The organism is Micromonospora gifhornensis, from assembly GCF_016863515.1.
Taxonomy (GTDB): domain Bacteria; phylum Actinomycetota; class Actinomycetes; order Mycobacteriales; family Micromonosporaceae; genus Micromonospora; species Micromonospora gifhornensis.
Genome location: NZ_BOPA01000049.1, coordinates 1 through 41,953, shown reverse-complemented (window position 1 = coordinate 41,953; position 41,953 = coordinate 1). Strand labels below are relative to the sequence as shown.

Genomic DNA, 41,953 nt, shown 5'->3' with positions numbered 1-41,953 from the left:
CGCCGACGAGGTGACCCGGGTGGCCCGCGAGGTCGGCATCGAAGGCAAGCTCGGTGGTCAGGCCCAGGTGAAGGGGGTCTCCGGCACCTGGCGGGACCTGACCGAGAACGTCAACCAGCTCGCCTCCACCCTGACCACCCAGTTGCGGGCGATCGCCCAGGTGTCGACGTCGGTGACCCGCGGCGACCTGACCCAGCGGATCGCGGTGAAGGCGCAGGGCGAGGTCGCCGAGCTCAAGGACAACATCAACCAGATGATCGTCACCCTGCGGGAGACCACCCACAAGAACGCCGAGCAGGGCTGGCTCGACTCCAACCTGGCCCGCATCGGTGGTCTGTTGCAGGGCCAGCGCGACCTCGGCGAAGTCTGCCGGATGATCATGATGGAGGTGACGCCACTGGTCGACGCGCAACTCGGCGCGTTCTTCCTGGCGGACAACTCCGAGGGCGTGATGCGGCTACGGCTGACCGCCTCGTACGGCTACGTGTCCCGAGGTCACGAGGTCACCTTCGGCCCCGGTGAAGGGCTGGTCGGGCAGACCGCCCTCTCCCGTCGGACGATCCGCGTCGGCGCCGTACCGGACGGGCGGATCACGCTGCGCTCCGGGCTGGCCGACACCCCACCGGCCGACCTGGTCGTGCTGCCGGTCCTCTTCGAGGGCGAACTACTCGGGGTGATCGAGTTCGCCAGTGTGACCCCCTTCTCCGAGCTGCACCTGTCCTTCCTGGAGCGGCTGGTCGCCACCATCGGCATCGCGGTCAACACCATTCAGGCCAACCGGCGTACGGAGGAACTGCTCGCCCAGTCGCAGCGGCTGGCCCACGAGTTGCAGGAACAGTCGGCGGAGTTGCAGCGCACCAACGCCGAACTGGAGGAGAAGGCGACCCTGCTGTCGGAGCAGAAGGGCAACATCGAGACCAAGAACCGGGAGATCGAGATGGCCCGGCTCGGTCTGGAGGAGAAGGCGCAGCAGCTCACCCGCGCCTCGGCGTACAAGTCGGAGTTCCTGGCGAACATGAGCCACGAACTGCGTACGCCGCTGAACTCGCTGCTCCTGCTGGCTCGGCTGCTGGCGGAGAACTCGGAGCGCAACCTGACCCCGAAGCAGATCGAGTTCGCCCGGACGATCCACGGCTCCGGGTCGGATCTGCTGCGCCTGATCGACGACATCCTCGACCTGTCCAAGATCGAGGCTGGGCGGATGGACGTGGAGCCGACCGAGGTCCGGTTCGAGGAGATCCGCAGTTACGTCGAGCAGGCGTTCGCCCCGCAGGCCGAGGAGAAGGGCTTGGACTTCCAGGTACGAGTGGCCAAGGATCTGCCGCCCGCGGTGGTCACCGACGCCCAGCGACTCCAGCAGATCCTGCGCAACCTGCTCTCCAACGCGGTGAAGTTCACCGACAACGGCGCGGTGACGCTGCGCATCTCCCGGGCGCCGGAGCACGCGGTCTTCGACGTACCGGCGTTGATCAACGCCCGTCAGGTGATCGCGTTCACGGTGGTCGACACCGGCATCGGCATCTCCGACGACAAGCTGTCACTGATCTTCGAGGCGTTCCAGCAGGCGGACGGCACCACCAGCCGTCGCTACGGCGGTACCGGACTGGGCCTGTCCATCAGTCGCGACCTGGCCCGGTTGATCGGCGGCACGATCACCGTCAGTTCGGTGCCCAACCAGGGCTCGACGTTCACCCTCTACCTGCCCGACGTGCTGGCGCCGGACGCCGTGGTGGCCCCGGCACCACCCTCCCCGCAGCGGGCCGGCCTGCCGTCGTCGCTGCTGATGCCACCGGTGGAGTTGCTGCCACAGCAGCCGGAGGCGCCGAAGACCCGCCAACTGGACGGTGCCACGGTGCTGATCGTCGACGACGATGTGCGCAACGTGTTCGCCCTGACCAGCGCGCTGGAACTACACGGCATGACGGTGCTCTACGCCGACAACGGCAACGACGGCGTACGCCTGCTCGCCGAGCACCCGGAGGTCGACATCGTGCTGATGGATGCCATGATGCCCGACCAGGACGGGTACGAGACCACCAGACAGATCCGGCGCAACCACCGGTTCGCCGATCTGCCGATCGTGTTCCTCACGGCCAAGGCGATGCCCGGCGATCGGGAGTCGGCGATCGTGGCGGGGGCGAGTGACTACATCACCAAACCTGTCGACCTGGACGAGCTGATCGAGTTGATGGGCTCCTGGATCAGTGGCAGCCGTACCGAGGAGGGCTCGTGACGCAGGTGGCGAAGGCGCTACTGGTCGATGACCGCCGGGAGAACCTGATGGCCCTGGAGGCGATCCTCCAGGGGCTGCCGGTGCAGTCGGTGGCGGTGGAGAGCGGGGAGGCGGCGCTCAAGCAACTGCTGGTCGACGATTTCGCGGTCATCCTGCTCGACGCCCAGATGCCGGACATGGACGGCTTCGAGACGGCCAGCCACATCAAGCGGCGCGAACGCACCCGGCACGTACCGATCATCTTCCTGACCGCCGCCGACCGGGACGCGCAACTGGCCCTGCGCGGCTACGCGGTCGGCGCGGTGGACTACCTGACCAAGCCCTTCGACCCCTGGGTGCTGCGAGCCAAGGTCTCCGTCTTCGTGGAACTCTGGACCAAGACCCGCCAGCTGGCCGCCCAGTCGGAGATGGTCCGCGAGCGCGACGCCCAGTGGCGCCTGCTCACCGACGCCGTCGACGAGGCCACCACCCTCCTACGCTCCGCCGACGACAACCCCGACGCCATCGCCCAAGCCCTGACCACCCTCGAACAAGCCCGCTGGGGCCCCACCCCCGACTAACCCCCCACCCCACCCTTTCCCCCACCCCACCCTCCCCACCGCCCCCGCCCCCGCCCCGCGCGGCCCTACCCTCCCCACGCCGCCCCCTCCCGCCGCCCCCTCCCGCCACCGCCGCGATCTTGCACTTTTCGTCGGGGCGTAACGGGGCAAGGGCGACATAGCGGCGACCATAAGTGCAAGATCGCGGCGGGGTCGCGAGCGTGGGCTGGGGTGAGGTCATGCCACTGCCGTTCGTGCCGCGATCTTGCACTTTCTGTCTCGACATAACGGGGTAAAGGCGCAGATAAGGGCGACTGCAAGTGCAAGATCGCGGGGGATTGCGACTGCAGGATCGCGGGAGTGCGCCGTGAAGGGCCGTGCACGTGTTCGCGTCAGTGCCCTAACTGTCGCGATCTTGCACTCTTCGTCGGGACATAGTGGGGCAAGAGCGGCATAAGGGCGACCATAAGTGCAAGATCGCGGGGCGGGGTGGGGCGGGGTGAGGGCTCGGGGGTGAGAGCGCCTGGGCCGTGGCCTGGGCGCGGGAGGGTGGCCAGGGCTGTGGGCGCGACCATGGCGGGCGTGGGGCGTGGGCGTGGGCGCGGCGTGGGGCGCGGGTGGGGCGGGGGTGGTTAGGGGGTGGGGGCGTCGTTGCGGATCATCAGGGCGCTGCGGAGGCCGGTGATGTCCAGGACACGGAGCAGGAACTCGCCGACGTTGGTCAGGAGGAGCAGGCTCTGGGCGTGGCTGGCCTTGCGGCTGAGTACGACGAGGGTCCCGAGGCCCTGCGAGTCGCAGAAGGTGACACCGCCCAGGTCGAGCACGATCCGGGGTGGCGGTTCGGCGAGGACCTCGTTGACGACGGTCGACAGCTGGGCGGCCGTGAGCATGTCGATCTCACCGGCAAGGCGTAGGACTGCTTCGTCGCCCGTTCGGTGTACGGTGATGGACAGTTCGGCACGATCCACCGGCTCAGCCTATCGCGATCTCGCACGTCCGGCCCGTCGAGGCGAGCCGGCCCGGGGTGGCCTTTCGCAGGTGAGCCTGGTAACCCCGCTCCGGGGTGCCTGCCGGTCCCCAGGTTGACGCTGACACAATGGCGGCATCGTGACCGAGGTGACTTCCGCCGGATCCGACCGCTACCCGGTCGACGCGCCGGCCTCAGCGGCCCTGTTCGACCGCGCTCGCGCCATCGTGCCGGGCGGGGTGAATTCTCCCGTGCGCGCCTTCCAGGCCGTCGGCGGGACGCCCCGCTTCATGGTTCGCGGTGAGGGCCCCTGGCTGTACGACGCCGACGACCGGCGCTACGTCGACCTGGTGTGCTCGTGGGGGCCGCTGATTCTGGGCCACGCCCACCCCGAGGTGGTCGCGGCGGTGCAGGCTGCCGCCGCCAAGGGCACCAGCTTCGGTACGCCGACGCCCGGCGAGGTGGAGTTGGCCGCCGAGATCGTCGAGCGCACCCCGGTCGAGCAGGTCCGACTGGTCAACTCGGGTACCGAGGCGACCATGTCGGCGATCCGGCTGGCTCGTGGCTACACCGGTCGTTCGAAGATCATCAAGTTCGCCGGCTGCTACCACGGGCACGTGGACGCGCTGCTCGCCGCCGCCGGCTCCGGCGTGGCCACCCTCGGCCTGCCCGATTCGCCCGGCGTCACCGGGGCGGCGGCCAGCGAGACGATCGTGCTGCCGTACAACGACATCGCTGCCGTCGAGGAGGCGTTCGCCGCCGAGGGTCAGCACATCGCCGCCGTGATCACCGAGGCGGCACCGGGCAACATGGGCGTGGTCGCTCCGCGGAACGGCTTCAACGAGCAGTTGGCGCGGATCGCGCACGCCAACGGCGCGCTGCTCATCATCGACGAGGTGATGACCGGGTTCCGGGTCTCCCGCTCCGGATGGCACGGCCTCGACCCGGTCGAGGCGGACCTGTGGACGTACGGCAAGGTCATGGGTGGTGGGCTGCCTGCCGCGGCGTTCGGCGGGCGCGCGGAGATCATGTCGCGGCTGGCCCCGGCCGGCCCGGTGTACCAGGCCGGCACGCTCTCCGGTAACCCGCTGGCCTGCGCCGCCGGGTTGACCACCCTGCGGCTGGCCGACGACGCGCTCTACCGCAAGCTGGACGACACCGCCGCCGTCGTGGGCAAGCTCGCCGGCGACGCGCTGGCCGCCGCCGGTGTCCCGCACCGGCTGTCGTACGCGGGCAGCATGTTCTCGATCTTCTTCACCGACGCCGACGTGGTCGACTACGACAGCGCCCGCACTCAGCAGGTGCCCGCGTTCAAGGCGTTCTTCCACGCGATGCTCGCCGCCGGGGTGTACCTCCCGCCGAGCGCGTTCGAATCCTGGTTCGTGTCGGCGGCGATCGACGACGCCGCCCTGGAGCAGATCGCCGCCGCCCTGCCGGTGGCGGCCAACGCGGCAGCAGCGGCAGGTACAGGGGGCAGCGGTGAGCGCGAGGAGTGAGCCGGTTTTGCGAGCCCCGCAGTCGCGAACGAAGGCGGGCACGGTGAGCGCGAGGAGTGAGCCGGTTTTGCGAGCCCCGCAGTCGCGAACCAAGGGGGCACAGCGGTGAGTAAGACGGTGGTCCACGTGCTTCGGCATGGCGAGGTGTACAACCCGGACGGCATTCTCTACGGCCGGCTGCCCGGATTCCGCCTCAGTGATCTGGGCGTCCAGATGGCCAAGGCCGCCGCGCAGGGGCTCGCCGACCGCGAGGTCGTGCACGTGGTGGCCAGCCCGCTGGAACGCGCCCAGCAGACCGCCGAACCGATCGCCGCGCAGTTCGGGCTGCCTGTCGGGGTGGACGAGCGGCTGATCGAGAGCGCCAACTGGTTCGAGGGCAAGCGGGTCTCGCCCGGCGACGGATCGTTCCGCGACCCGCGTAACTGGTGGGTGCTGCGCGACCCGGTCACCCCGTCGTGGGGCGAGGCGTACCGGGCGATCGCCGAGCGGATGTTCGCGGCGCTGCACGCCGCCCGGGTTGCCGCCGAGGGTCGCGAGGCCGTTCTGGTCTCCCATCAGCTGCCGATCTGGACGCTGCGCCGATATGTCGAGCGCAAGCGGCTCTGGCATGACCCGCGCCGCCGCCAGTGCGGGCTGGCCTCGCTCACCACCTTCCACTTCGACGGCGCCAAGGTCGTCGGCATCGGCTACTCGGAACCGGCCGCACACCTGGTCGCGATGTCGCCGGGTGCCCGGACGGCCAAGGGAGCCTGAGATGGCTGCCCCCAGGCTGGTCGTCGGGCTGCTCGCCGTCGCCGTGGCGGCGGTGCTGACCGGCTGCACCGGCGGCGGGCGCGAGTCGACCTGTGACAGCGCGAACGGCATCGTCGAGTGTGCTCCGGAGCAGCGCTCGGACGCCCCCAGGATCGCCGGTGAGCTGCTCACCGGTGGCTCCTACGACGTGGCCGACCAGCGTGGTCAGGTGGTCGTGGTCAACTTCTGGGGTTCCTGGTGCGCGCCCTGTCGGGCGGAGGCCGACGACCTGGAAGGCACCTACCAGGAGACCAAGGACTCCGGGGTCACCTTCCTCGGCATCAACGTGCAGGACAGCAGGGACAAGGCGATCGCCTTCGAGGAGGGCCGGGTCAGCTACCCGAGCATCTTCGACCCGGGCAGCCGGCTGGCCCTGGACATGGACATCCCGCCGAACACCATCCCGGCCACGGTCGTGCTCGACCGGGAGGGCCGGATCGCGGTGGTGATCCGGGCGGCCGTACGGCAGGAGGGCCTGCAACCCATCGTCGAGCGGATCGCCGCGGAGTCCCCCGCGCCGTCCGGCCAACGCTGATGGGTGAGACCTTCGGGCAACTCGCCGTCTCCGGCCCGTTGCTGCTCGCGGTGGGCGCGGCGGCGCTGGCCGGACTGGTCAGCTTCCTGTCGCCCTGCGTGCTTCCCTTGATGCCCGGCTACCTGTCGTACGTCACCGGCCTGGCCGGCGCCGACCTGGAAGGCCGGGGTGCAAGGAAGGGCACCTTGTTAACGCCTGCGGTAGAGGAAGGGACCCCTGTTAACACCGCCACCTCCGCCGACGGCGCAGCAGCCGAGCGCGGTGGTGGCGTCGGCACGGTGGTACGCGCAGAACGGGTCCGGGCCGGGGTGAAGGGTCGGGTGCTCGCCGGGACGCTGCTGTTCGTGGTCGGCTTCACCGTCGTCTTCGTCTGCACCGCGATCCTGTTCAGCACCATCGGCCGGGTCTTCTTCGACTACAAGCGGCCACTGGAGATCGTCATCGGCGGTCTCGTGGTGCTGCTCGGGCTGGGCTACCTCGGTGTCCTGCCCGGCCTGCAGCGTGAACTGCGGATCAACCGCCTGCCCTCCGCCGGTCTGCTCGGCGCACCCGTACTCGGTGCGGTGTTCGCGTTGACCTGGGTTCCGTGCACCGGGCCGACCCTGGCCGCGGTGCTCGGCATGGCCGCCACCAGCGGGCAGACCGACCGGGCGGTGGTGCTGGCGGTGGCGTACTGCCTGGGGTTGGGGATTCCGTTCGTCGTCTTCGGGCTGGGTTTCAACCGGCTGCTCGGGGTGTTCCAGGCGATCCGGCGTAACAGCCGCTGGGTCACCCGGATCGGCGGCGTACTCCTGATCATGATCGGGTTGGCGCTTGTCACCGGTGGCTGGACAAACGTCGTGATCTGGTTGCAGACCACCATCGGAGTGGGCGATTTCCAGGTGAGCATCTGATGACCGCTGTGGACGACCGACCGGCGGGTACGCCGGCCGAGGCACCCCGTCGCCGCCCCAACCCGCTGCTCGCCCTGGCGCGCAACTCGTGGCGGCAGCTGACCAGCATGCGTACCGCGCTGGTGTTGCTCTTCCTGCTCGCGGTCGCCGCGATCCCGGGCTCGGTGCTGCCGCAGCGCGGGGTCAACCCGGAGGATGTCCGCGACTTCTTCACCGAGCACCCCGACCTGGCGGTGTGGCTGGATCGGGTCGGCGCGTTCGAGGCGTTCAGCTCGGTCTGGTTCTCCGCGATCTACCTGTTGCTGTTCACCTCGCTGATCGGGTGCATCACGCCCCGGCTGGTCGACCACGTCCGGGCGCTGCGGGCCCGGCCGCCGGCCGTACCGAAGCGGCTCGGTCGGCTGCCGCAGCACACGGTGGCGCCCGCGCCCGACGGTGGCGTGGCGGCGGTCGCCGAGGTGCTGCGGCGTCGCCGGTGGCGGGTGGTGGTCCGCGGCGACGAGGTCTCCGCCGAGAAGGGCTACCTCAAGGAGACCGGCAATCTGATCTTCCACACCTCGATGGTGCTGGTGCTGCTCGGCGTCGCGCTCGGCTCCTGGTACGGCTGGCAGGGCAACCGGCTGCTCGTCGCCGGTGCCGACCACGTCTTCTGCAACACCCGCCAGCAGTACGCCGAGGTGAAGCTCGGCCCGCGGGTCGGCGACGACCTGCCCCGGTTCTGCCTGCAACTGGACGAGTTCGACGCCCGCTTCCTGCCGACCGGTCAGCCGGCGTTCTACAACGCGAAGGTGACCGTGGACGAGGACGGCGACCCGCCGCGCACGGCGGAGTTCTCGGTCAACTCGCCGCTGCGCCTCGACGGGGCGAACGTCTACCTGCTCGGGCACGGGTACGCCCCGGTGATCCGCTACACCGACCGGTTCGGCCGCAGCCAGACCAGCGCGGTGCCGTTCCTCAGCAACGGTGACCTCGGGCTGACCAGCGAAGGGCTGGCCGCGTTCCCGGACGCCAACGTCGATCCGGCGACCGGCGAGCGCAAGCCGGACCTGCAGATGGCCTTCGACGGGTTGTACCTGCCGACCGCTCCCCAGGAGCCCCCGTTCACCCGCTCCGAGCACCCGACCGAGGAGAACCCGCTGCTCGGCCTGGTGGCCTACCGGGGCAACCTGGGTCTGGACGGCGGCATCCCCGGCTCGGTGTACCAGCTCGACCAGCGTCAGGTGCGCAACGGTCGGCTCACCGAGATCGGCGCGAAGGAACTGCGGCCCGGGGAGAGCTGGACCCTGGACGACGGCACCACCGTCGAGTTCCTGGGCTCCGAGCCGTACATCGTGCTGTCCGTGCGGTACGACCCCGGTACGACACTGCTGCTGATCAGCTCGGTCGGCCTGGTGCTGGGGCTGATGGGGTCGCTGTTCGTCAGGCGTCGACGGGTCTTCGTGCGGCTCCTTTCGGCTGATGCAGCCGACCCCGCCGCCGGATCTCCGACGCGCGGTAGTAGTTTGATCGAGGTGGGCGGCCTGCCGCGTACCGAGCATCCCGGGTTCGCCGAGGAGTTCGCCCAACTGGTGGCGGCGATGCGCGGCGATCGACCGGCCGACGAGGTCGACGGCGTACCGGATGCGCGAGAAGGGGCCAAGTGATGTCCGCACTCTCCGACCAGCTGGTGTCGATCACCACGATGGTGTACCTGCTGGCGATGATCGGTCACGCGGTCGAGTACGCCCTGGGCAACTCCCGGGCCGTGACCGCGCCCGCCCGCGAACTTGTCGGTGCGGCGGTCGGCGCCGGTGGCGTCGCGGTGGCCGAGCGGGACACGCCCGTCGCCGATCCCGCCGGTCCGGCGCAGCGCACCACGCGGCGCGCCGAACTGGCCGGTCGGATCGCAGTCGGGCTGACCGCGTTGGGTGCGGTGCTGCACCTGGCCGGGCTGGTCACCCGCGGTATCGCCGCCGAGCGGATGCCCTGGGGCAACATGTACGAGTTCGTGCTCACGGTCTCGTTCATCGGCGTCGCCGCCTGGCTGGTGGTGCTGGTGAAGGTGCCGTCGCTGCGCCGGCTCGGGCTGTTCATGACCCTGGTCATGGTGCTGCTGGTGGCCACCGCCGAACTGGTGCTCTACACGCCGATCGTGCCGCTGGTGCCGGCGCTCGACTCGTACTGGTTCGTCGTGCACGTGTCGACAATCGTGTTCGCCTCGGGGCTGTTCCTGCTCGGCGCGGTGCCGGCGGTGGCGTACCTGATGCGGGCGGGCTACGAGCGGGGCAAGCGCAGCTTCCCGTACACCCTGGCCAAGCGGCTGCCGGCGGCGGCCAGCATGGAGCGGCTCACCTTCGTCCTGCACGCCTTCGCGTTCCCGATCTTCACCTTCGCGGTGCTCGCCGGGGCGGTCTGGGCCGAGGCGGCGTGGGGCCGCCCCTGGGGCTGGGACCCGAAGGAGACCTGGTCCTTCATCTCCTGGGTGATCTACGCCGGCTACCTGCACGCGCGGGCCACGCCGAGCGTGAAACGCAACCTGGTCGCCTGGCTGGCCATCCTGGGCTTCGCGACGATGCTGATGAACCTCTTCGGCGTGAACATCTTCTTCACCGGCCTGCACTCGTACGCCGACGTCTGATCCGCGCCGACGGGTCAGCTGTCGCCGGTTCGATGCTCGCTGGGCAGGGCCAGAGCGGCGTCGATCGCGTCGAGCACGTCCGGTTTGTCGGCTCCGGCGCTGCGCAGCAGGTCGACGGTCACCATCCGGATGTGGCCGACGATGGTGCTGACCGGCAACGGCTGCTCGTGCCGGACCAGCGGCGTCATCGCCCGGACCGCGTCGAGCGCCACCGCACTCGCCCGGTCGACGTGCCGGTCGGCCGTGTCGCCGTCGCCGGCCACGACGGCGGTGAGCACCGCGGCGGCGCAGCCGGCCAGTCGGCTGAGCCCGGCCAGCGCGGTGGCGAGCTGCGGTGGCGGCGGTTGCGGCAGCCGGGCCAGCACCACCGTCGAGCGGGCCAGCGTACGGGTGTTGCGGACGGCGTAGTCGACGTGGTCGGCGGCGGACCGGGCGGCATCGACGCGGGACCGACTGCCCCGCTCCCAGATCGCGAGGCGCAGGTTCTCGTCGGCGACCGACACCGCCCGGCGCAGCGCGGCGGTGCGCGAATCCAACTGCTGAGCCCGCCCGAAGGCGGATCGGGCCGCCTGCTCGTCGTGCCGCTGCACCGCCTGGCGGATGTCGTCGAGCACCCCGGACAGCTCCGCGAACGTCCGCCGCCCCTCGGTGTCCAGGGGCCGCAGCGGTGACTGTGCGCCGACGACCTGGGTGATCAGCAACGCGATGGAGCCGCCGATCAGCGCGTCGTAGAGGCGGGTCGGTTCGAGTTCCTGGCCCGGCGGCACCACGGCGACCAGGAAGAGCGCGGACGTGGTCAGCTGGTTACGGACGACGCCGGGAGCACCTGTGGCGACCGTTATCCCGGCCGCGGCGAGGATGACCACGAAGACGGCGGCGGTGGAGCGGGCACCGAAGACCCCGACCACCGCCTCACCGAGGACCACACCGACCGCGATACCGGCCAGGACCCGCAGGGCCCGGCGCAGCCGTACGCCCCGCGCCTGCGACAGGACGATCAGCGCGGCGGCCGGGGCGTAGAACGCCGAGAGGTCGCCGCTGCCGTGCGGGCCGCCGAGCAGACGACTGGCGACGAACCAGGACGCGGTGGTGGCCAGCGTCACCTCGACCACGAGCAGCCAACTGTCACGCAGTCGGCCTCCGGCGGTCCGGAACCAGTTCGTCACCCGGGACACGCCGTACAACGAGGTGACCGGGGGTTGCGTCGCTGTCGCCCGGTTCTGGCGCAGGCTGTGGTGGAACGCACACCATGCCGCCCACACCACCTGACCCGGGCGGCCGGAACGGCAGCACGGTGGGGGAGACTTGCTGACATGGCTGCTCGTGGGTTTCCCTACACCGATCTGAAGGATTTCCTGGCCGCGCTGGAGCGCGCCGGCGAACTGCGCCGGGTCGGCGTACCGGTCGACCCGACACTGGAGATCAGTGAGGTGGTGACCCGTACGGTCCGGGCCAACGGGCCGGCGTTGCTGTTCGAGCGGCCCACCCGGGGCGAGATGCCGGTGGCGATCAACCTGTTCGGCACCGAGAAGCGGACCGCGATGGCGCTCGGCGTCGAGTCGCTTGACGAGATCGGCAACCGGATCGGCGAGATGCTCAAGCCGGAACTGCCTGTGGGTTTCTCCGGCATGATGGGCGGCCTGGGCAAGGTGATGCAGCTCAAGTCGATGCCGCCCAAGAAGGTCAAGACCGCTCCCTGCCAGCAGGTGATCTACCGGGGCGACGACGTCGACCTGAACCGGCTGCCGGGACTTCAGGTGTGGCCGGGCGACGGCGGGATCTTCCACAACTTCGGGCTGACCCACACCAAGCACCCGGAGACCGGCAAGCGCAACCTCGGGTTGTACCGGCTCCAGCAGCACAGCCACAACACTCTCGGCATGCACTGGCAGATCCACAAGAACTCCACTGCGCACCACGCCGTCGCCGAGCGGCTCGGCCAGCGGCTGCCGGTCGCCATCGCGATCGGCTGCGACCCGGTGGTCAGCTACGCGTCGAGCGCACCGCTGCCCGCTGACATCGACGAGTACCTGTTCGCCGGGTTCCTGCGCGGTGAGCGGGTGGAGATGGTCGACTGCCTGACCGTGCCGTTGCAGGTGCCGGCGAACGCCCAGGTGGTGCTGGAGGGCTACCTGGAGCCGGGCGAGCGGCTGCCGGAAGGCCCCTTCGGCGACCACACCGGCTTCTACACCCCGGTCGAGCCGTTCCCGGTGCTGCACGTCGAGGCGATGACCATGCAGCGCGACCCGGTGTACCACACGATCGTCACCTCGAAGCCGCCGCAGGAGGACCACGGCCTGGGCAAGGCCACCGAGCGGATCTTCGCCCCGCTGCTGCGCTTCCTCATCCCGGACATCGTCGACTACGACCTGCCGGCCGCCGGGGTCTTCCACAACTGCGCGATCGTGTCGATCCGCAAGCGCTACCCGAAGCATGCGCAGAAGGTGATGAACGCGATCTGGGGCGCGCACATGATGTCGCTGACCAAGCTGATCGTGATCGTGGACGAGGACTGCGACGTGCACGACTACAACGAGGTCGCGTTCCGCGCCTTCGGCAACGTCGACTACGCCCGCGACCTGCTGCTCACCGAGGGCCCGGTGGACCACCTGGACCACTCCTCGTACCAGCAGTTCTGGGGTGGCAAGGCCGGCATCGACGCCACCCGCAAGCTCCCCAGCGAGGGCTACACCCGAGGTTGGCCCGAGGAAATGACCATGACCCCCGAAGTCATCTCCCTGGTAGACAAGCGCTGGAAGGAATACGGCATCTAATGGCGCCCCCTACCCCTACCCCCGCCCCCGACCCTCGCGATCTTGCACTTTCGGTCGCTGATTCGTCCGCTTCGTCCAGCTCTGCCCCGACGGAAAGTGCAAGATCGCGGGGGCGGGTGAAGGCGTTTTTGCGGCTTGTGGCGATTGAGCACTCGGTGTTTGCGTTGCCGTTTGCTTACCTGTCGGCGTTGACTGCTATGGCGGTCAATGGGGGGCGGGTGGGGTGGGGGGATCTGGCGCTGATCACCGTGGCGATGGTGGGGGCGCGGACGTTTGCGATGGCGGCGAACCGGATCCTGGATCGGCGGATCGATGCGCGGAATCCGCGTACCGTCAATCGGGAACTGGTGACGGGGGCGGTGAGCCTGCGGACGGCCTGGACCGGGGCGGGCGTGGCGCTGGTCGTCTTCCTGGCCGCCGCCGCCCTGCTCAACCCGCTCTGCCTGGTGCTGGCGCCACTGGCGGTGGTGCCGCTGATCGTCTACCCGTACGGCAAGCGGTTCACCAACTGGCCGCACGCGATCCTCGGCATTGCCCAGATGGTCGGCCCGATCGGGGCCTGGCTCGCGGTGACCGGCACGTTCGCCGGCTCCGGCCCGGCCTGGGTGCTCGGTGCCGCCGTCGGCCTGTGGATCGGTGGCTTCGACCTGATCTACGCCTGCCAGGACGCCGAGGTGGATCGGAAGATCGGGGTGCACAGCGTGCCCGCCCGGTACGGGCTGCGGTTCGCGCTGCACGCCTCCACCGTCGCGCACGTGGTGACGTTCGCGCTGCTCCTCTGGTTCGGTGCGCTTGTCGGCCTCGGCTGGCTCTGGTGGATAGGGCTGGCGCTGACCGCGATCGCCTTCGGCTACCAGCACCTGGTGGTCAAGCCGGACGACCTGAGCAAGGTCAACCGGGCGTTCTTCACCGCCAACGGCTTCGTCAGCATCGCCCTGTTCGTCTTCGCCCTGCTCGACCTGGTGACCCGCCTGGACCTGCGCCCCTGACCCGTCGGCGGCGGGGGACGTTAAGAAGGGGCCCCTTTACTACCGGAGGCGTTAATAAGGTGCCCTTCCTTACCCGCGTAGCGGGTGCTTTCGAGGGTCCAGTCGATGGTGCCGCGGACGGCGCGGGCCACCCCGTCGAGATGGGCGGTGACTGCCGCGTCCAGCGCCGGTCCGAACGACGGCACCGCCGCGCGTCGGTCGACGAACTGTCGCATCGACTCGTGCCAGCGTCGCGTCACCAGCTCGACCGCGTCATCCACCGGCACCTGACGCTCGGTGGCGATCGCCAGGACGAGGTTGTGCCCGCCCGAGGTGGCCGCGTCGGAGGCCAGCGAGGCGAGGTCGTTGTACCAGGAGAGCAGGTCGTTGCCGAGGTCGCGCAACTCGCGTAGCAACGGATGGTGGTAGACGGCGTCGGGCAGCGGTCGGCCGGTGACGAATTCGGTGAGCGGATAGGAGACGTCCGCCGCCGAGGTGGCCCGGCGCAGTGCGACGTACTCGGTGACGCCGGGCGCGTGACCGCGAGACTTGTTCGTCGCCTCCTGCCAGGTGCCGTCGAGGTGCCGGGCCACCGCGTCGGCGAAGCGCAACCGCCAGCGGGTCGGCATCCGGCGGTGCGGTTCCCGCCAGGCATTGACAAGCAACCGGCGCAGAGGGCCGCGCAGACCGGGATGTCGCGGCCGGGAACGACCTTGCAGCAGCAGTACCGCGCCGTCCCGTAGCCCGCGGATCTCGGCCAGTTCGAGCCGGCCCGGCCCGTCGCAGGCGTCGTCGACCAGGAAGAACCAGGTGAACAGCGCGGACAGTACGCGCAGGTCGGCCTCGGTGGCGTCCGGATAGAGCCGCCCGGCGTAGTGGGCGAAGCGGGCACCGGCCAGCCGTTGCCGCGCCGGCTCGTCGAGCGGCAGCCCGGTCTGCGGCAGCCAGCCCATCAACCAGCGCTGCGTCTCCTCGGCGTACGGGGACTGTCGGGACGCAACCGGACAGGCATCGCGTAACGCCGGCAGGATCTCGGTGGCGAGCCGCACGGGCCGGTTCTCGTCAGCGGGTCGCGTCGGCAGGGTGTGATCAGCCATCCCGGATCCTCTCCCACGTGCCACGCCTGCGCACGCCCACGCGTTCGGCCTCGGGCAGCATGCCAGGTGGTGGCCGGTCGCCGAGGTCCGGTCGGACATCAGGGCCGTTACCGGCAGATCGGGTGGCCGTCCTCGGGGTGGCTGCCCGGCGGCCGGCAGCGACCAGGCAGGCTGGAGGCATGCGTGAACCATGGGTGGTCGGGGTGTCCGGGGCGTCGGGTACGCCGTACGCGGCTGCGGTGGTACGTGGGCTGATCGACGCCGGGCAGCCGGTGGACCTGATCGTCTCCCGAGCCGCCCGGTTGACCATCCTCGACGAGACCGGACGTTCGTTCCGCGACGCACACTGGGCCGAGGATCTGTCCGCCTGGCTCGGCCGTGATCTGGACGGCGCGGATGTGCGGCACTGGCCCGCCGGCGACCTGGCGGCCGGACCCAGCAGCGGCTCGTACCCGGTGCGTGGCATGGCCGTGGTGCCCGCGAGCACGGCGGCCTGCGCCGGCATCGCGATCGGGCTGTCGAAAGACCTGTTGCAGCGGGCCGCCGAGGTCAACCTCAAGGAACGCCGGCAGGTGGTCGTCGTACCGCGCGAGACGCCGGTGACCCGCAGCCACCTGGAGCACCTGATCGCGTTGCACGATGCCGGCGCGGTGGTGCTGCCGGCCAGCCCCGGCTTCTACGGTGCGGGCGCCGCCGCTTCCGCGGCGCAACTTGTGGATTTCGTGGCGGGCAAGGTGCTCGACGCTCTAGGCGTGCCACACACCCTGTTCCACCGCTGGACCGGAACGTTGAACGCGGACCGGACCTGACGAACCGGTCCGCGTTCGATCCGCACCACTTCAGTACATGCCGGCGTTGGCCGGGCCTGGCCCGGTCGTGGCGGTCGGGCTCGCATTGCGCGCTCTGCCCATCTCGTCCGCCTCTTCCAGCATGCCCTCCCCTTCAAGCAGGGCCCGCACCTCGGATTCCCGAAACCGGCGGTGCCCTCCTGGAGTCCGGATGCTGCCGATCCGGCCCGCTGCCGCCCAGCGCGTCACGGTCTTCGGGTCAACCCGAAACAGCGCGGCGACCTCACCCGGTGTCAGCAGGCGATCTCCAGTGTCCACAGCCCCCTCCTCGCGTCGACGAAGCCCCCGGCTGAACACACTGCCCCCGGCCGGTGCGAGCCCAGAGCCGTCATGAGGGACGTATGGCAATTACAGCACCAGCGACCAGGCGTGTCCGCCAAACGCGAAAAATGCACTGAGTGGGAAGTTAGTAATGGTACCGGCGTCCCGCCCTTCGGACCCTCGGTATGGGAACTGTCGCTCTCGGTAATGTGCAACGGGTGCCGGCGTCCCGGTGTCACGCGGTGCCGACTAGGGTCTACAGTCCGTGGACGCCATCGACCTCGCCCTCGTGGACCTGCTCCGCGGCAACGCCCGCCTCTCGTACGCCGAACTCGCCCGCCAGGTCGGCCTCTCCGCTCCCGCAGTGCACGAACGCGTCGGCAAGCTGGAAGCCGGCGGGGTGATCCGGGCCTACCGGGCCGAAGTCGAGCCGGAGACCATCGGCCTGGCCGTGACCGCCCTGATCAGCGTGGTCGAGGATTCCGGCGCGGACACCGACGACGTGCTGGAGGCGGTCCGCGCCATGCCGGAGATCGAGTCCTGCTACTTCATGGCCGGCGTCGAGTCGTTCCTGCTCAAAGCCCGGGTGAGCACCATCGCCGAACTGGAGCAGTTGATCGTACGGCTGAACCGTACGCCCGGCGTGGCCTCGACGCGTACCAGCATCGCCCTGTCGACCAAGTGGGAGAACCGTCCGCAGCCGGTCGGCCCGTCCTCTTCGTAGATTCCCAGCTCCCAGCCTCGCTTGCTAGTTTGCGAGAGTGACTCATCTTGACCGGTGTGACGAGGCGAGCCGGCGGTGGGTGACCGAGGCGATCGCCGCAGTCGAGGCCGACGCGAACCGGTCCGCCGACACCCACCTGCTGCCTTTCCCCCTGCCCCGGCGCTGGGGCATCGACCTCTACCTCAAGGACGAGTCGGTCCACCCGACCGGATCGCTGAAGCATCGGCTGGCTCGCTCGCTGTTCCTCTACGGGCTCTGCAACGGCTGGATCGGGCCGGACACCACAATCGTGGAGGCATCGTCCGGCTCCACGGCCGTCTCCGAGGCGTACTTCGCCCGGATGCTGGACCTGCCCTTCATCGCGGTGATGCCCGCCTCCACCTCGCCGGAGAAGATCGCGCAGATCGAGTTCCAGGGCGGCCGGTGTCACCTGGTCGAAGATCCGGCGAAGGTGGTCATCGAGGCGCGCTGGCTCGCCGAGGACACCGGCGGGCACTACATGGACCAGTTCACCTACGCCGAGCGCGCCACCGACTGGCGGGGCAACAACAACATCGCCGAGTCGATCTACGCGCAGCTGTCGCTGGAGCGCCATCCCGTACCGGCCTGGATCGTCGTCGGCGCCGGCACCGGCGGCACCAGCGCGACCATCGGAAGGTACGCCCGCTACCGGCGACTGCCCACCAAGCTCTGCGTGGTCGATCCGGAGAACTCGGCGTTCTATCCCGCCTGGTGGATGGCCGACTGGTCGGTTCGCACCGGCCAGGGCTCCCGGATCGAAGGTATCGGCCGGCCGACCGTGGAGCCGTCGTTCCTGCCCTCGGTGGTGGACCGGATGGTGCAGGTACCCGACGCCGCCTCGCTGGCCGCGATGCGTTCCGGCTCGGCGGTGCTGGGCCGACGGGTGGGTGGCTCGACCGGCACCAACCTGTGGGGCGCCTTCGGGCTGATCGCCGAGCTGCTGGCCGCCGGTCGGACCGGCTCGGTGGTCACCCTGATCTGCGACGCGGGCGACAGGTACGCCGACACGTACTACTCCGACGAGTGGGTGAGCGCGCAGGGCCTCGACCTGGCCCCCCACCTGGCCACGATCGACCGCTTCCTGACCGACGGCAGCTGGCCCGCCTAGCTCGGCCTGGCTTCCGCTCCGGTCGGCCAGCGGTCGAGCTTTCGCTCCGGCTGCTCAACGGTCGAGCGGCCGCGGCTTGTCAGCGGGTCGTGGAGAGCTGCGCCAGGCCCGGGTAGTGCCGGACGAAGCCGTCGGCGTCCATCTCGATGTCGGCGCTGAAACCGCCGCTGGCGTACCGGAACCGGGTCGGGCCCAGCCCGGTGTAGACCTGCTCGGCCGGCAGTACCGTCAGGCTCGGCACCAGCACCCACACCACGGTGAGCGGATAGCTGGTGTCGGCGGCCTGGTCGGCCAGCCGGAGCCGGCGTACCGGCAGCGTGTTGAACAGCGGCGAGCCGCCAAGGTCCACGTCGAGAGCGTCGGCCAGCCGGTCCGGATCCTCGACGCCCGGCAGCCCGGCCGGCGCACGCCCGGCGGCGGCGAGGGCCGCGTCCAGGTCACCCTGCTCGGCGGCGGTCACCCGCCATCGATCAGTGGCCCGTTCCAGGCGTACGCTGCGTCGCCAGCCCGCTCCCTCGACCTCGACCTCGACCCGGACGCTCGCCCACTGAGGGTCGGTCAGCAGCTGGTAGCGGCAGGTGTAGGGAATCGGGTCGGCAGCCACCTGCGTGCCGTGTGCCGCCAGGCCGTGACTGTCATCAGCGAGGGCATGTTCGGCACCGGCGGTGTCGATCCGGGTCCACAGCAACGACTTCGACATGGTCGGCATGAATCGGACGTTACGCCACCCGGCCCAGGCGCGGCAGCGCCTTTGCGCCGAACACCAGCCCCCCGCTCCACCCCTGCGTGACATGTGTCGGGCTCGATCGCGTGTGCCGGTGGCTTGATCGTGCTCGATCCGGGATCGAGTGGCCTCGGGTTGAGCGTGAGACCACTCGATCCCAGTTCGAGTGTGATCTTCGGTGCGTCAGCGCAGCGTCGATCAGTGGGTACGCGCGTGGGAGCGCCCGCTCGGCGCGCGCCAGTCCTCCCGTGGCCGGTCCTGCGGGCCCCGGCCATCCGAGCGCGGCCGGTCGCCGTACCGACGCTCGCCACGGGCCGGCTCGCCGAACCGGCGCTCGCCCCGAGGGTGACCGCCGTAGCTGTGCTCACTGCGGCTCGAATCGCCGTAGCTGCGCTCGCCCCGGCTGTCCGCCCCGTAGCGGCCCGCACCCCGGGAGTCGTCGCCGTAGCGGCGCTCGCCCCGGGAGTCCGTACCGTAGCGGCCCGTGCCGCGGGAGTCGTCGCTGTAGCGACCCGTGCCCCGCGAGTCGTCCCCGTAGCGAGCCGCACCACGGGAGTCGCCGGCGTAGCGGCGTTCACCGCGTCCGGTGTCGCCGTGGCGGCGGTCGTCACGGGGCTGGTCGCCGAAACGGCGGTCGCTGACGGGTCGGTCACGGTAGCGGCGCTCGGTGGTCGGGCCGTCGAAGCGGCGCGGACCGCCGGGCCGGCTGCTTCGGCGGGGAGCCTCCGGCTCATCGCGTACGGGCACCCCGCTCGGCTCCCGTGCCCCGGTCAGCTCGGTCAACGCCGGGTCACCGGCGCGTACCCGCGTCTCCGCGGGCTGCACTCCGGCCTTCTCCAGCATCGCCAGCGTGGTGCGTCGCTGCTTGGGCAGGACCAGCGTGGCCACCGCGCCGGTCTCCCCGGCGCGGGCGGTACGGCCCGCGCGGTGCAGGTAGTCCTTCGAGTCCTTCGGCGGGTCGACGTGCAGCACCAGGGTGACCCCGTCGACGTGGATGCCCCGGGCCGCCACGTCGGTGGCGACCAGGACGTTGGTCCGTCCCTCGCGGAACTCCGCCAGGGTGCGGGTACGCATCCGCTGGGTCTTGCCACCGTGCAGCCCGCCGGCCCGCACACCGACCGCCGCGAGCTGGCTGACCAGGCGGTCCACCCCGAGCTGGGTACGGGCGAACACGATGGTCCGACCGGCGCGCGCCGCGATCGACGCGGTGACCGGGAACTTGTCGCTCGGCGGGATCAGCAGCAGGTGGTGATCCATGGTGGACACGGCTGCGGTCGCCGGGGCGGTGGAGTGGGTGACCGGGTCGGTCATGAAGCGCTTCACCAGCGCGTCCACATCGGCGTCCAGTGTGGCCGAGAAGAGCAGACGCTGCGCGTGCGCCGGAGTCTTCGCCAGCAACTCGGTGACCTCGGGCAGGAAGCCCATGTCGGCCATCTGGTCCGCCTCGTCGAGGACGGTGATCTCCACGTCGTCGAGCTTGCAGATGCCGCGTTCGATCAGGTCGGCGAGCCGGCCTGGCGTGGCCACCATGACCTCCACGCCGCGCCGCAGGGCATCGATCTGGCGGTCGTAGGGCACCCCACCCACGGCGGTCTTGAGGAACACGCCGACCGTGCGACCCAGCGGGGCCAGGGCGTCGTTGACCTGCATGGCCAACTCTCGGGTGGGCACCAGGATGAGGGCTCGCGGGCGGGACGGCCGGGCCCGGTCGCCGTCGGCGATCCGCGCGAGCAGCGGCAGCCCGAAGGCGAGGGTCTTGCCGGAACCGGTCTGCCCCCGGCCGAGCACGTCCCGTCCGGCGAGGGCGTCGGGCACGGTGGCGCTCTGGATCTCGAACGGGGCGGTGATGCCCTGCCGGGCGAGTGCCCGAACGAGCGGCTCGGGCAGGCCCAGCGCCTCGAAGGTGATCGAGTCGTCGGAGCCGGCCGCGCCGGCCGACGGCGAGGCCGGGGCGATGTCGATGTCTTGGGCGGACAGCGGGGTGCTGGAGACAGCGGAGGTGGTCAACAAAAACCTTTCGAGCGGGGCGCACATTTGCGATGTCCCGCCGCGGCACGACGCCGCCGGATCTTCAGCAAGAACGCCCAGAGGCGCGCACGGTAGCGCGCCGGGTCAGTGATCAGCCCCAAGTGTACGGCGAACGGCGAGCCGCCACCCGCGTCGGCGGGGGGTAGTGGGCGGTTTCACCCGTCGATCCACCGATCGTCATTACTCCAGCAGGCCGCTGAGCGCATTGTTCGCGACCAGTACGACCAGCACACTGATCGCCACGAGCAGTACCAGGGCGACCGCCATCACGATCACCACCCGAGTGGTGCTGCTGGAGCGTTCGGTGCCGTTGTCCGCCCAGCCCTGAGCCAGGATGTGCCCGGTCAGCGAGCCTGAATTGTCCGCTTCACCGGCCGGGAAGGCCACCGTTGCGGAGCCCGAGCCACCGGCGTAGTAGGAACTCAGATCCGCGTCGCCGGTCCGCGGCGCAGCCGGCGCGCCGCCTGCAACCGAGGACCCTGCCAGGGGTCCGCTTGTTCTCGGAGACCCTGCGAGGGGTCCGCCTGCTGTCGGGGACCCCCCGACGGATCCGGCCGTAGCCGCAGACCCCGCGACCGAGGGGCCCGATGCCGGCGACCCGGCGACGGAGCCGCCCGCAAACGGGGGCCCCGCGATGGAGCCGCCCGGCTCCACGGCGAGGGCAGCGGCCGGCAGCAGACCCGGGCGGGTCGACTGCCGAGGTGCCGCTCCCGGTGAACTCGGGGCAGGCTCGTCCCGGCGTCCGGTGGGGGTGACCGGTGGTGGCCAGACCGGCAGCGCAGGGGCCGGTACGACAGGCGCCGCACCGGCGGATTCCGGGCCGGTGGTGACGCCGGCCCGGTTCGACGCCCCCGGAGCCGTTCCGGTGACCCGCCCGGCTGGTACCGAAGCCGACCCCGACGACACGCTCGCGCTGGATGCGGGTGGGGGCGGGAACGGTGGCGCGGGCATTGGACCCGGCGGGGGCGGTGGTGCCGGCATCGGCGGAGTCGGCGGTGGCGTCGGCGGTCCCGGCAATGGCGGCGAGGGCCGGGGTGCGGGAGGTGGTGCAGGCACCGGCCCCGGCGGATACGGCACAGGCGGACCCGGAACCGGCGGCGCGGGCGGCCCCGGTATCGGTGGTGCCGGCGGCACGGGTGGACCCGGTACCGGCGGGGTCGGAGATGGCGGCGCGGGTGGCCCCGGCACCGGTGGTGCGGGGGACGGCGGCGCGGGTGGGGTTGGTGTCGGTGGAACCGGTGCTGGCGGACGTGGCGCGGGCTCCGGCTCGGGCGTCGGCGGGGTTGGCGGTTGGGCTGGTTCCGGGGGTTGGGCGGGCTCCGGCGGCTCGGGGCTGACCGGCGTGGACCGGTACACCCCGGAGGCCCTGCCGCCGGCACCGGCGGCCTGCGCCTCGTCGACGCTCACCCGGCTCATTCCCGGCACCCGGACGCTGGCCCGCACCGGTCCACCCACCCTGCCGGCGCCAGCAGGCGACGCGAGCCCGGCTGCGCCAGGCTGCGACGCGAGGCCGGCCGCGCCAGGCTGCGACGGGAGGTCGGCTGCGCTAGGAGGCGATGCGGGGCTGGCTGCGCCGGGAGGTGACGCGAGGCCGGTTGCGGCGGCCGGTAGCGCGGGTCCGGTCGGGCCGGCCGGCGACGTGGGTGCGGTCCCTACTGGTGGGGCGGGTTCCCTGCTGGCCGGCCGGGGGACACCCGCCCGTCCCACCGCAGGCTGGTTGGCCGAGGCCAGCCGTCCGGCTGCGGGGCTGGGCGCGACGCCCGGGGCCGACTCGGTGACGGGGGCGGCGGGGGCCGATGCGGCATCGGAGGCCGGTGTGGTGGGGGCGGGGGGAGTCGATCCAGAGCTGGCTGTCGCCGGAACCTCGTGCTCGCTCATCCGTGCCTCCGCGCCACGCTCGCACCCGGATCCGCAACGCGACCGGGAGTGCCTGAGTGACACCGTGCCACATTCCGGCGGGATGGCACAGCCGGAGTGCCCACAGTGTTCCGAGTGAGGCCGTACGGTGCCGGCCGGGTGTCGATCGGTGGGTCGGGACTCAGCCGCCTCAGCGCCCGCCCACCGCCGACGGGGTGGCCGAAACGCTCTCCTCCGGAGCGAGGCTGCTCGCCGCCGTGGTCGGGCTGGTGTCGTCGCCGCCGTCGCTGTCGCCGGGCGTACCCGACGACGTCTGCGTGGGCGTCGGTGTGGTGGTGCCCGGTGGCGTGGCGGAGGGCGACGGAGTGTCCGACGGGGTGGGCGTGGGGTTCGGCGTCGGCGAAGGCGTCGTCGGGGTGGGCCGTGGCGTGGTCGGCGTCGGCTTCGGCGTGGTGGGCGTCGGCTTCGGCGTCGTCGGGGTGGGCTTCGGTGTGGGCGTCGGCGTCGGTGTGGGGGTGACCGACGGAGCCGGCACCGCACCGACGACCCGCGTCGCGGCGTAGAGCCGGGACCAGCGCACCGTCGAGATCTTCACCACGTCACCGCTGGTCGGCGCATGGATCATCTTGCCGTTGCCGACGTACATCCCCATGTGGTGGATCGTCCGCCAGCTGCTGCCGCTGGCGAAGAAGAGCAGGTCGCCGGGGAGCAGCGCGGACCGCGACACGGTGCGGGACCTGGTCGCGTAGTACTGGTCGCGGGCGACCCGGGGCAGCTTGTAGTAACCCGCCGACCGGTACGCCGACCAGACCAGACCCGAGCAGTCGAACGAGTTGGGCCCGGTGGCCCCCCAGACGTACGGGTCGCCCAGTTGCCGACGCGCGTACGCGAGGGCGGCAAGCGCGGTGGGATGCGCGACCAGCCCGTCCGCCGACTGGGTCGGGTAGTCGCCACCCAGTTGCTGCTCGGCGCGTTCCTGCTGGCGGGCCAGCTCGACCAGCTGGGTGGCGTTCTGCTCGCGCAGCTTGACCAGCTTGGCTTCTTCGTCGCGCAGCGCCTTCTCAGTCGCGGTGTGCTGCTCCTGGACGCCGCGCAGCCGGGACTCGGCCGCTGTGTGCGCCTGCGTGGCGACCTGTGCGTCGGTTTGCGCGCGGGCCAGCTCACCGGCGGCCGGCGCGGTGTCGTGCTCAGCCCGTTCGCCGCGGTTGACCCGCCGGAGCAGGTCCAGTTCGAGCAGGTCGGCAGCGAACCCGGCGGTGGGCAGGGCCGCGTCGACCTTGATCGCCTGGGCGGCGGCCTGGTCGGCCCGCTGCTGTGCCTGTAGCAGCGCGGCCTCGGCGAACTCCAGGTCGCGTGCCGCGGTCGCCAGTTGAGTGTCGGCCTCGGTGAGCTGCTGCTTGAGGTCGAGTAGCTGGGTGCCCAGCTCACCGATCCGGGCCTCGGCGGCGTTGATCTGCTGCTCGAGGGCGCTGGCGCCGGGCGAGGAGGTCGTGGGAATCACACCGGGCGGGACGCTCGCCGGAGCGCCGCCGGGCAGTTGCAGCGGGCCGGTGACCACCGGGCGGGAACCGGTGTCGGGCACCGTGACGGGCACGCCCGGCTCGGCGTACGCCGGTGCGGCGAGGACTGTGGTGGCGACGGCGCTGAGCAGCGCAGACCAGAGCATCGGCCGGAGCACCGGTGAGATCACCGGAGGTCGTCGCCGCTGCCGTCGCCCGTGCCCGCTGTCGACCATTGCGCTCCTCGTCCGGTGGTGCTGCAACCGCGTCGTGGTGAGGACGCGGTGGATCGGGGACGGTACCAGGGTGTGTCGTCCCCCACCCTGTCTTACCTCACCGGTACGACGGTGTCGATGTCTGAGCGGGTCACAGAAGCCTGAGAGTCCGATTAGCGGTGTGGTGTCCGGCAGAGGGCGCTGTGAGCTGCCCGGGTGCCCGACGTAGGCTCTGGATTGCGACCGGGGTCCGGTCGTGACCGCACTGGGAGGGGACGGGGCTTTCGATGGACGCCGGACTCAAGCGTGAGCTCGAAGCGAAGGTGTACGCGGGAGAGCGACTGACCCGGGAGGACGGCATCGCCCTCTACGCCAGTGACGATCTGACCTGGCTGGGGCGGCTGGCCCACCACAAGCGCACCGAGCTCAACGGTGACCGGGTCATGTTCAACGTCAACCGGCACCTCAACCTGACAAACGTGTGCAGCGCGAGCTGCGCGTACTGCTCGTTCCAGCGCAAGCCGGGCGAGAAGGACGCGTACACGATGCGCATCGACGAGGCGGTCCGCAAGGCCAAGGAGATGGAGGACGAGCAGCTCACCGAGTTGCACATCGTCAACGGCCTGCACCCGACCCTGCCCTGGCGTTACTACCCCAAGGTGCTGCGTGAGCTGAAGGCCGCGCTGCCGAAGGTCAACCTCAAGGCGTTCACCGCCACCGAGGTGCAGTGGTTCGAGAAGATCAGCGGGCTGAGCGCCGACGAAATCCTGGACGAGTTGATGGACGCCGGCCTGGAGTCGCTGACCGGCGGCGGCGCGGAGATCTTCGACTGGGAGATCCGGCAGCACATCGTCGACCACGCCTGCCACTGGGAGGACTGGTCGCGGATCCACCGGCTGGCCCACAGCAAGGGCATGAAGACGCCGTCGACGATGCTCTACGGCCACATCGAGGAGCCCCGGCACCGGGTCGACCACGTGCTGCGGCTGCGCGAGTTGCAGGACGAGACCGGCGGCTTCCAGGTCTTCATCCCGCTGCGCTACCAGCACGACTTCGTGGACTCGGCGGACGGCAAGATCCGTAACCGGATCCAGGCCCGCACCACGATGGCCTCGCCGGCCGAGTCGCTGAAGACCTTCGCGGTCTCCCGGCTGCTGTTCGACAACGTCCCGCACGTCAAGTGCTTCTGGGTGATGCACGGGCTCTCGGTGGCCCAGATGTCGCTCAACTTCGGCGTGGACGACCTGGACGGCTCCGTCGTGGAATACAAGATCACCCACGACGCCGACTCGTACGGCACGCCGAACACCATGCACCGCGACGACCTGCTGCACCTGATCTGGGACGCCGGCTTCCGCCCGATGGAGCGCAACACCCGCTACGAGGTGGTCCGCGAGTACGATGCCGCGCCGACCCTGGCGCAGCGTCGGGCCGAGCCGCAGCAGGTCTGGGCCTGACCTCTCGACGCGTCGGCAGACGCCCTCGCGCTGGCCAGCGCGAGGGCGTCGACCCGGCTCGCGTACCCTTCTCGGGGAGATGAGCGAGCAGCAGAGCACCTTTCCCCGGCGGGACGCCGAGGGGCGCATCCAGTACATGGGTGACCTGATCGGCGTGGCGCTGGCCGGTGCGGTCATCGGGATGCTGGTGCTGGTGCTCTTCGACGGGGCCTTCGCCTGGTTCGGGGCCGGTGATTTCGGCCAGGCCAACGGCTGGCTCGCGGTGATCCTGCCCGCCTGGCTCTTCTGGGAGGAATTCCGGTCCTGGGACTTCGGTGCCCCCCGGGTGGTGGCCGCGTTGGTGGCCGTCGCGGTGGCGGTGGTGTCCGGGCTGCTGGTGGCCGGGCTCGCGACCGGGCTGCCGCCGCTGGCGTCCGGCGGGTTGGCCGCGGTGACCTTCACCGTGGTCTACGCGCTGGTCTGGTTCCCCGGCGTGCGCTGGTTGGTCAACCGGACGAGCTGATCCGGGTCGGACGGACCGCCCGGAGTGGGCTGGTCGGAACGCACATGGCGACGTGAACGAGCGGAGTGGATGAACGTGAGTGCGGCGGTCAAGTACACACTCGGCCGGGTCGGGTTGTTCGCGGTCGTGGTGGCGGCCCTCTGGCCTGTCGACATCGACATCTTCCTGAAGCTGATCGTGGCGCTGCTGTTCTCCGCCGCTCTGTCGTTCTTCCTGCTCAAGGGCTGGCGTGACGAGATGGCCGAGGAGATGGCCGCCGCCGCCGAACGACGTCGTACCGAGAAGGAGCAACTGCGCTCCGCGCTGGCCGGCGACGACCAGGCCACCGGTGGCGCCGGCACCTCGACCGGCGAGTCCGGTTCGTCGACGGAGCAGCCGGGCGGCTCCGATTCCGGGCGCGGTCCGTCAGCCTGAGCAGGCGCTCGGCTCCGCCGAGCATCCGTCGGCGGAACCATGTTGCCGACGTGAGGATCAGGTTGGGATGGGCGAAACAGCGACCGATGTTGATATGACCATGTGACCGGTGGTGGGCTGGCCGCTACCGAGCGGGAAAACCCCGCGCCTCCAGGAGGTTGTCCATGGCCTTCCGATCCATCCCTGTCCGCCGGACGCTGGCGATGATCGTCGCCGCCGGTCTCGGCCTGCTCGCACTCTCCGCACCACCGGTCTCCGCTCGACCCGCACCGGACCGGGATGAACAGCCGGCTGCCGCGCCCTACCGGGTGCTCGGCCCGCGTACGCTGGCCGACCGCACCGCGGTCGCCCGCACCGGTGCCGCGATCGACTACTCGGAGCACGGGGTGCTGCACATCTCGGCCACCCGCGCCGAGGCTGCCGCGATCACCCGGCTCGGCTTCACGTTGGAGCCGATCGCCGCGCCGCCGACGGACCGTGGGCATGACCACGGGGACGTCGGTGCCCTGGCCTTCCCGCCGGCCGACGCCAACTACCACGACTACGCCGAGATGGTCGCCGTGGTCAACAAGGTCGTCGCGGACCATCCGGCGATCGCCCGCAAGATCAGCATCGGCACCTCGTACGAGGGCCGGGACCTGGTCGCGATCAAGATCTCCGACAACGTCGCCACTGACGAGAACGAGCCGGAGATCCTCTTCAACTCACAGCAGCACGCCCGTGAGCACCTGACCGTCGAGATGGCCATCTACCTGATGAACCTCTTCACGGACAGCTACGGCTCCGACTCCCGGATCACCAACCTGGTCAACAACCGGGAGATCTGGATCGTGCCGTCGGTCAACCCGGACGGCAGCGAGTACGACATCGCCACCGGCTCCTACCGGTCCTGGCGCAAGAACCGCCAACCCAACAGCGGATCGTCGTACGTCGGCACGGACCTCAACCGCAACTGGAGCTACAACTGGGGCTGCTGCGGCGGTTCGTCCAGCTCGACCTCCTCGGACACCTACCGGGGTCCGTCGGCCTTCTCCGCCCCGGAGACGCAGGCGCTGCGCAACTTCGTCAACAGCCGGGTCGTCGGTGGCGTCCAGCAGATCAAGGCCAACATCGACTTCCACACCTACTCCGAGCTGGTGCTCTGGCCGTACGGGTACACGTACAACGACACCGCCACGGGGATGAACGCCGACCAGTACAACACCTTCGCCACCATCGGTCGGCAGATGGCCGCGACAAACAACTTCACCCCCCAGCAGTCAAGTGACCTGTACATCACCGACGGCAGCAGCATCGACTGGATGTGGGCGGTGCACGGCATCTGGGCGTACACCTTCGAGCTGTACCCGCGCTCGGCCTCCGGCGGCGGCTTCTACCCGCCCGACGAGGTGATCCCGCAGCAGACCACGCGCAACCGTGAGGCGGTGCTCATCCTCGCCGAGTACGCCGACTGCCCGTACCGGGCGATCAACAAGCAGGCCCAGTACTGCGGTGGTGGCAGCGGCGGTACGACGGTCTGGTCGGACACCTTCGAGACCAACACCGGCTGGACGATCAACCCCAACGGCACCGACACCGCGACCTCGGGCCAGTGGGAGCGGGGTGCCGCCCAGGCCACCAACTCCAGCGGGGCCAAGCAGCTCACCCCGTACGCCGGCAGCAACGACCTGGTGACCGGTCGGTTGGCCGGTTCCGCAGCCGGTGACTACGACGTCGACGGCGGCGTGACGAGCGCCCGCTCCCCGGCGATCACCCTGCCGTCGAGCGGCACGTTGACGCTGTCGCTGGCGTGGTACCTGGCCCACGGCTCGAACTCGTCCTCGGCCGACTACCTCCGGGTCAGCGTGGTGCACAACGGCGGCACCACCACCCTGCTCAGCCAGGCCGGGGCGGCCAGCAACCGCAACGGCGCCTGGACCACCTCGAACCTCAACCTCACCCCGTACGCCGGGCAGTCGATCCGGATCCTGGTGGAGGCGGCGGACGCCTCCACGGCGAGCCTGGTCGAAGCGGCTGTGGACAACGTCACCATCACCGCCTCCTGAGCCGACGGGGCCCCGTCACACCCCCCTCGCGCGGGGCCCCGTCTTCAGGAAATGACTCGGGTACCAGATGCGTGGGTCGGCTCGGCGTCGAGTCGACCCACGTGGCCGTCCCCCGGCTCGGCGGGGCGGCCACCGGGCGTGCGCTACGGTTCTACCGACCCGCCACAGCGAAGTCGGTGTGAAACCGGCGCTGTCCCGCAACTGTGATGCCCCCGAGCGGGGGACGAGCCAGGTCGCCTGTGGCGCGGTCGCGACACGCGCTCTCGAGGAAGGGCGCCTCGCCCACGGGTGCCTGTGGCTCCCTGTCGGCGAAGCACCACACTCCTCGACCGACAGGAGGACCGATGTTCAGACGTACCCCCCGGATTCTCGCCGCCACCCTCGCGGTGGCCGCGCTGGCGCTCGGTGCCTGCGCCGAGAAGACCACCGAGACTCCCGCGGCCAGCGGCAGCCCGACCGGCGGCGCCTTTCCCGTCACCGTCGGGTCGCTGACGCTGGACCAGCGCCCCGAGAAGATCATCTCGCTGGCGCCGACGGCCACCGAGATGCTCTTCGCGGTCGGTGCCGGCCCGCAGGTCGTCGCGGTCGACGACCAGTCCAACCACCCGGCCGACGCACCGAAGACGGAGCTGTCCGGCTACCAGCCCAACGCCGAGGCGATCGCCGCGAAGAACCCTGACCTGGTGGTGCTCAGCGACGACCGGAACAAGATCGTCGACCAGTTGGCGGCGTTGAAGATCCCGGTCTACCTGACCCCCGCGGCGCAGACGCTCGACGACACCTACCAGCAGATCACCGACCTGGGTGTGCTCACCGGCAACGCCACCGCCGGCGCCGACGTGGTGCAGCGGATGAAGGACGACATCGCGAAGATCGTGGCCGAGGTGCCGCAGCGGGTTCAGGCACCCACCTACTTCCACGAGCTGGGCCCGGAGCTGTACACCGTCACCAGCAACACCTTCATCGGCTCGATCTACTCCCTCGCCGGCCTGGAGAACATCGCCGACGCGGCCGACGCGGACGGCAGGAGCGGCGGCTACCCGCAGCTCTCCCAGGAGATGATCGTCGCGGCCAACCCGGACTTCGTCTTCCTCTCCGACGTCAAGTGCTGCCAGCAGAGCCTCGCCACGGTCTCGGCGCGCAGCGGCTGGGCGGACATCAACGCCGTACGCGACGGCCAGATCGTGGAGCTCGACGACGACATCGCCTCCCGCTGGGGCCCGCGCGTGGTGGACCTGCTGCGCACCATCGTGGACGCCACCACCAAGGCCGAGAAGTGACGAACGGCAGGCGTTGACAGGGGACCCTTCCCATGCGTCAAGCCTTGAAAAGGGACCCCTCCCTGTCGCCGGCGGCCCGGCCGGCGGGCCTGCGGAAACGTTGGCTCGCCGCCGGTGTCGTCGCCGTACTCGTCGCGGTCGTCGCCGGTGTCTCGCTCGGCCCGGTCAGCCTGCCCCCCGGCAGTGTCGCGCTCGAACTGCTCAACCTGCTGCCCGGCGTGCACGTCGACAGTGGACTGACTGAGCGGGAAGTCGCCATCGTCACCGAGCTGCGGTTGCCCCGGGTGGTGCTCGGACTGCTGGTCGGCGGGCTGCTGGCCCTGGCCGGCGGTGCCTACCAGGGGGTGTTCCGCAACCCGCTGGCCGACCCGTACCTGCTCGGGGTGGCCGCGGGGGCGGGGCTGGCGGTCACCGTCGTACTGACCATCGGTGGCGTCGGTGCGAGCGGTGCGCTGACCGGCCTGCCGCCCACCATTCCGCTTGCCGCTTTCGTCGGCTCGCTCGGTGCGGTGATCATGACGTACCTGCTCGGTGCGGCCGGTGGGCGCAGTCGTTCGCCGGCCGCGCTGATCCTGGCCGGGGTGGCCGTCTCCGCGTTCCTCTCCGCCGGGCAGACGTACCTGCTGCAACGCAACGCGGACAGCATCCAGGCCGTCTACTCCTGGCTGCTCGGGCGGCTGGCCACCGCCGGCTGGCAGGACGTCCGGCTGGTCCTGCCGTACTTCCTGATCACCACTGTGATCGTGCTGCTGCACCGGCGGGAGTTGGACGTGCTCTCGGTCGGTGACGACGAGGCGGCCAGCCTCGGCCTGCACCCGCAGCGGTCGCGGTACCTGCTGATCGCCGCCGCCTCGCTGGGCACCGCCGCCGCGGTCTCCGCCTCCGGCCTGATCGGCTTCGTCGGCATCATCGTGCCGCACACCGTACGGATGCTGGCCGGGTCGAGCTACCGGGTGATCCTTCCGCTGTCGCTGCTGTTCGGCGGGGCCTTCCTGGCCCTGACCGACGTGGTGGCCCGGACCGCCGCCGCGCCGCAGGAGATCCCGATCGGGGTGGTCACCGCGCTGCTCGGCGGGCCGTTCTTCGTCCTCGTGCTGCGTACCGCCCGAAGGGTGCTGACATGACGCCGCCCGAGGTGCCCGCCGTCGGGCCCCCCGCCGAGGTGCCTGCCGTCGAGGTGCCTGCCGTCGAGGTGCCTGCCGTCGAGGTGCGTGATCTTCAGGTCAAACTCGACGGAGTGCCCATCCTCGCCGGCATCGACCTGACCGTGCGCTCCGGCGAGTGGGTCACCGTGATCGGTCCGAACGGCGCCGGCAAGTCGACCCTGCTGCGCGCCGTCGGCGGCCTGCTGTCCGCACCGGACGCGGTCCGCCTCTTCGGTACGCCGCTGCGCGACCTGCGCCGCCGGGAACGGGCCCGGGTGGTGGCCACGGTGGCCCAGTCCCCGGTCGTACCGCCCGGGATGGCGGTGCTCGACTACGTACTGCTCGGCCGTAACCCGTACATCCCGCCGCTGGGGCGGGAGTCCGCCACCGACCTGGCCGTCGTGCACGAACTGCTGGACCGGCTGGACCTCGACGGGTTCCACGGCCGCGAACTGGCCACCCTCTCCGGCGGGGAACGCCAGCGGGTCTTCCTCGCTCGGGCGTTGGCCCAGGGTGCCACCCTGCTGCTGCTCGACGAGCCGACCAGCGCGCTGGACATCGGCCACCAGCAGGAGGTGCTGGAACTGGTCGACCAGTTGCGCCGTACCGAGGGCCTGACCGTGCTGGCCACCATGCACGACCTCTCCATCGCCGGCGAGTACGCCGACCGCATGGTGCTGCTCGCGAACGGCCGCGTCGCCGCCACCGGCACCCCCGACCAGGTCCTGACCGAAGACCTCCTCTCCCACCACTACCGCGCCCACGTCACCGTCATCCCCGGCCCCCACGGCCCCCTGGTCCTCCCCACCCGCCCCACCCACCCCTAACCACCCCACCCCCCGCACCCCCGCACCCCCGCACCCCCACGCGCCCCGCCCCGCCCCGCGCGCCCGCCCCGCCCAGGACCCGCGATCTTGCACTATTGGTCGCGGCATAAGGGGAGAAAATGCGCATACCGGCGACCGGAAGTGCAAGATCAACGGGGCGGCGACGGGCGTGGGGTGGGTCAGGGGTTAGGGGGTGAGGGCGATCAGGGAGAAGAGGGCGCCGTCGGGGTCGCGGAGGGCGGTGACGCGGCCGGCGGGGATGTCGCGGGGTGGGACGAGGATGGTGCCACCGAGTTCGGCGGCGCGGGCGGCCGTGGCGTCGGCGTCGGTGACCGAGAAGTAGAGCGTCCAGTAGGCGGGGGAGTCGGCGGCGAAGGCCTCTTCGCGCGGGGGCATCATGCCGGCCACCATCCGGTCGCCGAGCCGCCAACCGGTGTACGAAGTCTGTCCCATCGGCTCCTCCTCGGGCTGCCACCCGAAGACCAGCTCGTAGAAGATCCGCGCGCCGTCCGGATCGGGGGTGACCAGCTCGGTCCAGCACATCGCGCCGGGTACGTCGAAGACCTCGGCGCCCGGGAACGACATCGGCTGCCAGACGCTGAACGCGGCACCGGCCGGGTCACTGAAGACCGCCATCCGCCCTCGGTCGAAGACCTCGAACGGCGGTACGACCACCTGCCCGCCGGCTCGCTCCACCCGCCCGGTGACCAGGTCGGCGTCGTCGGTGGCGACGTACGTCGACCAGATCGGCACCTGGTCCGGTACGGCCGGCGGCCCCACCCCGGCGACGGCCCGGCCGTCGAGCTGGAAGGTCGTGTAGCCGCCCGCCTCGGGTTCGGGGTCCACCCGTCCGGTCCAGCCGAACAGCTCCGGGTAGAACCGCCGGGCCCGGTCGAGCCCTGGCGTGGCCAGGTCGGCCCAGCACGGCGTGCCCGACGGGACGCTGGCCACTGCTACCCCTCTCGACCCCGGCGGTGGCCGTCGCCCGACCACCCCTCACCGGCATCGTGGCACCGCCGGAGCATGATCCGGGTCGGAAACCGGGGGAACGTCAGCTGAACCGGCGACCCTCGTCCCGGCGGTACGCCCAGCCGGCCAGGGCGGCCAGCACCACCACCCAGACACCGAGCATGACCAGGGAGAGCAGGTTGACCGAGTAGTCGCCGACCGCCGCCCACATCAGCTCCACCGCACCCCGGGTGGGCAGGTACGGCGCGATCGCCTCGATGAAACCGGGTGCCTGATCCGGGGCGGAGAGCAGGCCACCACCGAAGGCGAGCGGGAAGAAGACGAGCTGCGCCACCACGATCGCCGCCTTGCTGGGCAGCGAGTACCCGATGGTCAACCCCATCAGGGTGAACGGTACGGAGATGACGGCGACGGTGACCAGGGCCAGCAGGAACGACGCCGGGTCGATCCGGGCCTCGGTCAGGGTCGCGGCGATCACCACCACGGGGACCAGCGAGAGGTAGGTGAGGACCAGCCCGGCCATGACCCGGCCGGCGAAACGCGGTGCCGACCCGGCCGGCAACGTCCGGGTGTACGGGTTCCAGGGCTGGTCACGGTCCTCGGCGACACCCACGCCGTACTGGAAGATGTTGGCGCTCATCACCGAGAAGGTGACCATCGCGGCGGTGGCGTAGGTGGCGCCCACCGGGTCCTTGCCGGCGAAGGGCACCACGAAGAAGAGCATCGCGGCGGCGGGGAAGAACGCGCTACCGAAGATCGCGACCGGGATGCGGACGGTCTCCAGCAGTTGGTAACGCGCGTGTACCAGGGCAAGTTGCACGTCGAGATCCCCTCAGGCGGCGGCTGGCGCGGCGTCGGTGGCGGTGATGGCCAGGAACGCCTCTTCCAGCGAGGTCGGGCGCACCTCCAGGTCACGGAAGTCGACTCCGCTGGCGACCAGGTCCCGCACCAGTTGGTCGGCGTCGGCGGTGAGCAGGTGGGTGCGGCCGTCGACGTGCTCGGTGCGTACCACCCCCGGCAGCGGGGGCAGCGTCTCGGCGGTCAGGCTCACCCGGCGTACGCCGACCACGGCCCGGACCGCGTCGACGGTGTCGTCGGCGAGCACCCGTCCCTGGCCGATCACCACCACCCGCCGGGCCAGCGCCTCCACCTCTTCCAGGTAGTGGCTGCTCAGCAGCACCGTGCCGCCGTCGGCGTGGAACGCCCGGATGGCTTCCCACAGGGTGTGGCGGGCCTCCACGTCCAGTCCGGTCGTGGGCTCGTCGAGCACCACCAACCGGGGGCGACCGACGAAGGCCAGCGCCACCGCGAGCCGGCGCTTCTGTCCACCGGACAGCCCGCCGCACTGCCGCCGGACCAGGTCTGCCAGGCCGAACCGGTCGAGCAGGTCGCCCCGGGGCACCGGGTCCGGGTAGTGGGCCGAGACGAAGTCGACCACCTCGCCGACCCGCAGCGTGCCGGGCAGCCCGGTCTCCTGCGGGGTGACGCCGATCTGCCGCCGACTCGCCGGGTCACGCGGGTCACCGCCGTTGAGTTCCACCCGCCCCGAGCTGGGCTTACGCAGCCCGACCAGCAGACTGATCAGGGTGCTCTTGCCGGCACCGTTGGGCCCCAGCAGGCCGACCAGCTCACCGGCCCGTACCTCAAGGTCGACCTGGTCCAGGGCGAGGACGTCGCCGTACCGGCGGCTGACCCGCTCGGCACGGGCGAGGATGTCTCTTTCCACGATATTGATCATTCTCGGTTCACCGGGTGGTGGCAATACGCCGGTCAGCCCAACGGTGCGGGCAGTGGCGCGCTGTGCAGCACCGACATCCGGGAGACCGCCCGGGTGAGCACCACGTAGAGCCGGTGCAGCCCGCGCGGCTCGGCCGCCACGATGTCGGCCGGTTCGACGACGACGACGTGGTCGTACTCCAGGCCCTTGACCACGGTGGCGGGGACGACAGTGACGCGCGGACCGCCGCCCGCATCGGCGGCGGTCGCGGTCTCGATGCCGGCCGCCGCCAGCGCCGCGACCAGCCGGTCCACCGCGTCGTCGGCGGCGATCACCGCGACCGACCCCTCGTGGGCGAGCGCCGCGCCCACCTCGGCCACCGTCGCCCCGACAAGATCCGTCACGGTACGCACCGTGAGCACCCCGTCGCGGCGCAACGACTCGGCCGGCGGTACGTCCACGGCGAGCGACGGCAGCAACCGGTTGGCGAAGGCGAGCACGTCCGCCGGTACCCGGAAACCGACTGTCAACGGCACCACCGTCGCGTCCGGCTTACCGAGGTGACGAAGGGTGACCCGCCAGTCGGTGGCCGCCCACGGCGCGGTCGCCTGGGCCAGGTCCCCGAGCAGGGTCAGCGAACCGTGCTCGCTGCGCCGAGCGATCACCCGGCACTGCATGGCCGAAAGGTCCTGCGCCTCGTCGACCACCACATGCCCGTAGCTGCCCGGCCGCTCGATCAGCCCGGCCGCCTCGTCGATCAACACCGCGTCGGCGGCGCTCCACCGGGTGGCCTTAGGCGTACGCCCCAGCTTCGTACCGGACCGGGGCCTGCTGCTCCCTGGTGCGCCGCCGCCGGTGGGCGTCGGAGTGCTGTCCTGGCCGGTCAGCAGGGTCTGCTCGGCGGGGGTGAGCAGGCCGTCGGCCGCTGCGGCGAGCCGGGCGGGGTCGGCCAGCAGCGCGTGCACCAGCCCGTCCGGGGTCAACGCCGGCCAGACTGCGTCCAGGAAGGTCGTCACCGGCTTCGACCGGCCCATCCGGCGCAGCCACGCCTCGCTCGGCGATTCCGCCCGCCGGGCCTCCGCCTGCCGTTGCAGCAGCCCGACCACCCGGGCGCGCACCCGCTCCCGACCGAGGGCGTACGGCAACTGCTCGGCCCGGGTCTCCTGGACCAGCCGGTGCAGCGGCTCCAGCCCGATCCGCCAACGGAACGAGCCGTCGGAGACGACGATCGGCTCGGTCGACTCACCGACGTACGCGTCGACCGCCCGGCGCAGCACCTCCGCCATCCGGGCGTCGTGCTTGATCACCGCCACGGCCGGCGGGTCCACCGCCCGCACCACCACCCGGTCGACCAGGTCCTCGACGGTCGCCTGCTCGACCTCCACTTCACCGAGGGCGGGCAGCACCGCCGCGATGTACGCCAGGAAGGCCCGGTTCGGCCCCACGACCAGCACCTTCGACCGGCGCAACCGCTCCCGGTGCAGATAGAGCAGGTACGCGGCCCGGTGCAACCCGACAGCGGTCTTCCCGGTCCCCGGAGCACCCTGTACGCAGATCGACTCGGACAGGTCGGCGCGGACCAACTCGTCCTGCTCGGGCTGGATGGTGGCGACGATGTCCCGCATCGGCCCCACCCGGGGCCGCTCGATCTCGGCGGTGAGGATCCGGCTGGCGGTGCCGAGTTCCTCGCCCCGGTCCAGGTGCTCGTCCTCGAAGCTGGTCAGCCTCCCGTTGTCGAACCCGAACCGACGCCGTACCGCCAACCCTTGCGGGTCGCGGGCGCTGGCCTGGTAGAACGCCCGGGATACCGGTGCCCGCCAGTCCAGCACCAGCGGTTCGCCCTGCTCGTCGGTCACGTGCCGGCGCCCGACGTGATAACGCCGTCCGGCGTGCTCGCCGTACCCGGCGCTGGCGGCCTGCTCCGTGTAGTCGCCGTCCTCGATGCCGGTGGTGGCCGCGGTGCCGGCGGTGTTCGTGGGCGTGGTGTCGGCGGTGGCTCCGGTGTCGGCGGTGGCTGTGAGGTCGAGGTCGGTGGTGGCTGCGGTATCGGTGGCGGTCGCGAGGTCGCTGGTGGCGGTGTTGCTGGTGTCGGTGGTGGCTGGGGTGGTGCTGCCGAAGTCGAGACGACCGAAGAAGAGTGGGGTGCGGGGGTCGTCGGCCAGTTCCGCGACCCGCCGGGCAAGGTGACGGCCGAGCTGCTCGGCGGTGTACCTGTCCCCAGCGACCTTGTCGCCTGTGGCGAAGAGCGCCTCGGCGCGTTCCCGCATCCGGGCCAACGCGGCTCGGGAGTCGGACAGGTGTGCCTGCTCGGCGGCCAGTTCGTCGTCGAGCGTCGGCGGGCGGTGCGGTGTGGGTTGCGTGGGTTGCGGGAGCTGTTGGGCGTGCAGGCTCATCCACGTACTCCTTGACACGGGAAGAAGGCTGCCGCTCGCGTTTCCGACTGTCGGCCGGCGCGGGGGACGTCCGCTCCGGTGCTACTCACCGCGGCCGTCGGGCGGGACAGGAAGCCTACTCTTCCCCGGGTCAGCAGCAACCGGATTTCGTACCGGCGTCGGGTGGTGCTGGGTCACCTGGTGCGGGGTTGGCCACTTCGGTGCCGGTCCGCTGAGCCGGTCAGCGGCGACGGGGATACGGTCGGGGCATGGTCGAGCGCGTCGCCCGCCCCCGGGTCGGGCACATCCAGTTCCTCAACTGCCTACCGATCTACTGGGGCCTGATGCGCTCCGGTGCCCTGCTCGACGTCGACCTGTACAAGGACACGCCGGACCGGCTCAACGCCGCACTCGTCGGCGGTGACCTGGACATCGGGCCGATCTCGCTGGTCGAGTACCTGCGTCACGCGGACGAACTGCTGCTCCTGCCCGACCTGGCGGTCGGCAGCGACGGCCCCGTGCTGTCGGTCAACCTGGTCAGCACGCGCCCGCTGGCCGAGCTGGACGGGGCCCGGGTGGCCCTCGGCTCCACCTCGCGGACCGGAGTCCTGCTCGCGCAACTCCTGCTGCGCGAGCGGTACGGCGTGCAGCCCGAGTACTTCCGATGCCCGCCCGATCTGACCCAGATGCTGCTGGAGGCGGACGCGGCGGTGCTGATCGGTGACGTGGCCCTGCGCGCCCTCTACGAGGCACCCAGCCGTGGCCTGACGGTCACCGACCTGGGTCAGGCCTGGCGGGAGTGGACCGGACTGCCGATGGTCTTCGCCGTCTGGGCCGCCCGTCGCGACTTCGCCGCCGCCCACCCCGGCCTGGTCAAGGGGGTGCACGACGCGTTCCTGCGCTCGCGTGACCTCTGCCTGGCCGAACTCGACCAGGTCGTCGAGTCGGCGGCCCGTTGGGAGCCCTTCGACGCCGCCACCCTGGCCTCCTACTACGAGGCCCTGGACTTCTCCCTGGGCGACCGCCAGGTAGCGGGCCTCCGCGAGTTCGCCCGCCACGCCACCGCCCTGGGCCAGACCCCCGCCCTCCCACCCCACGGCCCCACCTTCTTCACCCCCTAACCCCAACCCCCCCACCCCCGCGCCCTCACACCCTCACACCCCAAGACCTCCGCGATCTTGCACTTTCGGTCGCCGCTTTTCGGGCATAAGCCGCGTGTCGGCGACCAGAAGTGCAAGATCGACGGCGAAGGGGCGACCGCGCGACCGCGAAGGCGCGACCGCGAAGGCGTGACCGCGAAGGGGTGACCGCGCGACGGGGTGACCGCGCGGAGGGCGACGGTGGGGGTGGGTGGGTTAGGGGGTGGGGGTTTGGAGGGCTCTGGTGATTTTTTGGCAGGTGGTCATGCCGTAGTCGTAGCCCTTGTCGATGGGGTAGCGGAGCATGACGCCCATCGTCCAGGTGTCGCCGATGGCCAGGCAGTTGACGTGGATCTCCTGCTCCTGCACCCGGTCGACCCAGCCGTTCTTGATGGCGATCTTCTTGGCCTCGGCGGCCGGGAACGCCTTGCGGATGCCGAAGTCACCGGCACCGCGTACCAGTCGCATCTCGTTGAGCAGCCACTTCGTCCAGGTGGGGCCGGCGGCCCGGCCGTCGGCGATGCAGTTGCCGAGTCGGGCCACGTCCCGGGGTGACAGTTCGGTGCGGCTCCACCCGAGGTCGCTGGAGACCTTGCTGTCGGTCAGGTCGCAGGTGGACAGCAGGCGCTTGATCGAGGCGGATTCGCCGATCTGCGTGTACAGCGCCTGGGTGCGTTCGTTGTCGCTGTCCCTGATGATTTTCGTCAGGTCGGCCAGCTTCGCGTCGCTCGGGGTCTGCCCGGCGTCGTCACTGCGTCGCAGGAAGTCGGCGACGATCCAGGACTTGATCAGGGAAGCCGTGGTGCTGGTCTCGTCCATGTTGTCCGAGCCGATGATCTCGCCCGACCGGCGGTCCAGCACACTCCAGGCGTACCAGCCGTCGATGTCGAGGTCGAGCTCTTTCGCCTCGAACGGCAGCGGCTCGCGCGGCGGTGTGGGGCTGGCGGAGGGCGGCGGGGGTCGGGTGCTGCGATCGGTCAGGTCGCTGCCGCGGCTGTCCGATGATCCTGCCTGTCCCCATTGCGCGGCGGCGGTGGATTCGAACGGCGAGCCGGGCAGCAGTCGTAAGGAGATCAGGACCAAACCGACCAGGACGGAGGTGATGGCGACGAGACGTAATCGCGACGTCGTACGTGCGCGGCGGCGGCTGTGGCCGGCCATCAGAGCTTGCCGATCGGCTGCTGGGGCACCTTGATGGCGCCGCCGGGCTGCGGGGTGACCAGCTGCGTCGTCACGCTCGCGCAGACGTCCGAGCCGTAGTCGAGCCCTTGCCTGTACGGATAGCGAAGCATCACCGCAAGACTCCACTTCTCGGTCACCGCAAGGCAGTTGACGTGCCAGTTGCCGTCATAGCTGAGCGGTGTCCAGCCGTTCTTGATGCTTACCGGACCCTGGCTGAGGATCGACTCGGGCAGGCCGTCGACGATGCCCCACCGGCCGCCGCCGGAGCGCTCCTGTTGATCCTTGGCGGCGGTGCTGCCGCGTACCTTGCTCATCTCGGCGAGCAACCACTTGGTCCACTTGGGACCGGCGGCCTTGCCGTCGGCGATGCAGTCACCGAGGCGGACGGCGTCGCGGGGCGACATCCGGGTGAAGCTCCACCAGCCCTCGTAGCCGGGAACGTTTCCCCGCTTGGTGTCGGTGAGGCCGCAGATCTTGATTGCCCGCTTGACCACCGGTCCGGGCTGCCCGCCGGCCGGCACCGCGTAGGAGCCCCCGGCGGCACGGTAGACGGCGTTCGTCGCATCGTCGTCGCTGTCCCGGATGGCCAGGCTGGAGGCCTTCTTCAGGGCTGCCGACGGCTCCTTGTCGCCCAACTGGCGTAGGTAGTCGGCGACGATCCAGGCCTTGAGCATGGACTCGGTGGAACTGGTCGCGGCCATGTTCTTCGAGCCGGAGATCTTGCCCGTCTCACGATCCATGAGTGCCCAGGAGAAGAACTCCCCCTTGAAGTTCACCGATACCTTGGCCGGCGCCAGGGTCGGTGGTGGCGGGGGTTCCGGGGTGGGTGCAGCGACGCTGGCGACCGCGCCGTCGCCCGTCCCGGCAGAGAGCCGGGCGTACGCGGCGGGCACCAGCATGACGCCGCCGAGCACCAGTGCTGTGACGGCGAACACCATGGCCACGCGGGGTCGCATGAGCGGGTGAGCTCCAGATGTCAGGCCGGGGGGCCGGCTTGTTGCCAGGACTGACCGGCCTGGGTCGCCTGCGGGCCGGGGGACTCTGGCCCTCTTCTGGTCGGCGATTTGCCACCAGCCGATCGGTGTGACGTGCGAAGTCTACGTGCGGATCGACGGGTTGCCAGGTTTCGACACCGGCCAACCGGCGACGAAGGCGGGTTAACGAACGGTTGTGAGCCTCTTGCGCTCATTTATTGGGAAATTTGTGAGGCAAGTCATAGTTGCTGACCGTCACCTTTCGTGGTCGCTGCGTAGCTCGATGTCGCTTCGCATTTCTGTGACACCCTCTGGTTTCTTGAGCGGCCAGCTGTAACACTTAGGGCATGTATGGCAATGACTTCCCGGGCGAGGACGCGCCCGGCGGCCTGCTCGGCGAGGTCGAAGCGGCAGAGGCGGCGCTGCGTGCTGCCGCGGAACGAGACCGGGGCACCCCGGGTCAGGACGTCGACCTGGCCGCCTACTTCGCGGAGGTCGTCGACGCCGACCAGAAGATCGAACCGCGTGACTGGATGCCCGAGGCGTACCGGCGGACGTTGATCCGCCAGATCGCCCAGCACGCGCATTCCGAGATCATCGGGATGCAGCCGGAAGGCAACTGGATCAGCCGCGCCCCGTCGCTCAAGCGCAAGGCGATCCTGCTGGCCAAGGTCCAGGACGAGGCCGGCCACGGTCTGTACCTCTACGCCGCGGCGGAAACCCTCGGCATCAGCCGGGACGAGTTGGTCGACCTGCTGCTCGAAGGCCGGCAGAAGTACAGCTCGATCTTCAACTACCCCACCCTCACCTGGGCCGACGTCGGCGCCATCGGATGGCTGGTGGACGGCGCGGCGATCGTCAACCAGGTCCCGCTCTGCCGCTGCTCCTACGGCCCGTACGCGCGAGCGATGATCCGGGTCTGCAAGGAGGAGTCGTTCCACCAGCGGCAGGGCTACGAGATCCTGCACACCCTGGCGCACGGCACCCCGGCCCAGAAGACGATGGCCCAGGACGCGCTGGACCGCTGGTGGTACCCGTCGCTGGCGATGTTCGGCCCGCCGGACAGCGACTCCACCCACTCCGCCCAGTCGATGGCCTGGAAGATCAAACGCTTCTCCAACGACGAGCTGCGGCAGCGCTTCGTGGACATGTGCGTCGGCCAGGCCGAGGTGCTCGGGCTGACCATCCCCGACCCCGACCTGCGCTGGAACGACGAACGTCAGGCGTACGACTTCACCCAGCCCGACTACGACGAGCTGATGCGGGTCATCACCGGCGACGGGCCGTGCAACCGGCAGCGGATGGAGCACCGTCGTCGCGCCCACGCCGAGGGCGCCTGGGTACGCGAGGCTGCCGCGGCGTACGCGGCCAAGCAGGTAAGCAAGGAGAAGGTCGCGGCATGAGCCAGCACACCACCCCCCTCTGGGAGGTCTTCGTCCGGGCCCGGCGCGGGCTGGCGCACACGCACGTGGGCAGCCTGCACGCGCCCGACGCCGAGATGGCCCTGCGCAACGCCCGTGATCTCTACACCCGTCGCCAGGAGGGCGTGTCGATCTGGGTGGTGCCGGCGAGCGCGATCACCGCGTCCAGCCCGGACGAGAAGGACGCCTTCTTCGACCCGGCCGCCGACAAGATCTACCGCCACCCGACCTTCTACGAGGTACCGGACGGAGTGGCCCACCTGTGAGCGCGAGGAGTGAGCCGGGTTTGCGAGCCCCGCAGTCGCGAACGGAG

38 protein-coding genes and 1 riboswitch are annotated in these 41,953 nt (G+C 70.7%); of the genes, 24 read left to right on the top strand and 14 right to left on the bottom strand.

The genetic code is table 11. The features are described from left to right. Positions 1-2,233, top strand: a 2,233-nt coding sequence (locus tag Vgi01_RS27055; protein WP_204292958.1) for a hybrid sensor histidine kinase/response regulator, incomplete at its 5' end; no start/stop codon positions are given. Beyond that, positions 2,230-2,793: a response regulator gene (locus tag Vgi01_RS27050; RefSeq protein ID WP_102660461.1), complete on the top strand. Its 564-nt coding sequence runs from the start codon at positions 2,230-2,232 to the stop codon at positions 2,791-2,793. The genes Vgi01_RS27055 and Vgi01_RS27050, both read left to right, overlap by 4 nt. Before the next feature lie 611 nt (positions 2,794-3,404). On the opposite strand, the gene Vgi01_RS27045 is transcribed toward Vgi01_RS27050, so the two are convergent. Beyond that, positions 3,405-3,740 carry an STAS domain-containing protein gene (locus Vgi01_RS27045; RefSeq protein ID WP_102660071.1) on the bottom strand — a complete coding sequence of 112 codons (336 nt, stop codon included), beginning with the start codon at positions 3,738-3,740 and terminating at the stop codon, positions 3,405-3,407. 139 nt (positions 3,741-3,879) lie between these two features. On the opposite strand from Vgi01_RS27045, the gene hemL reads away from it, so the two are divergent. From hemL to ccsB, 6 genes are all read left to right on the top strand, one after another. Further along, complete coding sequence (hemL, locus tag Vgi01_RS27040; RefSeq protein WP_204292957.1) at positions 3,880-5,235, top strand: glutamate-1-semialdehyde 2,1-aminomutase; 1,356 nt, start codon at positions 3,880-3,882, stop codon at positions 5,233-5,235. 105 nt (positions 5,236-5,340) lie between these two features. After that, the gene (locus Vgi01_RS27035; protein ID WP_102660069.1) at positions 5,341-5,988 is read left to right on the top strand and encodes a histidine phosphatase family protein; all 648 of its coding nucleotides are present in this window, start codon (positions 5,341-5,343) and stop codon (positions 5,986-5,988) included. Between the two features lies 1 nt (position 5,989). Further along, a complete protein-coding gene (locus Vgi01_RS27030; protein ID WP_102660068.1) occupies positions 5,990-6,562 on the top strand; it encodes a TlpA family protein disulfide reductase in 573 nt (190 codons plus the stop codon). Beyond that, the gene (locus Vgi01_RS27025) at positions 6,562-7,455 is read left to right on the top strand and encodes a cytochrome c biogenesis CcdA family protein (protein WP_102660067.1); all 894 of its coding nucleotides are present in this window, start codon (positions 6,562-6,564) and stop codon (positions 7,453-7,455) included. The genes Vgi01_RS27030 and Vgi01_RS27025 overlap by 1 nt, the downstream gene beginning before the upstream one ends. Next, on the top strand, positions 7,455-9,098 hold the full coding sequence (locus Vgi01_RS27020; RefSeq protein WP_102660066.1) for a cytochrome c biogenesis protein ResB: 1,644 nt from the start codon (positions 7,455-7,457) through the stop codon (positions 9,096-9,098). Before Vgi01_RS27025 ends, Vgi01_RS27020 begins: the two co-directional genes overlap by 1 nt. Beyond that, positions 9,098-10,072 (top strand): c-type cytochrome biogenesis protein CcsB, encoded by a 975-nt coding sequence (gene ccsB / locus Vgi01_RS27015; RefSeq protein ID WP_204292956.1) that lies wholly within the window; start codon positions 9,098-9,100, stop codon positions 10,070-10,072. The genes Vgi01_RS27020 and ccsB overlap by 1 nt, the downstream gene beginning before the upstream one ends. Before the next feature lie 14 nt (positions 10,073-10,086). On the opposite strand, the gene Vgi01_RS27010 is transcribed toward ccsB, so the two are convergent. Continuing rightward, entirely contained in the window at positions 10,087-11,238 is a 1,152-nt protein-coding gene (locus Vgi01_RS27010) for an FUSC family protein (RefSeq protein WP_204292955.1), read from the bottom strand. 147 nt (positions 11,239-11,385) lie between these two features. Here Vgi01_RS27010 and Vgi01_RS27005 point away from each other — a divergent pair, with 147 nt between their 5' ends. After that, complete coding sequence (locus tag Vgi01_RS27005; protein WP_102660063.1) at positions 11,386-12,846, top strand: menaquinone biosynthesis decarboxylase; 1,461 nt, start codon at positions 11,386-11,388, stop codon at positions 12,844-12,846. Beyond that, positions 12,846-13,835 (top strand): menaquinone biosynthesis prenyltransferase MqnP, encoded by a 990-nt coding sequence (gene mqnP, locus Vgi01_RS27000; protein WP_204292954.1) that lies wholly within the window; start codon positions 12,846-12,848, stop codon positions 13,833-13,835. The genes Vgi01_RS27005 and mqnP overlap by 1 nt, the downstream gene beginning before the upstream one ends. 20 nt (positions 13,836-13,855) lie before the next feature. Here mqnP and Vgi01_RS26995 read toward each other — a convergent pair whose 3' ends face one another. Continuing rightward, entirely contained in the window at positions 13,856-14,911 is a 1,056-nt protein-coding gene (locus Vgi01_RS26995; RefSeq protein ID WP_204292953.1) for a terpene synthase family protein, read from the bottom strand. Positions 14,912-15,090: 179 nt separating this feature from the next. On the opposite strand from Vgi01_RS26995, the gene Vgi01_RS26990 reads away from it, so the two are divergent. After that, a complete protein-coding gene (locus Vgi01_RS26990) occupies positions 15,091-15,720 on the top strand; it encodes a UbiX family flavin prenyltransferase (protein ID WP_204292952.1) in 630 nt (209 codons plus the stop codon). 30 nt (positions 15,721-15,750) lie between these two features. Here the strand turns inward: Vgi01_RS26990 and Vgi01_RS26985 are convergent, their stop codons facing one another. Further along, complete coding sequence (locus tag Vgi01_RS26985; protein WP_102660059.1) at positions 15,751-16,017, bottom strand: BldC family transcriptional regulator; 267 nt, start codon at positions 16,015-16,017, stop codon at positions 15,751-15,753. Between the two features lie 268 nt (positions 16,018-16,285). Here Vgi01_RS26985 and Vgi01_RS26980 point away from each other — a divergent pair, with 268 nt between their 5' ends. Continuing rightward, a complete protein-coding gene (locus Vgi01_RS26980) occupies positions 16,286-16,744 on the top strand; it encodes an Lrp/AsnC family transcriptional regulator (RefSeq protein ID WP_102660058.1) in 459 nt (152 codons plus the stop codon). Positions 16,745-16,781: 37 nt separating this feature from the next. Then, positions 16,782-17,873, top strand: coding sequence for an L-cysteine desulfhydrase Cds1 (cds1, locus tag Vgi01_RS26975; RefSeq protein WP_204292951.1), 1,092 nt, complete (start codon positions 16,782-16,784; stop codon positions 17,871-17,873). Between the two features lie 79 nt (positions 17,874-17,952). Here the strand turns inward: cds1 and Vgi01_RS26970 are convergent, their stop codons facing one another. The 3 genes from Vgi01_RS26970 to Vgi01_RS26960 form a co-directional block, all read right to left on the bottom strand. Then, positions 17,953-18,582 carry a putative glycolipid-binding domain-containing protein gene (locus Vgi01_RS26970; RefSeq protein ID WP_199180317.1) on the bottom strand — a complete coding sequence of 210 codons (630 nt, stop codon included), beginning with the start codon at positions 18,580-18,582 and terminating at the stop codon, positions 17,953-17,955. A gap of 213 nt (positions 18,583-18,795) precedes the next feature. Then, on the bottom strand, positions 18,796-20,604 hold the full coding sequence (locus Vgi01_RS26965) for a DEAD/DEAH box helicase (protein WP_373307050.1): 1,809 nt from the start codon (positions 20,602-20,604) through the stop codon (positions 18,796-18,798). A 201-nt stretch (positions 20,605-20,805) separates the two neighbouring features. Then, positions 20,806-21,012 carry a hypothetical protein gene (locus Vgi01_RS26960; protein WP_204292950.1) on the bottom strand — a complete coding sequence of 69 codons (207 nt, stop codon included), beginning with the start codon at positions 21,010-21,012 and terminating at the stop codon, positions 20,806-20,808. A gap of 530 nt (positions 21,013-21,542) precedes the next feature. On the opposite strand from Vgi01_RS26960, the gene Vgi01_RS26955 reads away from it, so the two are divergent. Next, positions 21,543-21,962 carry a hypothetical protein gene (locus Vgi01_RS26955; protein WP_204292949.1) on the top strand — a complete coding sequence of 140 codons (420 nt, stop codon included), beginning with the start codon at positions 21,543-21,545 and terminating at the stop codon, positions 21,960-21,962. A 710-nt stretch (positions 21,963-22,672) separates the two neighbouring features. Here Vgi01_RS26955 and Vgi01_RS26950 read toward each other — a convergent pair. After that, positions 22,673-24,217, bottom strand: a complete 1,545-nt coding sequence (locus Vgi01_RS26950) for a C40 family peptidase (RefSeq protein WP_102660054.1) — start codon at positions 24,215-24,217, stop codon at positions 22,673-22,675. A gap of 266 nt (positions 24,218-24,483) precedes the next feature. Here Vgi01_RS26950 and mqnE point away from each other — a divergent pair, with 266 nt between their 5' ends. The 7 genes from mqnE to Vgi01_RS26915 all read left to right on the top strand — a co-directional run bounded on the left by mqnE (position 24,484) and on the right by Vgi01_RS26915 (position 31,866). After that, positions 24,484-25,653 (top strand): aminofutalosine synthase MqnE, encoded by a 1,170-nt coding sequence (mqnE, locus tag Vgi01_RS26945; protein ID WP_102660053.1) that lies wholly within the window; start codon positions 24,484-24,486, stop codon positions 25,651-25,653. 79 nt (positions 25,654-25,732) lie between these two features. Beyond that, on the top strand, positions 25,733-26,155 hold the full coding sequence (locus tag Vgi01_RS26940; RefSeq protein ID WP_204292948.1) for a hypothetical protein: 423 nt from the start codon (positions 25,733-25,735) through the stop codon (positions 26,153-26,155). Positions 26,156-26,230: 75 nt separating this feature from the next. Next, positions 26,231-26,569, top strand: coding sequence for a DUF4229 domain-containing protein (locus Vgi01_RS26935; protein WP_102660072.1), 339 nt, complete (start codon positions 26,231-26,233; stop codon positions 26,567-26,569). Between the two features lie 164 nt (positions 26,570-26,733). Further along, complete coding sequence (locus Vgi01_RS26930; RefSeq protein ID WP_204292947.1) at positions 26,734-28,614, top strand: M14 family metallopeptidase; 1,881 nt, start codon at positions 26,734-26,736, stop codon at positions 28,612-28,614. Positions 28,615-28,740: 126 nt separating this feature from the next. Then, positions 28,741-28,873: riboswitch (cobalamin riboswitch) on the top strand. A gap of 85 nt (positions 28,874-28,958) precedes the next feature. Then, positions 28,959-29,894, top strand: coding sequence for an ABC transporter substrate-binding protein (locus Vgi01_RS26925; RefSeq protein ID WP_204292946.1), 936 nt, complete (start codon positions 28,959-28,961; stop codon positions 29,892-29,894). A 32-nt stretch (positions 29,895-29,926) separates the two neighbouring features. Further along, positions 29,927-31,018, top strand: coding sequence for a FecCD family ABC transporter permease (locus Vgi01_RS26920; protein ID WP_204292945.1), 1,092 nt, complete (start codon positions 29,927-29,929; stop codon positions 31,016-31,018). Further along, a complete protein-coding gene (locus tag Vgi01_RS26915) occupies positions 31,015-31,866 on the top strand; it encodes an ABC transporter ATP-binding protein (protein WP_239089182.1) in 852 nt (283 codons plus the stop codon). The genes Vgi01_RS26920 and Vgi01_RS26915 overlap by 4 nt, the downstream gene beginning before the upstream one ends. 186 nt (positions 31,867-32,052) lie before the next feature. Here the strand turns inward: Vgi01_RS26915 and Vgi01_RS26910 are convergent, their stop codons facing one another. The 4 genes from Vgi01_RS26910 to Vgi01_RS26895 form a co-directional block, all read right to left on the bottom strand. Then, complete coding sequence (locus Vgi01_RS26910; RefSeq protein WP_204292944.1) at positions 32,053-32,817, bottom strand: VOC family protein; 765 nt, start codon at positions 32,815-32,817, stop codon at positions 32,053-32,055. 100 nt (positions 32,818-32,917) lie between these two features. Beyond that, positions 32,918-33,655, bottom strand: coding sequence for an ABC transporter permease (locus Vgi01_RS26905; RefSeq protein WP_204292943.1), 738 nt, complete (start codon positions 33,653-33,655; stop codon positions 32,918-32,920). 12 nt (positions 33,656-33,667) lie between these two features. Further along, a complete protein-coding gene (locus Vgi01_RS26900; RefSeq protein WP_204292942.1) occupies positions 33,668-34,573 on the bottom strand; it encodes an ABC transporter ATP-binding protein in 906 nt (301 codons plus the stop codon). A 32-nt stretch (positions 34,574-34,605) separates the two neighbouring features. Beyond that, the gene (locus Vgi01_RS26895) at positions 34,606-36,945 is read right to left on the bottom strand and encodes a HelD family protein (RefSeq protein ID WP_102661050.1); all 2,340 of its coding nucleotides are present in this window, start codon (positions 36,943-36,945) and stop codon (positions 34,606-34,608) included. A 248-nt stretch (positions 36,946-37,193) separates the two neighbouring features. Here Vgi01_RS26895 and Vgi01_RS26890 point away from each other — a divergent pair, with 248 nt between their 5' ends. After that, on the top strand, positions 37,194-38,045 hold the full coding sequence (locus tag Vgi01_RS26890; RefSeq protein ID WP_204292941.1) for a menaquinone biosynthetic enzyme MqnA/MqnD family protein: 852 nt from the start codon (positions 37,194-37,196) through the stop codon (positions 38,043-38,045). A gap of 234 nt (positions 38,046-38,279) precedes the next feature. Here Vgi01_RS26890 and Vgi01_RS26885 read toward each other — a convergent pair whose 3' ends face one another. Both Vgi01_RS26885 and Vgi01_RS26880 read right to left on the bottom strand, forming a co-directional pair. Then, on the bottom strand, positions 38,280-39,224 hold the full coding sequence (locus tag Vgi01_RS26885) for a serine hydrolase (RefSeq protein ID WP_204292940.1): 945 nt from the start codon (positions 39,222-39,224) through the stop codon (positions 38,280-38,282). Next, a complete protein-coding gene (locus Vgi01_RS26880) occupies positions 39,224-40,201 on the bottom strand; it encodes a serine hydrolase (protein ID WP_102660943.1) in 978 nt (325 codons plus the stop codon). The genes Vgi01_RS26885 and Vgi01_RS26880 overlap by 1 nt, the downstream gene beginning before the upstream one ends. Positions 40,202-40,566: 365 nt before the next feature. Here Vgi01_RS26880 and paaA point away from each other — a divergent pair, with 365 nt between their 5' ends. Both paaA and paaB read left to right on the top strand, forming a co-directional pair. Beyond that, positions 40,567-41,622, top strand: a complete 1,056-nt coding sequence (gene paaA, locus Vgi01_RS26875; protein ID WP_204292939.1) for a 1,2-phenylacetyl-CoA epoxidase subunit PaaA — start codon at positions 40,567-40,569, stop codon at positions 41,620-41,622. Further along, positions 41,619-41,906 (top strand): 1,2-phenylacetyl-CoA epoxidase subunit PaaB, encoded by a 288-nt coding sequence (paaB, locus tag Vgi01_RS26870; RefSeq protein WP_013731009.1) that lies wholly within the window; start codon positions 41,619-41,621, stop codon positions 41,904-41,906. Before paaA ends, paaB begins: the two co-directional genes overlap by 4 nt. Positions 41,907-41,953 lie beyond the last annotated feature (47 nt).

Coding starts and splice junctions, on each gene's coding strand:
- Vgi01_RS27030 (WP_102660068.1), top strand. CDS start 5,990: ATGGCTGCCCCCAGGCTGGTCGTCGGGCTGCTCGCCGTCGCCGTGGCG.
- Vgi01_RS27025 (WP_102660067.1), top strand. CDS start 6,562: ATGGGTGAGACCTTCGGGCAACTCGCCGTCTCCGGCCCGTTGCTGCTC.
- Vgi01_RS27020 (WP_102660066.1), top strand. CDS start 7,455: ATGACCGCTGTGGACGACCGACCGGCGGGTACGCCGGCCGAGGCACCC.
- ccsB (WP_204292956.1), top strand. CDS start 9,098: ATGTCCGCACTCTCCGACCAGCTGGTGTCGATCACCACGATGGTGTAC.
- Vgi01_RS27005 (WP_102660063.1), top strand. CDS start 11,386: ATGGCTGCTCGTGGGTTTCCCTACACCGATCTGAAGGATTTCCTGGCC.
- mqnP (WP_204292954.1), top strand. CDS start 12,846: ATGGCGCCCCCTACCCCTACCCCCGCCCCCGACCCTCGCGATCTTGCA.
- Vgi01_RS26995 (WP_204292953.1), bottom strand. CDS start 14,911: ATGGCTGATCACACCCTGCCGACGCGACCCGCTGACGAGAACCGGCCC.
- Vgi01_RS26990 (WP_204292952.1), top strand. CDS start 15,091: ATGCGTGAACCATGGGTGGTCGGGGTGTCCGGGGCGTCGGGTACGCCG.
- Vgi01_RS26970 (WP_199180317.1), bottom strand. CDS start 18,582: ATGCCGACCATGTCGAAGTCGTTGCTGTGGACCCGGATCGACACCGCC.
- Vgi01_RS26955 (WP_204292949.1), top strand. CDS start 21,543: ATGCGGGTGGGGGCGGGAACGGTGGCGCGGGCATTGGACCCGGCGGGG.
- Vgi01_RS26950 (WP_102660054.1), bottom strand. CDS start 24,217: ATGGTCGACAGCGGGCACGGGCGACGGCAGCGGCGACGACCTCCGGTG.
- mqnE (WP_102660053.1), top strand. CDS start 24,484: ATGGACGCCGGACTCAAGCGTGAGCTCGAAGCGAAGGTGTACGCGGGA.
- Vgi01_RS26940 (WP_204292948.1), top strand. CDS start 25,733: ATGAGCGAGCAGCAGAGCACCTTTCCCCGGCGGGACGCCGAGGGGCGC.
- Vgi01_RS26930 (WP_204292947.1), top strand. CDS start 26,734: ATGGCCTTCCGATCCATCCCTGTCCGCCGGACGCTGGCGATGATCGTC.
- Vgi01_RS26925 (WP_204292946.1), top strand. CDS start 28,959: ATGTTCAGACGTACCCCCCGGATTCTCGCCGCCACCCTCGCGGTGGCC.
- Vgi01_RS26920 (WP_204292945.1), top strand. CDS start 29,927: ATGCGTCAAGCCTTGAAAAGGGACCCCTCCCTGTCGCCGGCGGCCCGG.
- Vgi01_RS26915 (WP_239089182.1), top strand. CDS start 31,015: ATGACGCCGCCCGAGGTGCCCGCCGTCGGGCCCCCCGCCGAGGTGCCT.
- Vgi01_RS26900 (WP_204292942.1), bottom strand. CDS start 34,573: ATGATCAATATCGTGGAAAGAGACATCCTCGCCCGTGCCGAGCGGGTC.
- Vgi01_RS26895 (WP_102661050.1), bottom strand. CDS start 36,945: ATGAGCCTGCACGCCCAACAGCTCCCGCAACCCACGCAACCCACACCG.
- Vgi01_RS26890 (WP_204292941.1), top strand. CDS start 37,194: ATGGTCGAGCGCGTCGCCCGCCCCCGGGTCGGGCACATCCAGTTCCTC.
- Vgi01_RS26885 (WP_204292940.1), bottom strand. CDS start 39,224: ATGGCCGGCCACAGCCGCCGCCGCGCACGTACGACGTCGCGATTACGT.
- Vgi01_RS26880 (WP_102660943.1), bottom strand. CDS start 40,201: ATGCGACCCCGCGTGGCCATGGTGTTCGCCGTCACAGCACTGGTGCTC.
- paaA (WP_204292939.1), top strand. CDS start 40,567: ATGTATGGCAATGACTTCCCGGGCGAGGACGCGCCCGGCGGCCTGCTC.
- paaB (WP_013731009.1), top strand. CDS start 41,619: ATGAGCCAGCACACCACCCCCCTCTGGGAGGTCTTCGTCCGGGCCCGG.